The organism is Flavobacterium beibuense F44-8, from assembly GCF_000769915.1.
Lineage (GTDB): Bacteria > Bacteroidota > Bacteroidia > Flavobacteriales > Flavobacteriaceae > Flavobacterium > Flavobacterium beibuense.
The window spans coordinates 172771-220922 of record NZ_JRLV01000006.1; the positions used below are offsets into that span (position 1 = coordinate 172771).

Consider the following 48152-nt stretch of genomic DNA (forward strand, 5'->3'; position numbering starts at 1 on the left):
GATAAACTCATCCAGCTCGGTATTTTCAAAAAATACAACCACAAGCAGGTGGTTTTTTGAAATGGCTTTTAGGTAGGGTAACTGCCTTTTAAGCCCGTCCATAGTCTCAAAGTTGGTATATAAAATAATAAGGCTCCTGTGGTTGATGTTCCTTTTAATATCGGCATACAGCCTGCTGTAGTCGCTTTCAAAAAAGTCGGTCTCAACATTGTACAGGTTGTCCATTATTTTTTGCATTTGGGAAGTACGCCTTTCCGATGCAACGCGGTTTTCTACTTTTTTGGAAAAAGAGAACATACCGGCCTTGTCCTGTTTTTTTAAGATGACGTTAGAGAGTACAAGGGTTGAGTTAATGGCATAATCCAGTAAGCTTAACCCGTTAAAAGGCATTTTCATAACACGGCCTTTGTCTATAGCCATGTATACGTTTTGTGACTTTTCGTCCTGAAACTGGTTTACCATAAGCTGTTTTCTTTTAGCAGTGGCTTTCCAGTTAATGGTACGAATATCATCGCCCGAGACATACTCTTTAATTTGCTCAAACTCCATAGTATGACCTATGCGTCTTATTTTTTTTAATCCATACTGCATAAGTGTATTAGAAAAAGCGATAAGGTCGTACTTTTTAAGCTGAATGAACGAAGGATAGGTGGGTACCATCTCACCTTCATCAAAAATAAACCTCCTGCATGCCAGCTGTAGCGGGGAGGATATATAAATATTTAGTTTACCAAAGTGGTATTCGCCCCTTTCTAACGGCCTAAGCTGGTATTTAAGGGTTTCTTTCTTATTTGTAGAGAGTTTCTTTTTAATCTCAAAATTACGTTCCTGAAACTGAAACGGAATCTCATCTATAATTTTTGCATGTACCAGGAAATTATAACCGCTTTCCATTGTTACTGTAACAGGGTTTTCATCTCCGTTAGAGAACTTTTCGGGCGTGTTTCTGGATGCCTTAAACTTTTGGTTGGTAAAAAGCAATACAAAATCAATCACCGTAAAGGCAATAAAAATGTAAAACAAAATCCAGGTTACATGATATAGTGCAGGTATAAAATAAGCTAGTGTAAAACTTATTAGTATGCCTATAAATACATAGAAAAAGAAATTGTTAAGATATATTTGCTTAAGCCACTTTTTCATTAACGCGGAATTTCTACAGTGTCAATTATCTGTCTTATTATCTGTTCTCCGGTAAGTCCTTCCATTTCTCTTTCCGGTGCTATTACAACACGGTGTTGCAGTACAGGTACGGCAGAATCTTTAATATCATCTGGCGTTACAAAGTCTCTTCCTCTAAGGGCTGCATATCCTTTTGCAGCATTTAATATGGCGATAGAAGCACGTGGAGAAGCACCAAGGTAAAGAAAAGCATTGTCGCGGGTGTTTGCTACAAGTTTAGCAATGTACTCTAAAAGCTGAGGCTCTATAACAATTTGTTTTACCAGTGCCTGATATTTAACAATGTTTGCCTGAGAAAGTATGGTTTTTACATCCTGAAGTTTCTCTTTGTTTTGTAATGCATTTTCTCTTTGCAGTATAGCTATCTCTTCTTCCAGTTTTGGATAATCAATAGTGATTTTGAAAAGGAAACGATCCAGCTGTGCTTCCGGCAGGCGATAAGTACCTTCCTGCTCAATTGGGTTTTGTGTAGCTATTACAAGAAACGGAGATTCCATTTTGTAACTGTTTCCTTCAATGGTAATTTGCCTTTCTTCCATTACCTCAAAAAGTGCTGCCTGTGTTTTTGCAGGAGCCCTGTTGATCTCATCAATCAGTATGAAGTTAGAGAATATAGGTCCTTTTTTAAAATCAAAGGATGACTTAGACATGTCAAAAACTGATGTACCCAGTATATCTGAAGGCATCAAATCGGGCGTAAACTGAATTCTGCTGAAATCAAGCGAAAGGGTTTTTGCCAAAAGTTTTGCCGTAATGGTTTTTGCAACACCCGGTACACCTTCAAGCAACACGTGTCCGTTAGACAGTATGGCAACAAGCAGCCTGTCTATCATTTTATGCTGACCCACAATAACATTGCCTATTTCCTGCTTAACATCGTTTATGCTTTGTTGCAGCTCGTTTAAATCAAGCCTCATACCAAAGTTAATGTTGTCGCTTTGCGTTTCAGCGTTATTGTTTTCCGGTGTGTGGTTTTGTGTATTAGTAAGGTTCTCCGGATTGTTTTCGGTGTTATTATTTTCAAATGATTCCATTTATAGTATCAGTTTTTCTATTGCTTTATTAATCTGTATCACATCTGCCTCGCTACTTTCAAAGCTGTTTCGGTGTCGTTTTATCAAACTTACGGCTTTTTCAATATCTTCAAGAGGCTTTCCTGTTTTTTGGTGTAGTTTTTCTACAAACTCATTATTTAAGATGGAAGTATCTATAAGGTAAACGGTTCTTATATGTTCCAGGAAATAAATAATTTTCTTTTGGATTATGGTATGATGATCTTTCTCCTGGTAATAAAGGTTACCTATGGTTTTGGTAAAGTCTATTGTGGTGTTTTTTACCGGAGGTATATCATGTACAATACGTTGTTTTCTTCGGGCATTAAAGAATATAAATATAAACAGGCATAATAGCCCTAAGCGATAAACCGCCTTAAAGGCAGGTTGTTTTAGGAAATATCTTAAAGCTGAGCCTTCAAGTTGGTCATCTATTAACGATTTTGAGTACCAGTATATATTACCCTGAGGCAGGTATGACAATACCTGTTCTGCATAGCGGTGATGGTTGCTTTTTAAAAGGTGGAAATTGGTAAACGCCGCGGGCTGTGTATGTAATATAAAAGCTCCGTTACCATAAGGAACCTTAATGAAATTGACATCTTTTTTCTTGTCAAGCCTTTGATATCCCAGTATTAAGGTGTTTAAAGTATCCAGCTTTTCAAAATAAGTAAACCCAACTCCTTCACTGTAATATAGCTTGTCGATGTTTTTAGTTTTATCGGCAAGGGTAAGCTTTAGCGAATCGGTACTGTAATAACGATAAGATGTTTCTATTTTCAGTGAATCAAGAATAGCTTTAGGGAAGTCCTGCATGCTCAGGAATACCGTACTTCCGTATTCGACAAAATACAGCAGTTCCTGTACCGACTCGTTATCAATCTTATTGGTTTCGTCAATATTTATAAAAGTACCCTTTTCGGTATAATTGTCAATATCATAGTCGTATAGGGGAGTAATATATTCATAAGGTGTAACACTAAACTTTTTAAGCTTACTGTCCTTAAAAATAGTTTTAGCTTCTTTATCTAAAACATATAGCCCCAAAGGAATTTTTTCTTCAGTTTTATAGCTTGGTCTCCAGCTTATAGGTTCAGGTCTGTTAGCATCAACAACCATTATAAGTACTATAACCAAGGCAAACAGCACCATATATATGATAAGGCTTTTTTTCATGGTTAAAGAGTATTAATGGTTTTAGTAAATGCTTTTTCTGCTTTGATAAAAGCGTCATTTTTTATTTCAAATTCGCCATACCATATATAGTCATAAATGTATGATAGGTATTTAAAATTTTCTTTCAGTTCCTGATTTGTTATTTCATACAAATAGTCTGAATTAGTTTTATCAGGGTGCCATTCTATTATTTCTCTGTATGTAAGCAGTTTTAGCAACCACAGGTAGTAATACCTTGTAGCCAGCCTGTAATCGCCTTCCTGTTTTGTTTTTTCAATTAGCTCTTTAAAGTTTGCCTGAGACAGTTTTTCTGTCATTATTTCTTCGGCGGTTATCTTTTTGCTCGAACGTTTAAAAATCCAGTATTTGTCTTTTCCAAGTAGTGCGGTTACAATAAGGTAAATTACAAACCCAATTAAAGCTATCGCTATTGTCCTTAAAGTATAAATAAGAAAATAGGAGTTTGAGGCTTTATCGCCTGCCCCTAAAAGGTCTCTTATAAGGCGTCCAACCCATTCCCAAAAACGATCCCATGCAGTTTTAGCCCTCGGTTTAACCTCATACACAAAATCCTTACCCTCATATTTATCTTTAAAATTAGGGGATAATTGTCTTTGAGTATACTTAACCGTATCTGCAAGCGGAAAGTGCATTTCGGTTTTCAGGGTGTCTTTTTCAATGGTATGGGCAAAAACAGGCTGGAAAAATGAAATACAAATTATATATAGTATTGCAAGCTTTTTATTCACTTTCACCTCCAATTAAGTCTATTTCTGAATCCAGTGAATTGTTATGTATTGATTCTTCATAGCTGTAATAAATCATTCCCTGGGAGATAACAGTAAGATTGGTTAATAAATAACTTATAAATACTGATAAAATAGTGCTTATTATAGCAATAATTACAGATACAGAAGAAATGTCGGTAGTTTCACTTAACAGTGTGAATTCTAATAATAACTCGGGAATCAATGAGAAAAATAAATTAGTACAAAATACTACAATGGCTATTATTATTGTTACACCTACGTTTTGCCAAAAACGGTTTGTTAACATGGTTATTCCTTTAGAGAAAGAAGTGAAAAAACCGTTATCGGTAGTAATATTGTCGTAAAAAGAAAGCATCATCCAACTTGCCATTGCTGCTATTATGATAAAGGCAACCGGAATACCAATTATTGTCATGATAAAGAATGCCGATATAAGAGCAATTATTGTAAATAATGGTATAAAACTTATTAATGAAGCAATAGGGAATAATATTATTTTCCCTGCTTTTGATTTTAATAGGGTCAGTATATCTTTAACAGTAGGTTTTTGATTGTTTTGCAGGGTTTTAAGGTACAGTACAGGGTAGCTGTAGTTTAGTAATGAAAGTATCATTAACAGTAGGAATATAACACCCCCTACACCAATAAAATACCATAGATTGTTATCAAAATAATCCAAAAGCATTTCCTGTGCTCCCGGTGAATTAAGGTCACCTATAGATGTGAAAATAACATTAGTGGTAAGGTAAGTAAGCAGTGCTATTACAACAAGTATTCCTCCGTTTATAATGAAGTAATTTTTAAAATAGTTTTTCCCGTGGAATTTAAAAAAAGAAAAGCTGTCGTTAATAAGAGCGCTAAAATCACGAAGTCGGTATAGTTTAAACATTTTTCAGGTGTGTTTTTTTATGTACAATAAATGGATAAATTAAAAAGTAAAAAGATATAAGTGCTAAAGTAGCAAGTATAATAAATATATTTAAAAAGCGTGGCATATCCGGCGAGTATCGGGTTACAAAACCTTCCAGTATACCTGCCATTATGGTAAAAGGCATAGTGGCTAATACTATTTTAAAACTGTTTTTAAAGCCCATTTTAAGTGAAGCTTTGCGTGAGTAGGTTTTAGGGAACAGTAATGATGCTCCTAAAATTAAGCCTGCTGCGGCTTCTATTACCATAGCAAATATTTCCATGGCACCATGTATCCATATACCGCGAACGCTTTCCCAAAAAACACCCTGTTCCATGAAAAAGTACTGGAATGATCCAAGCATAATGCAATTTCTAAATAATATATAGGCAGTACCCAGCCCTCCAAAAATGCCAAAGAAATAAGATTTTAAACCCACCTCTAAATTATTTTTAGTGATGGAAAACCACATACCCCAATTACTACCGCTTTTATATACAGCTACAGGGTTTCCGTTTTCTATGTTTTCAAGAGTCATGTTTACATAATAGTCTCCCATTATCAGCCTTGCAAAGGTGGTGTCGTTAATGGCAGATATAACGCCAATGGCTGTGAAAACAGTAAAAAGTATAAAGGCGTATAACACATATCGCCTGTACTGATATACTATTAGTGGAACTTCTGTCTTAAAAAAGCTTATAAACCTGTTGCTTTCTTCCCTCTTTGTTTTATAAATTTTTTGATAAGTGATAGACGCAAGGTGGTTTAAATAGGTAACAGCTTTGCTTTTAGGGTAGTAGGTTTGTGCGAATGAGAGATCGTTTACCAAATGAATATACAAACTGGCTAATTCATCAGGATTTTTTTTAGCTTTACCAAAAATAGCCTGTTCAAATTCAAGCCATTTTTCTTTATTTTGTTTTATAAATGCTACTTCTCTCATAGGGAAGCTAAAATAAAAAATATGTCAGAATTATCTATAACAACTACTCAAAATGTTAATATAAATTTCACTACCGCATCTGTAGGCGAAAGAGTACTGGCATATTTACTGGATATAGTAATTATTATGTCGTACTATGGGGTGGTTTTATTCCTGATATTCAGCATTTTTGATATGAGCAATTTTACAGAATCTGACGGAGCTTCTGTAATGGCGGTATATGGATTAATATCCCTTCCTGTGGTATTCTATGCCTTGTTTTTTGAAAATTTGATGGAAGGACAAACTGTAGGGAAAAAGATTTTAAAAATAAAGGTGATAAAAATAGATGGTTATCAGTCCAGCTTTGCTGATTATCTTATAAGATGGCTTTTTAGGATAATTGAAGTGACACCTCCGTTTAGTTTTATAGGGCTTATTGTTATGATAATTAACGATAAAACACAACGAATAGGTGATATGGCAGCTGGTACAGCTGTAATTACCCTTAAAAATAAAATCAATATTAATCATACTATATTAACAGAGCTTAAAAATGATTATGTACCTACTTATCCGTTAGTGATAAAGCTTACAGATAATGATGTAAGGATTATTAAGGAAACATATGATACAGCTTTGAAATCTGCCGATTATGAAATTATAGCCAAACTGGTAAGTAAAATTGAATCGGTTACCGGTATAAAATCGGTGTCAAACAGCAATATGGCCTTTGTAAGCACCATTATAAAAGATTATAACTACTATACCCAAAACATGTAATGTTTTTTTACCTGCTTGATATTTTAGGGACTATGGCTTTTGCCATATCGGGTGTGCTAACAGCGCTAAATAAAAAAATGGATCCGTTTGGGGTATTTGTCATTGCCTTTGTAACAGCTGTTGGAGGGGGTACACTTCGTGATGTACTTATAGGCCGCACACCGGTAGGGTGGATGGAGGATCTTAACTATGTTTACGTGATTACTGCCGGGTTTATATTAGCTATAATATTCAGGAAAAAACTGGACAAACTACGCACATCCCTTTTCTTTTTTGATACTATAGGACTCGGGGTTTTTACCCTTATAGGACTTGAAAAAGGACTGGATGTTAACCTGCATCCTGTAATTTGTATTGCTCTGGGTACTATGACAGCCTGTTTTGGCGGAGTAACCCGCGATATATTATGTAACCAGATACCTGTTGTTTTTAGAAGGGAAATATATGCCACCATCTGTATTTTAGGCGGATGTGTTTTCTTTTTACTAAAAGCACTCGATGTGTCTGACGGACTCCTGTATATACTTACATCGGGGGTTATTATTACCGTTAGGCTAATGGCTGTGGTGTTTAAATGGTCGCTGCCGTCACTGGGTAAAAATTAGTTCGCTTCACTTTTTATATAATCCATATTTTCAAGCTTGTCCAATAAAATAGTTAACAGGTCATAAAAGGCTTTAAGCATTTCAAAATCGGTTATATCATCGTAAGTGTAGAGTGTAAGCTCTGTTTTTCCTTCGGGAAGTTTTTTGCCCCAAATTCCTTCTTTTTTTGACGTTGTGATATAAACTCCTTTTAGCTGCTCTATGGAATGCCTAATTTCCTGATTGTTTAAAAGCTGCTTTATTTTAAAACCATTATTGCTTTTTATAATAAAATCCCTGTCAAATTTAGTATTTCCAATTTCTATTTCCTGCATACCAAAGAGTTTACCTATACTGCTTAGAAGGCTTTTTCTGTAAACTTCAAAATTGAATTCATAGTTGGTGTTTATGGGAACAGTTACCCTTGTGTAAATTTGTGTCGTTGTAGTATTGTTAACCGTTTGATAGGCTATGTGGTTATCAAAAATTACTTTATGGTGTTTATATTTTTTAATCGTTTTTGCCGAGTGCCATGCATTGTTCTTTATATATTCACCATTAATATATTGGGCAAATTCATTCCATTGTTCAGGCTTCATAGTAAGGTGTTTTTTTTAGATATCCTAAGGTATTATTGCGTAGTGATTAGTAGTTTATATTGCCTTATTGTTACTGTTTTATTTAGCTATGATGTAGTTTTCTTATCGAGAACACCTATTTCTTCCAATTTATCTAATATTGTTGTTATAAGACAGTAAATGGTTTCAAGCTCCCTGTAATCATGAATGTCTCTTTCGGTTATAAATTCAAGCTCATAAGCTCCTTCAGGAAGTTTTTTCCAAAGTTTTCCGGCCTTTTTGAGTTTTAGGTTTAAGCGCTTAAAGTTTTCAATTTCGTTTTTAACTTTTGTGTTCCTGAGTAACTGTTTTACTTTAAAGCCATCATTGCTTTTTACAATGTAATTTTTGTCAAAAACAGGATCTCCGGTTTCTATATCCTGCATGCCAAAGTATTTGCCTATTGAGCTGAATATATTGTTGTTGTATATATGAAATTCAAAATATTTTTTGGGGATAATATAGGTGTAAACCTTTGTACACGTTACAGGAGTTTCACCACCTGTAGAATAATTCTCAAACACTATAGTATAACCATTATGTACTTTTTTTACCGCAGGCGGATACCAAAATCCTTTTTTAAAGTATTCTCCATTAATATGTTCTGCAAAATTTTTCCAGCCTTTTGAATTCATGATATGGTATGTTTAGGGTTTAAGATGGTATTTAGTCCTTCTTTTTCAAAGAGTATACGACCTATTTTTACATCGCTCCAGCCTGGTTTTAGGTTGTAGGTAAATGCCGGTGTATTTGCTTTTAGGTTACAGTCAAGGTAAAAAGTATCTATAATATTATCCTGTATCTCTTTCATTTCGGTAAGCTGATGCAAATGGCTGGAGACTAAAAACAGAGAGTTCTTAAAGTTTAATAATCCCCGAAGGGTGGTTTGGCTTATTTCCAGTGCGTCTTCGATATTAGTGCCTCTAAAAAGTTCGTCAAAAACAGCATAGTTGCTACTATTGTCGGTTGCCTCTAATGCTACATTTTTAAGATTAATCACCTCAGTCATAAAATGACTGTACCCGCTTTGCATGTCATCATTAAGGTTAATGAAAACCGATATATTATTGTACCGTGGTAACTGTGCGGCTTTAGCAGGTACGGCAAACCCAATATTGCCGAGATAAATACAAAGACTTATGGCTTTGAGTAGGGTAGATTTGCCCGACATGTTAGGCCCTGTTATAAGGATAACATTACTGTTTGAGGTAAAGGTATTTTTAACAGGGTCTTTTAGCAGAGGATGGTAAAAATCTGTCAATGATACCTGCCCTGTACTGATTTCAGGAAAACAGAAATTATGTCTTTTTATTCCTGTAATAACAGAAATATAAGCTTCAAACAGAGTGTATGTATCCTGAAAGGGTGTAATCTCCCTTTTCTGCTTTTTTAGCGAAATGTGTTTTATAATCTGTACAATGTGCTTTATGCCAAATTTGTGCTCCCTGATTAGATTTTCATAATAGTCCAGTTTAAAACTGTTTAAAAAATCATCCAGTAATCTAATGTCGTTTTTATACTGTTCGGGGAATGGTGCTGTAACCAGTCTTTTAATATAATGATTATGTAGCCTATGGAAAAGTGTTATTAACTGTACGCATCTGCCCCTGTAGTCATAATGTTTCTTTTTGGAGAACCTGAGCTTTAGTTTTAATCGTTTAGGGAAGAAGTCATGTTCATCAAAGTTTCTTAAAAAGATATATACCTGCCTAAAATCAATACGGGAGTAGGAGTAGCTCTCAAATAACGAAAAGTTTTCCATGAAGCCTTTAAGAATGTTTTGACGCTCCAGTATCTCTTCTGTACTAACAAGCGGAAGGGAAAGCAGTTTCTTTACTTCGGCTTTAGCATCACCGTTTAGTGTATAGTTAAAAAGTTCGAGTATGTCCTCGTTTACGTTAAGGTCTTTTATTCTCATTAAGGTGTGTTATTTGCTTACATATACCCAGCCTACTATAGGTTGAGGATAATCAGGGTCGTTAAGCTCCAGTACAAAGTAGTAAGTGCCTACAGGTACAGTTCTGCTATCGGCTCCTACTTTGGCTTCGCTGGCTATTCCGTCCCAGTCTTCCTTGCTGTGGTCACCTACCCATACCAGTGCACCCCAGCGGTTATAAATACTCATTTTAAAGTTAAGGAAGATGTTACGCAGTCCCCTTACAAAAAACGTGTCATTTATACCATCGCCGTTTGGAGTAACATAGTTATAGGTTTGTGGCGGACAGTTTTTGGTATAAAGCAAAAATGATGCTACACTGTAGCAAAACTCATCATTTAACCTCGCAAAAATTTCCTGTGGGTTAGCGGTAGTTATAAATTGTGAAGTATTGGTTATAGGGTTAACGCCATGTTCGGCATCCTGTTGGGTAAGGTAAAAAGCTACAACATCATCGGGGTTTTGTTTGAGGCTCTGTTCATAATCAGAGAAATCAAAAGTACCCAAACCAAACCCTTCGTTACAGGAAATAATATCTTCCAGTCCAGTAATTACAGGAGAGGATACTAATGATACGTTTATGCTGTAGCTGTTATTGGTTTCATCAATCTCCTGTACTATTCCGTTTCCTGTACCGTCGTCATCAACCACAAAAGTAAGTTCAAAATCCATAGGTATACCATCGGGTATGGTAAGTACAATTACATCGTCCTCACTTCCGCCTATGGCGATATCTAAAAGGGTTTCGGTATACTCAATAAACTGTCCGTTGGCATAAATGGATATTGGTGTTCCTGCCGGTAGTATATCGTCGCTGTCCAAATTGTAAACTGTAAAGGCAACTTCTATTATTCGCGAGTCACACGATTTTTCAATATCGTTTGTAGATATGGTTGCATCGGGGAAAAGGCAGTCTACAGCATGCAGCGCAAAAGCCCCTATACTGTAACAGCCGTTCTCATCCTGCAGGCGGGCATAAATAATTTGTAAAGGTCCGTTTGAAGTGTAGTTTTCCGGGTTGGTAATATGGTCGGTCTCGCTCTCAGCATCTTCCATAGAAGTATAAAAACGGACTACATCAGTAGGGAAGTTTTTAAGTTCTTCTTCATAAGCCGAAAAATCAAAAACACCAATGCCGCTACCATTAAATGTCTCACAAACAGTTATATCTTCCAGTTGTTGGAACGGGGGAGATACCAGTAGGCTTACATTCACACTAAAGCTGTTGTTATTCTCATTGGTTTCGGTAATTATACCTGTTCCCGTACCGTTATCATCTACAACAAAAATAAGTTCAAAATCGGTTGGAGTCCCGGCGGGTAGAGTAATAGTTATAGAACCACTTTCATTTCCGTCAATAGGGAGTTCGGTTTGTGTTTGCGTTGTAGCTACCAACACACCATCGGCATATATTGCTATGGGAGTACCTGCCGGAAGCGGATCGGTACTGTTAACGTTGTACACGGTATAATCGGCCTCAATGACTAATGAATTACAGGCTAGGGTAATATCGTCTACCTCTATAGTCGCATCGGGCAGCTGACTGTTTAGTTTAGTAATAATGGCGTTTACCATTACAAAATCCTGACCTGACTCTAAGCTAATATCTGCCGATTCATCACCAATCTGTATAAGGTTCTGGATGTCGTAAATATCCAAATCCATGTTGTACATGTCACTTGCACCAGTAACACTATTAGTGCCGTTAAAAGCATTGTTTGATGGGTTTAACGGAGGGTTGCCCAAAACGTTTCCGTTTATGGAGAGTACTTCGTTATTGGCAATGTTCTCGTCACCTTCCCAGGCTATAAAACCTATTTTGGCACCTATATTATCAATAACGTTAAGGCTGGGTAGTTCAATATCTATGGAGTTTGGTACAAACTGTAATCCGTCATACAGGTTAAGCTGGTTAAGCGGAAGGTTGTCGTTTTCATACACCACAAATATGGCCCATCCGCCAAAGTTGGTTCCGTTTACACAGTATAGGTTTTGGGAAGGAGGCACATCGTTATTAATAACATCGGTAAGGTCGAGGTCAGATACGGTATAAGTGCCGTTTCCGGTAGTTTGTACCAGTGTGGTTACATCGGCAAAGGCACTAAAAAAATCACGGGGTATTAAATCAGTACTGCTTGTAAATACTACAGGGAAGGTACGTGATGCCACTACGTCCTGTCCGTTTAGCTGAATGTTAAAGTCTCCACTGCCCGATCCTGCCCAGTACAGGTAGGCTCTTAGTATGTTGTCATCGGGGTTTAGGGTAAGTTCTGCCGACGATGAGGTAAGTATGCTACAATCTACCCCCGCGCCATTGGGTTGCAGGTTTAGTGTGTTTCCTACAAAGGTAAAATCATACCTGCCGTTAAACTGCTCGTATAGCTCAATATCTACCTGGCTGTTTGCGGTTAAAGTATATAGTAATAAAAATATAAAAGGAAGTAGTTTTCTCTTCACTGCGTGGTTTTTAATTTTTTGTTTAAAAATAGAAAATATTTACCAAAGCTGCTGTTTTTTACCTAAATAGGTAATAAAAAGGATGTTTTTAGCGATTAGGTATTATTAATTCTCCATATGCCGCAGAATTTTTTATTTTTACCAGTTCAAATTACAATTATGAGTCATATACTTTTATATTTCGATCCGGGTACAGGAGCACTTATTGTTCAGTTTTTAGTAGCGATAGGAGCTTCCATAGCTTTATTTTATAAAAGGATAAGCCTAAAGCTTAAATCGATTTTCGGTAAAAAGCAGGAAGAAGATCTTTTAGGTGATATTGATATAGAAGAGAAATCAGATGCAGACAAAAAATAGGCATTCTTCTTCCTTCAGGGATCCGTCGGGTTATATATTTACTGACCAGGCGCAGGTTTTCAGGCAGGTAAATCCCATTTATTTTGAGCAGTATAACTCGCTTAAAAACAGTGGTTTTTATGAAAAGCTTTTTAAAGCCGGACTACTTATTCCGCATGAGGAAACAGAGGCTACACAAGCAGGGATAACCCTGAAGCCCGAAAACATATCTTTTTTTTCCTATCCCTACGAGTGGAGTTTTAACCAATATAAGCATGCTGCTTTGCATACCTTAAAACTGCAAAAGTATTGCCTTCAAAACGGGTATAGCCTTAAAGATGCAACAGCCTTTAATATAACTTACCATAAAGGGAAACCAGTATTTATAGATACGCTTTCGTTTGATTTTTACAACGAAGGAGAACCCTGGAGAGCCTATAAGCAGTTTTTAATGCACTTTTTTGCGCCGTTACTTTTAGCAAAATACTACGGTAACGATATGCTAAAAATAATGCTGCAGTATATTGATGGGGTTCCGTTAGATAAAGTCGCAAAAATGCTTCCGTTTAAATGCAGGTTTAGCCCTGTACTGTATACCAATATTTACCTTACTGCAAAGTATGATTCTAAATACAGTGGCGATAAGGAAAGCAGTAAGGAAAAGAAAGTTAACATACCTAAAGAGTCGCAAATCAAAATACTCGATTCTTTATACAATTATATAAAAGACCTAGAGCTTAAAGAGAAGACAGAGTGGAAAGATTACTATAGTGTAACCAACTATGATGCTGACTCTTTTGCTTATAAAAAAGACCTGATAAGAAAATGGTATCAGGGTATTAATGCCGATAAGTTAATTGATTTTGGCGGTAACGACGGTACTTTCTCAAGAGTTCTTAAAGATTTAGCCAAAGAGATACTGGTAACCGATATTGACCCAAATGCGGTAGATCAAAACTATGTTGAGGTACTAAAGCAAAAGGAAACCAATATTTTACCGTTGGTAAGTGATTTGGTAAACCCAGTGCCGGGTATAGGGCTAAACAATACCGAAAGGGATTCATTACTGGACAGGGTTAAAAATGCTAATTATGATTTGGCTATGGCACTAGCCTTAATACATCATATCTCCCTTACGGGTAATGTACCTTTTGATATGTCGGCTAAGCTGTTTGCTTCGTTAACACCATATCTTATCATTGAGTTCCCCGATAGGGAAGACTCGTGGGTTGATTTCCTTTTAAAGAGTAAACGGGAGTTTAAAAATCACTTTGACGGTTATAATCTTGCCGACTTTGAAAAGGAATACAGTGTGTATTTTGATGTTTTAGAAAAACAGAAAATACCTAATACACACAGAACAATGTTTTTGCTTAAAAGGAAATAAGTATGATAGAAAAACTAAGGCAGCGTATTTTAGATTTTATTAATTCGGATAAAGATACTCCCGTGCTGGCAGGTTTAGCTGTTGGGTTTTATCTTATGTTGTTTTATTATTCGGGTAATTTTGCCTTAGCGAATTCGTTAATTCAGTTCTTATTTTTTACGGCTTATTATGTGCTTGTTCCTGTTGTGGTTTTATATGCCGGATACAAAATACTACCGCTGTTTAAAATGGAAGGCTACAGGAAAAACTACCTTTTTGTAGTGATGCCTGTTTTGTTTTTTTACTACATTTTTGAACTGATTGCTTTACCGTTTACAGAGAAGGGAACACTTGTAGCTATAATGCTTGTTGGCTGGTTTGTTTCTAAAAAGTACAGAAAGTACTATAAGCTGTTTATTGTATTGCTGTTTTTTCTTTCGGTTTTTAACCTGCCGCCTATTTTAGAAGCTGCTTTTACCAAACGAAGTACACAGTGGCAAAAACAACCTGATAATATTGAACAGGTTACTTTTAAAAAGAAACCTAATATATACTACATTCAGCCCGATGGTTATACAAACCCTGTAAACCTTAAAGACAGTATCCATAATTTTGACAACAGTAATTTTTGGGGATACCTAAACAATAGTGGTTTTACAGTATATCCTAACCAAAGGTCTAATTACTATTCTACATTACTGTCTAACTCGGCAACCTTCTCTATGAAGCATCACTATTGTGCAGGCGATATAGAGGAGTATAGTGCCAGAGATATTATTGTAGGTGAAAATGCCGTGCTGCGAACATTAAAGCACAATGACTATAAAACTCATTTTATAACCGAAAAACCTTACCTGTTAATAAACAGACCAGATTTAGGTTATGATTTTTGTAATGTGGCCTATTGTGATATTCCGTTTTTAAAAGATGGATGGTCTCAAAATTATGATGTTATTGAAGACTTAAAAAAGCAAATGCAAAACACATCTCAGGGAGGGAATTTCTTCTTTTTGGAAAAGTTTACTCCGGGGCATATTAGTGTGTATAAAAAGCTTTTGGATAATGAGTTTGAAAAAGAGATAGATGCCGAGAGAGCTACATACCTTAACGGTATTAAGGATGCTAATGTTTGGCTGGAAGAGTTAATAGGCTACATTACTAAAAACGACCCTAACGGTATTATCATTATAGGTGCAGATCATGGTGGTTTTGCAGGTTTTGCCTATAGTTTGCAAAGTCAATATAAAACAAATAATAGGCTTAAAAAGAACTCAATGTTCGGGACTCTGCTGGCTATTAAATGGAATGATGATAATGCTAAACTGTTTGACAAAGATTTAAAAACAAATGTAAACCTGTTTAGGGTTGTGTTCTCATACCTTTCTCAGGACAAAGCATTATTAAACAACCTGCAGGAGGATGTAAGTTATGTGCACCTTAAAGAACCTCAGGGAATATATATTTATATTGATGACGAAGGGAAACATGTATTTGAAAAGTTAGAAAATGTACAGGATTGAGAAATATAATACTACCCATTACTCGCTTTGGAATGATTTTATAGCCGATTCTAAAAACGGTACATTTTTGTTTCAAAGGGACTTTATGGAATACCATAGTGATCGTTTTAACGATTATTCATTACTGGTATTTCAGGAAGATAAGTTAATGGCTGTGCTTCCTGCAAATGTGGATAACGGTGTTGTGTATTCGCACCAGGGGCTTACTTATGGCGGACTAATTTACACTCCTAAAACAAAGCAGCTGGCCGTTACCGAGATTTTTAATTCACTTATCACTTATTTAAAAAATGACGGTATAAACAGGCTTTACCTAAAGCAGGTGCCTGCTATATATCATAAATACCCGGCTCAGGAGGCTGAGTTTACTTTATTTAATTTAGGAGCCAAATTGGTAAGACGTGATGGTATATCTGTGTACGATCAGGAAAATCCATTACCTTTTACCAAAAAGCGCAAGGAGGCTATAAGAAGAGGGGAGAAGAATAGGCTTACCATTGTTGAAGAGCCCGAATTTGGCTTGTTTTGGGATAAGGTTTTAATACCTAATCTTGAAAGAAAACATGAAGCACGCCCCGTACATACACTTGAGGAAATTAAAATACTGTACAGCAAGTTTCCTCAAAACATAAGGCATTTTAATGTTTACCATAACGGGGAAATCGTAGCCGGAACAACTATGTTTGTTACTGATACGGTTGCTAAGCCGCAATATATATCGGCTACACCCGATAAGAATGAACTGGGGAGTATTGATTACTTGTATTCGCAGTTAATAACAACCCTTTTTAAAGATAAGAGATACTTTGATTTAGGACCTTCTTTTGGTGACGACCGTAAAACCATAAACGAAGGTGTTTTGTTTTGGAAAGAGAGTTTTGGTGCCCGCATTGTGGTACAGGACTTTTATGAGTTGGAAATAGGATAAAATTAATCTTGAAAAGAATAAAAAAAATATTTGAATCATCGCTTTTTAAAGTCTTTTCACTTAACTCTGTTAGTGTAGTGATAAGGGTTTTGGGCGGACTCATTACTTCTAAGATTATCGCTAAGTTTTTAGGACCTTCGGGCTTAGCTCTTATAGGTAATCAAAGAAACTTTCTTTCTATAACCGATTCGGTTTCTACTCTCGGTTTTCAAAATGGTATAATTAAATATGTTGCAGAGTTTGAAAAAAATGAAACAAAACTAAATGAAGTTTTATCTACGTTATTTTTTTCTATTCTGGGATTGGTGCTTATTTTGGGTACTGTCCTGTTTTTTTCGGCAGATTATTTCAGCTTATTTTTTTTAAAGAATCCTGAGCATCAGTGGGTGTTTAAGGTTTTGGCTTTTGCCCTGCCCTGGTATGCAGGTAATATTATAATTACTTCTGTTTTAAACGGGCTTAGTAAGTACAAACAGGTTATAAAAGTAAATATAGCAGGTAATATAACAGGTGTATTGCTTTCTGCATTTTTAACCTGGCAATACAGTATAGAGGGGGCATTACTGGCTATAACCCTTACGCCTGCAATTATGTTTATTTTTTCATTTTTAATGCTAAAAAAACAGCTGCCGGGCTTTGGTTATATTGATTTCTCTTTTTTTAATCCGGGAGTATTAAAAAACTTCTTTTCTTATAGCTTAATGGCTTTAGTTACAGTAGTAATGGGAGCTTTGGTGTCGTTGTATATCAGGAATAGTATTATTTTTCAATATGGCGAAAATGAAGCCGGTTACTGGGAGGCTGTAAATCGTATTTCTACTTACTACCTTATGTTTGTCTCTACTTTACTTACAGTATATTTTTTTCCTAAACTCAGTAAAGCTGTAACAAATAAGGAAACCCAAAAAGTTTTTTTTAGTTATTATAAAACCGTAATGCCTTTGTTTGGACTTGCGCTGATTTTTATTTTTTTGATTAAACGTTTTATAATTACCATTTTACTTAGTGATGAGTTTTTACCCATGAGTGAGCTATTTGTATGGCAATTAACGGGAGATTTTTTAAAGGCATGCTCTCTTATATTGGGCTATGAGTTTTTTGCTAAAAAAATGACAAAGGCGTTTATAATTACAGAGTTGTTGTCTTTCGCAATACTTTATATCACGGCTACTTTTTTTATAAAAGGTTTTGGGGCACAAGGTGCTGTTATGGCACACACATTTACCTACGTTATTTATTTATTGATTTTAACATTTTTCTTCAGAAAAAAAATATTTATTTATTGATTTTATTTCCATGCCTCAATATACTTTTCGGCTATTTTAATGTAATTGTGTTCCTGTTTTATAAAACTTCTCGCCCTTTTGCTAATAGCTTTAATCTCTTTGGGGTTTTCAATTAAAAACGAGAGTTCGTTTGCAATAGCTTTAGCATCAGGTAATGCATTTACAGCAACTCTTTCGGTAAGGTTATAATGTTGGGTAAATTCGGTTTCAGCACCTGTAAAAACCACTTTTCCTTTAGCCATAGCTTCAAGGGCATTGTAACCCTGGTCGTAACCATAAACCTGATCCAGTAAAATATGTGCCCTGTCATACAGTTTTATGTATTCTTTATACGGAATGTTCTCGGTTACAATAATCTCTATTTTATCCTCATACTTTTGCTTTACTATATGGAGCGCTTCCTCAAAAAAGTTAATTCCTTTTTTAGTGTAACTCATTCGGTTTATCCCTAAAAAAATGATAATCTTATCGGTAATTTCAGGTTGATTGTAAGTAATCGAATCAGTATTAATAGGGTTAGGTATAAAGTGTGTAGTATAACCCTGAGCCTTCATAGGGATTTCATAATCCAAATCAGATGTTACAAGGCATACCGAATTATTTTTAACCCAATTAAATAACCTGTGGTAAGCAGGAGTAAGGTACTTTAGGGAATAGTTGTAATATTGAGCCGTTGCCCTTTTTTCAATATAAGGTGTAAGTATGGAGTATTTAAGATCTCCGTTAAGGCAATAGTCTATAATAGGGGTATCGTCACCACAAATAAGTAAGCTCATTTGTTTGTTTTGCTGTAGTAGCTTTTTGTATAGTTTTATCTGGAAACCGGGTTGGGTTTCTATAGCATTAGAGTTTATTAGCTGTATATGGTCAAACCCTTTTAGTTTAGGAAGTAATTTTTTGAACCGATATCCTTTTTCGGTTTCTTCAAAATTGTAGCCGGTAAGCTTTTTAATAAAGTTTTTAGCCTTACGTAATAACAGGTAATCACTAAAGTATTTTGGATGGATGGAGTAGTCAGTATCATATTTTTTGAAATGATCACCTGTGCCCACTATGGTTACCTCATGCCCCAAAGCGATTAAGCCTTCCTTTAGGGAGTTATGAAGCCTGCTGTATTCGCCAACCAAAAGTATTTTCATTAGTGCGTAGGGAAATTTTTATATTTGTGTAAATATATAAACAATTGCAGGAAGGATTTAAAAAATCGGATATTGAAATTTTGGTTTCTACCATGAACCGAAGTTCGCTTGATTTTTTAATCCCGATGTTTCCCAATCACTTTTCTGGCTATTCCATACTGGTTATTAATCAAACCACCCGTGATGCTTTAGCAGAATCAAACGATTCCAATGTCAGGGTTATTAACTCATTTGAAACCGGACTCTCCAAAAGCAGGAATTTGGCTCTTAGCAAAGCCAGAGGTAAAATATGTATTATTACCGATGATGATGTAGTCTTTAAACCACAGTTTGAAGAAAAGGTACTGCAAGCATTTAACGCCGTTGAAAATGCTGCCCTGATTGCTTTTAGGACAGAAAAGCCCGATGGTTCGTTGTTTAAAAAATATCCTTCTAAAAGAATTACTGCTCTTACTGATTTTAATATGCTCAGTATTATGTCGGTAGAAATGGTAATTAATAAAACTGTTTTAAAGGATGATGTTAAGTTTGACGAACGTTTTGGTCTTGGAGCACAGTTTACAATGGGAGAGGAAGCTATATTTGCCTATACCCTTAAAGATAAAGGCTATACTATAGCTATGGAGCCAGAGGTTATAATACAACACCCTGAAGTACACTCGGCATTAATACAAAGCGTAAAGAAAAAATATTATGTACAGGGAGCTTTTTTAAGCCGTGTTTTTAAGGGAGCTTATTTTAAATGGCTGTTTTTAAAAGTATTTTTTGACCTGAAACAGGGAAAACTTAAATTTGGAGAAATATACACTGCACTTAAAGCAGCTTCTAAAGGAAGAAAAGATCTAATTGAAACAAAATGAACACCAACACTACCATAAAAGATATACAAATAATTTCACTTCCGCGTATTGAAGACAGGCGTGGTAACCTATCTGTTATTGAGAAAGAGGTACTTCCTTACGAAATGAAAAGGGTTTACTACCTTTATGATGTACCGGGAGGTGCCGAAAGAGGAGGACATTCACATATAGATCAGCAGGAATTCCTTATTGCGCTTAGTGGTAGTTTTGAAGTGGTTTTAAACGATGGTGAACAGGAAACTACTGTAAGTCTTAACATTCCTAACAAGGGGCTCTTAATCCCAAAAGGGATATGGCGTGAACTGAAAAACTTTTCATCGGGGGCGGTATGCCTTGTAATAGCGTCTGACGTGTATCTTGAGGAAGACTATATTCGTGATTTTGACCATTTTATTAAGAGTAAAAACTCTTAGTTGTAAATATCAAAATGAATATTTGATTTTTTAAGTTGTTGTTTTAACTGGTAAAACATTCGTAATAAAGGAGTAGGGAGCTTTAAGAGAAAAGCTGTTTTGCCCGATATGTTTTTTAGACTGTTTATGGAGTTGTAATAATAACGGAATGTTTTATCATCGCCCGCAAGTTTATGTTTCAGGGCATAGGAAGCTCGGTATAAATCAAGAAACTTTTGCAGGGAAACGTTGCTTTTTTCTTCTTCTTTAAACTTGTCCAGCTTGGCAAATACACGTTTTAATGTTTGGGCATGTGAAACCCTGTTTCCGCCTTCAAGCCTGTAGGTAGCAGTAATGATGTCATTATAGGCAACAGGATATTTTAGCGCAATACGTGTCCACATATCGGTATCTTCTCCTGCGCCCAGTGTAATTTGAGTATCAAAATCACCTATCGTTTTAAAAACTTCCTTTTTAACTGCAACAGCAGTAGTCCATATTAAACGGTATTTTAGGCTTGATTTAAAAAAGTCATTTACGATTCCCGTATATCCTGTGTCAATATCGTTAAATAAAGTGTTTTCTATATATCCGCCGGGATGTAAAAACTCATAATTTGTAGTAACAGCTCCCGCCTCAGGAAAAGATTTACAAAGTTCATGCAGTATTTCAAGATGGTTAGGATACCAGTAATCATCGGCATCTAAAAAAGCAATATAAATTCCTTTAGCCTTTTCAATTCCTAAGTTTCGGGCTTGAGAAACACCGCTGTTTTTAGTTTTAATATAAACAAGCCTTTCATCGGTAAGCGAAAGCACCTGGTTTTCACTATCATCTGTAGATCCATCGTTAATTACAATAAGCTCAAAATCTTTAAAGCTTTGCTCAAGAGCACTAAGCAAAGTAGCTTTTATGTCATTTTGCTTATTGTATAATGGTACAACTACAGAGAAAAAAGGCATAGATTAATCTTTTAAAGAACAAATATAACCAAGCCTGTATAAGTCAAGGCAAAAAAGATTAGGATTGTCGTTTAATATTTTTCGTTTAAGGATTGGTTCTGTTATTTTAAACCCTAACGAAACCAAACCTTTTAATCTGTATTTTTTTAGTTTTTTGTAATGTTTCAGTAGTGAGTTTATGTTTTCAATATCTTCTTTATCGGCTAACATATCTTTTCTGGATTTTACTGCATTGAGTGATTTTTTAAAAAAGACTTCGTTACTCTCCAGTCCAATATGGTAAACAGGATTGTCTATGTGTAGTAGGGCTATCTGTTTTTTGTATAGATTGTAAGCAAAGTAAATATCAAGTCCGTATAAGTTAGCTTCTTTTGAAAAGTTGTTATCTAAAAACACCTGTTTGTCAATCAATAAATTTGCCGAAAGTACATTTCCATAAGGATTAAGGCTTCTTACCTGTGCTGGTTTAGATTCTCTTTCAATTCCGTATTTCAGCCTTAAAGATGTATTTGGTGTGCCGGATTCATTTTTATAAGCTATTCCGCCCATTATTACCTGAGCTTTATCCATAACTTTTGTGTAATTGGCTATGAAATAATCAGAAACAGGAATAACATCAGCATCCAAAAACAGGAGTTTATCGTAAAGTGCCGATTCGGCCAGTAGTTTGCGTGATTGTGTACGTCCTAAGTTAACTTTATTTTCAATGAATTTGCAATTTAGCAGTTCGGCTTGGACTTTGTTTTTTTCTAAAAAAAACTTTTCAGACTTGTCATCTATTACAACTATCTCAAAAGGTATATTTAATGAACTGGCCTCAGCATGTATCTTTTGAAGAAGCTGGCTAATATCATAATTATATACAGGAATTAATATTGATAGCATAAACAGAGTTTTAGCAAAAATAACAACATTATGTTAGTTTAAGCTTTTTTCTAAAAGTAAGCAGTATAGTTACCATCATTAAAAACTCGAAGGGATAGCTAAACCTTGAGTTAGTGCCATAGGTTGCCATAGCCTGTAGGAGTGATGCTGCAAAAATTACAGTTGTGATTAAAACTACTGCATTTATCTCTTTTTTACGCAGAAACTGAATTAAGTGATAGGGTATAAGTAATACAAAGAGTACTTTAATTAAATACAGGATAAAACTTTGTATGTACCAAATTAAAACCAGCCCCTTATTGGCGTGTGGTACTTTAAATTTTTTATAGTTCCAGTAAATGGCAGTATCCCAAAAGTCTCTCCATGACACAAACACCTGCTTAGTATAATCTAAAGGATTTTTCTTTATGGTAGCCTTACTGTATTCACTAAGTTTGGCAGAAAAGTCGGGCAGATATGATAATTGGGTGATATGCATAAGTTCGGGTCTTGCAAACCAAATGGTCATGGCAACGTCTTTATCGGCAGCAATAATTCTCTCTCTGTAATCGGCATATGCATCTCCTATCTCTTTATATTCTTCGGGGCACTTCTCGGCAAAATATACACAGTTTTGAGCTATGTTTATTCCCCAAAAAGTAGTAGAGACAAAATAGCCTGTGTTTACCTTATTTACGTACGACCATCCTAAAAAGGATACAAGGGGTAATATAAGCAGTGTCATACGAATATTTATAATGTTTGAAAACCTGAAGTTTTTTAGCGTATAAAAACCGTAAATTAAAAAAGGAAGGAAAATATAAAATGGTTTAATCAATACAAGAAAACCTATTAATAAACTGAGAGTTATACTGTTTTTAAGTTTCTGCTCAGTGTTAATTCCTTTAATGGTATAGTAGAATACAAGGGTAACAAAAAATAACGTGAGGCTTTCTGTAAGAATGTTTGTTTCATAAAAAATTACATGAAGCAAACAGTTAAAAGTCACTGTAAGAGTTACTGATGTTTTGGTAGTGAAATTAAGCAGTCGTAAAGTTTTGTATTGATAAATAGCATTTATAATCCCTATAATGAACTGTAAGGCTATAGTGATAATTAATGAGTTTCCGGCAAGGGCAATGAGTGTAGGGTAGCCGGGGCTGCGTGTTCCGTCATAATCTTTCAGGTTAAAACCGGCAATACGTTCTGCAAGCTCTATATAGCCAGATGAATCGGGGAAAATAGTTATATTTTGATAAAGCAGAACAATAATTAGCCTGCTTATAATGCAAAACGCAATAATAGCAGTAATAGGCTTTTTAGTAATGAAGTTTATTATTTTACCTGCCATAAGCAAAGTATATTTTTACCAGCTGATAGGGGAAGCCTAACAAATCTTTAAATGTTATTTTACTGTCTCCTTTTTCAATCCAAATGCTAAGTCCGTATTCAAATATTTTATGAAGGTAGTGCTTTTCAATCGCTTTATATCGTAAAAGTAACTCCAAATCAAAAACCCACTTGGTTATAAAAGGTTTTTCAAATAGTGTTATTGCCAGGTCGTAGTTTATAATTTTTGCACCACACTGAGTATCATAAACAGGTGCTTTAAGTATTAGTTTACTGGCAATGGTTGCAAATATCCTTCCCGAATAATGCCTGTAGGAGTAGCGGGTTATATCGCTTCCCAGCTTTTTTACTCGGCTCCCCATTACAAAACTGTAAAGAGAGTTTTTTTGAGCAAAATCCCATATCCTGAAAAACTCATCAAATGGGGTGGCTAAGTCGGCATCAAGATACCCTATGTGTGTATAGTTTTTGTTTTTACTGTGTAGTACAGCCTGTCTTATAGCTTCTGCTTTTCCTTTGTTTATCTTAAGGTCAAGAGCGGCTGCGTTAGGGTGCTTGTCACTTAGGTCTTTAATGACCGAAGCAGTATTGTCGCTGCTACCGTCATTAACCAGCAGGAAGTCACAATCGGTATATTGTTGAAATGCGTGATTGTAAGTGGTTAAATCAATTCTGGATGCTTCATTATAAAACGGAATAATAAGCAATAGTTTTTTGCTCATAATTATACCGTTCGCTGTACCACTTCAAACAGGGTACCGCTGTCACATTTAAGTGTTTTAGAAGGGAACTTCATTAAAAGGGCATAATCATGTGTTGCCATAATTATGGTTTTACCGTTTTGGTTAATTTCTTTAAGCAGTTGCATTACCTCTACACTGGTTTGCGGGTCAAGGTTTCCGGTAGGCTCATCGGCAATAATAACCTCAGGGTCATTAAGCAGTGCACGTGCTACGGCAACCCTTTGCTGCTCCCCGCCTGATATTTGGTGAGGCATTTTGTATACGGCATTTTTCATTCCTACTTTATCCAGTACCTCGTTTATCTTAACGTCCATTTCCCTTTTTTCACTCCAGCCCGTAGCTTTAAGTACAAATAAAAGGTTGTCATACACGTTTCTGTCGGGCAGGAGTTTAAAGTCTTGAAAAACGATTCCTATTTTTCTTCTAAGGTAAGGTATGTTTCTTTCCTTTAGGGTAGCAAGATCATAATCTACAAAAGTACCCTCTCCCTGTTTTAGCTTAAGGTCGCCATACAGGGTTTTCATAAAACTACTTTTACCAGACCCGGTTTTACCAATAATATAAATAAACTCTCCGGGAAAAACCTCAAGGTTTATATCGGTTATTACGGCATTGTTATCCTGATATACATTTACGTTTTTTAACGATAATACGGGTTGGGACATAGTCTTAGTTTGTTTATTTGGTAAAAGTAATAAAGTAAACGGTTTTATTCAAAAAATTATTCTGTAAGGCGGTTGTAATTTAACCTTTTTTATGCTTTTGAGGTTTTTATTAAACTAATACTAAATCTGTCTTAAAGAACGTTTAATAGAATAAGAATTGATATATTTGGCTACCCATAAAATAAAAAAACCAATATGCGCAGACTAAACAGGTTACTATTATTTTCAGTACCGTTATGTGCCCTTAGCCTATCGGCACAACAATCTAAAATCTACACACACGACCTAAAAGACTTTGATGAGGCTGTGACGCTTTATAATGAAAAGCAATACCAGGCTGCACAAATTCTTTTTGAGAAAACCAAAACCGAAAACAAGGAAACGGAAGTTCAGGCCGACTGTGCTTACTATATAGCAAACTGTGCCATAAGACTGGAGCAAATGAATGCCGATATGCTTATGGAAAACTTTGTGGAAGACTACCCAACCAGCACTAAGCAAAATCAGGCTTATGTTGAGGTGGCAGGCTACTACTTTAATCAGGGGAAATACCCACAGGCCTTAAAATGGTATGATAAGGTGGACGAAGCCTCTATGTCAAACTCAGACAGGGAAAGGTATAACTTCCAAAAGGGATACAGTTATTTTAATGCAGGCGATAAAAAGCAGGCCGAAAAATACCTTAATAAAGTAATCAACTCTAAAGAGTTTGGCTCTCAGGCGAAATACTATTTAGGGTATCTTGCTTACGAAAGTGATAACTATAAAGATGCCAACGAGTATTTTGACCAGGTAGAAGATAAGGATGAGTACAAAGAGAAAATGTCCTACTTCCAGGCCGATATGAACTTTAAGCTGGGTAATTTCCAAAAAGCAATTGATTTGGGTGAACCACAACTGGCCAAGTCTAACGCCATGGAAAAATCAGAGCTTAATAAAATTATAGGGGAGAGTTACTTTAACCTTAAACAATATGATAAGGCTATCCCTTATTTAAACGAATATAGGGGTAAGCGTGGTAAATGGAATAATACCGACTATTATCAGTTAGGTTATGCTTACTACAAGCAGGGTGATTATGAAAACGCCATTGCCCAGTTCAATAAAATTATTGAAGGTAACGACTTTGTGGCACAAAATGCCTACTACCATTTAGGGGAAAGTTATCTGAAAACCGATAAAAAACAACAGGCGCTTAATGCATTCAAAAATGCATCTGAGATGGATTATGATCTAAAAATTCAGGAAGATGCTTACCTAAACTATGCAAAGCTGAGTTATGAGATAGGTAACCCATACCAAAGCGTGCCGGAAGTGCTTAAAGGATTTATGGATAAATATCCGCAAACGCCGTTTAAGCAGGAAGTTCAGGGATTACTTATCGATTCTTATATTACCTCTAAAAACTACAAGGAAGCGTTAAGCCTGCTGGAGAAAAACAAATCTCCGGAAAACAGACTGGCCTACCAAAAAGTAGCTTTTTACAGAGGTCTTGAATTATATACTGACGGTAGCTACCATGATGCACTTGATTTGTTTAAAAAATCGATTGCCGAACAGCGTGACCCAAGGTTTACGGCCAGGGCAACGTTTTGGAAAGCAGAAACCGAGTATGTACTTGGGCTATTTAACGAATCGCTTTTAAGCTTTAAGCAGTTTACGGGTTTTGATGAGGCAAAGTCGACTCCTGAATATAAAAACATAAACTACAATTTAGGATATACTTACTTTAAACTGAAGGAATATGAAAAGGCAGCCGAGTTTTTCCAGAAATATGTAGAGACCGCTAAGGATGACAAAGTAAGGCTTAATGATGCTTACTTGCGCCTTGGTGATAGTCACTTTGTTTCTACAAAATACTGGCCGGCTATGGAGGCCTATAATAAGGCTATTGATATGAAAGGTATTGATGCCGATTATGCTTTCTTCCAAAAAGGAATTAGCTATGGTTTTGTAGGCAGGAATGAAAGGAAGATTGAAGATTTAACCAAATTCGTACAATCATATCCTAAATCAAAATATGCCGATGATGCTCTTTACGAGTTAGGTAATACTTATGTGACAGAAAACAATACCACTAAAGCGTTACAAACGTATGACAGGCTTATAAGTGAGTATAAGAGCAGTTCGTATGTATCTAAAGCCATGATGCGCCAGGCACTTATTTACTACAATGCTAAAAACGATAAGCAGGCACTTGATAAGTTTAAAAAGGTAGTTGCCGATTTTCCTAATACACCGGAAGCTATGGAGGCTGTTAGTACAGCACGCCTTATTTATGTGGATAGCGGAAGGACAGAGGAATATGCAGCATGGGTAAAAACACTTGACTTTGTTGATGTAAGTGATGCCGATTTAGATAATACTGCTTTTGAGGCTGCCGAAAAACAATACCTGCAAAACAATACTAAAGGTGCTATATCGGGCCTAACAAGTTATTTAGCGCAGTTCCCTAATGGTATATCGGCGCTTAAAGCTAATTTCTATCTGGCGCAATCGTACTTTACAGAGAAGCTCGAAAACAATGCCGTGCCACACTATGAGTACGTGATTGGTAAATCAAGAAATGAGTTTACTGAATCATCTCTGGCAAGGCTGGCTGAAATACACTTAAAGAACAAAAATTATGACAAAGCCCTTCCGGTACTGAAAAGACTGGAGGCTGAGGCCGACTTCCCTCAAAACGTAACGTTTGCACAGTCTAATCTTATGAAGTGCTACTATGACCAAAAAGATTATGCCAATGCAGTGGTATATGCTGAGAAGGTTATGGCTAACACTAAAACGGAAGACAGGGTTAAGAGTGATGCGCAAATTATCATAGCGCGCTCGGCTATCAAAACTAACGATGAAGCAAAAGCAAAAACGGCTTATGCTAAACTGCTAACCATTGCAAAAGGTGAGCTTGCGGCAGAGGCGTTGTATTATGATGCTTACTTTAAGAACAAGGAAGGTAAATATGAGGCTTCAAATGCAGCAGTGCAAAAGCTTTCTAAAGACTATTCGGGTTATAAATATTTTGGAGCCAAAGCTCTTGTGGTAATGGCTAAAAACTTCTATGGTTTAAAAGACAGTTTCCAGGCAACATACATACTGGAGAGTGTAGCCAAGAACTTTACCGATTACCCTGATGTGGTAGAGGAAGCTCAGGCAGAGCTTAAAAAGATTAAGGATGAAGAAGCAAAGACCAATTCATCTATCCAAAATTAAGTATAACCCAAGCCTCTTAAAATTTAGTTATGACAATCAAATTTCAATATAAAATAGCTTTTGTTTTAGCCCTGGCGGGGTTTCAGGCTGCCACGGCCCAAAAGAAGGACGAGAATATAGGAACCGAAGTGGTAAATGTAGTAAAACCATATACTCCTACTATTTCAGATGCTTTTAAAGTAAAGGAAACTCCGGTTGTGGAGGATGACGATAATGCTCAGAAAAAGGAAATAGAATACAACATATTCTCTTTTCCGGTAGCCTCTACATTTACGCCTGCAAAGGGTAAAGCAGCAGGGGTTAAAAGAGCGAAAAAAGAATCGCTTTATAATAATTATGCTACTCTTGGTGCAGGAAACTATGGTACTATTAATGCCGAGCTTTTTGTAACCGAAAATCTAAACCGTAACGAATATGTGGGCGGTATGTTACGCCACCTTTCCTCACAGGGAGGGATAAAGGATGTAGTGCTTGATGATAAGTACTACGACACATCGCTGGATCTTACCTATGGTAACAGACAGAAAGCCTATAGCTGGAATGCCGATTTAGGGTACCATAATCAGGTGTACAACTGGTACGGTTTACCGTTGGAATACCAAACGTTTACAGACGAGTATATAGCCACTATAGATCCGCAGCAAACTTACCATACGTTTTATGTAGGCGGTAAAGTAGCAGCCGAAGACAGTTTCTTTAGGGATGCTACTGTGCAGTACAAACGTTTTTGGGATGCGTTCAATTCGGCAGAGAACCGATTTTTTGTAAAACCATCACTGGATATCGATGTGCTTGACGAAAAGATAAAAGTAGATTTCATAGCTGATTATGTAGGCGGTAATTTTGAAGAGAACGGTCTGTATTCGGCTATAGACTATAATTACTTTAACGTAGGTATTCAGCCAAGCGTACTGTTCCAAAGAGATGATCTTTCGGTACAGCTTGGAGCCGGACTGTTTTATAGTATGGGTAAGCTAATGGGAGAAAACGATAATAAGTTTTATGTGTATCCGCAGGTTAAGGCTTCTTACAAAGTTGTGGGTGATTTAATGATTGCCTATGCCGGTGCCGAAGGTACACTTAACCAAAACTCATATGCTGATTTTGTAGAGCAAAATCATTTTATGATGCCAAATCTTATCGTTGCACCAACAGATCAGCAGTATGACATCTATGTTGGTTTAAAAGGTAAGCTGGCAAGCAATGTGGCTTATAACATTCGCGGGTCATATAAAAATGAAGATAACAGGGCTTTCTTTGCAAACTATAATCCTGCTCTTGTACCGCAGCCACAACCTGATGTTGAGGTTCCTGATTATGCAAACGGTAACTCTTTTGGACTGGTTTATGATAAAATGCAAACCGTTAGTTTCTTTGGAGAACTTAAAGCCGATTTCTCTAAAAGCGTGAGCTTTGGTTTAAACGGTACATTTAGTAGTTACTCTATGGAAAACCTTCAGGAAGCATGGAATCTTCCGGCAATACAAATAGGAGCTGACCTAGATGTAGATTTTACCGAAAAATGGTATGCCGGTGCTAATGTTTTCTTTGTAGGAGAAAGAAAAGATTTTGTAGCGGTTAACAATCCTGATTTTGTTGATCCTTTAGCTACAGAAGCTGTTGTTACACTGGATAGTTATTTTGATGCTAATGCTCATGTGGGTTATAAGTACAATGAAAGACTAACAGGTTTCTTAAAGCTAAATAACATTGCCAGCCAAAATTACCAGCGTTGGGTAAACTACCCGGTTCAGGGCTTCCAGTTCCTTGTGGGAGCTTCTTACAAGTTTAATTTCTAATAGAACTATGATAACATATTACAAACCCTGCCTTATGGCGGGGTTTGTTTTTATAGGGTTGTAAATGTTAAAACTTTGGGTATATTTGGCAGGTATATAAATAGCTTTACCTTATGAAAAAACTATACTTCTTAGCTGCATTTCTTTTTGCTTCGGTGCTATCGGCACAAACATTGCAGGAGTTTTCGGCTCTTTTACAGGCGAATGATACTATTGGTCAGCAGGAACTTTTAAAAAAATGGAAAAAGAAAGGGCTAAATGATCCTGATTATTATGTTGCTGCCTTTAATTACAATGTGAACAAAGGGATGGTTAACGGTGTAGGGTTTCGTGATGAACCTGTTGGAGAGGAGTATTTAGAGATGGTTAATACCGAAGACAGTACTCAGGTTTTTTATATGGTAGATGAAAGGTTTTATGAAAAGGAGTATATCAATGAAGCACTTATTGTTATTACTGCCGGAATAGAAAAGTTTCCCGACAGGCTGGATATGCGTTTCGGTAAAATACATGTTTTGGGAGAAGCGGAAGATTATGATGCTTTTACTAAAGAAGTAATAAAAGTTATAGATTATTCAGATAAAATCAATAACAAATGGAAATGGATAGGTGGTGAACTTATGGACGACGGTAAGGATTTTATGCTGGAAAATGTTCAGGCTTATACTGCTAAGCTGTATGATACTAACAATGATGATTTGTTAGTTAACATGGTGCAGATATCTGAAACCGTGTTGAAGTATTATCACGATAGTGTTGAAAGTCTGAGTAATTTAGGTGTGGTAAGTGTGATAAACGAAGACTTTAAAACGGCTTTACAGTGTTTTTTAAAAGCAGAAAGTTATAGGGAAGATGATATTATAGTTTTGGCTAATATAGCTAATTTATATGTTAGGGAGAAGGATTATGATAATGCGGAAAAATACTATGGAAAAATTGTAAAATACGGCAATGATGAAGATGTGGCCTTTGCTAAGGATGCGATTAGGCAAATAAAGGAATTAAAAAAAGAAAAGAAATAAAAATATTTAATAAGAATACCATTGCAGTCATTAAAAATTAAAGTGCTTGCTTATTACAGGCAGCAGGTTCAGGATAAGGAAGATGCTTTTAGGGATATGATAGATGCCCTTACAGAAGGAGCTGCTAACGATGCTAAAGGTTCGGCTGGCGATAAGCACGAAACAGCCCTTTCTATGATGCACCTGGAGCAGGAAAAACTAAATCATAAACTAAAGGAGATACTGGAGCAAAAATCAGTATTAGATAAAATTGAGACCGATGTGGTTTCTTCAAAAATTATATTAGGCAGTTTGGTAAAAGCAAATAATATGTATTTGTTTTTAAGTACGGCGCTGCCAAAAATTGTGGTTGAAGGGACTACCGTTTTTGCCCTGTCGCCACAATCTCCGTTAGGTAGTAAATTGCTAGGAGGAGAGCAAGGGCATGAAATTGAGGTTAATAATACAAAATATATTATTGAAGAATTTTGTTAGACTTTTTTGCAGAAATAATAGTAAAGCCACCTCTACAGGTGGTTTTTTTAATTTGTAAGCAAAAAGGGGGTGTTTTTTCTGTTTTACTTTTAAAATGCATTTAATTGTTTGTTTTTTGTTTTAAAATGTAATCTTTAAGTTGTTATATGTTTTTAAATTGAAAGTTAAAATTAAAATTTGTCTTATAAAAAATAACCAAAAGGGTTAAAATGAGATAAAATTTAAATACTATGTGCGGAATTTTAGCAATCATCGGAAGAGGGAAAGATGAAGCCCTTGTTAAGCAGTTGTCAAAGAGAATGTCCCATAGAGGACCAGACGAAAGTGACCTGCATGTAACAGAGAAAGGGCATATTTTAAGTCATGAACGTTTATCAATTATTGATTTAACAACGGGTAAACAGCCAATACAGGGTACTAATAATGCCTGGATGGTGCATAATGGCGAAATATACAATCATCAGGAACTTAGGGATACGGTGCTAAAAAGCCATACGTTTAGAACGCATTCAGATTCAGAAGTTATTGTGCATCTTTATGAAGAGTTTGGTAATGAATTTTGTCATTTACTAGACGGTATGTTTGCCTTTGTGGTTATAAAAGGGGATGAGTTTATCGCAGGGCTTGATCCGCTTGGGGTAAAACCATTGTATTACGGACTGGATGAAAGGGGACGAATATACTTTGCTTCCGAAATGAAAGCATTGGCAGATCAGTGTAAAACATTCTCTACATTTCCGCCAGGGCATTACTATACTCCCGAAACAGGATTTGTAAAATACTACAAACCACAATGGGAAGATGCTGTAACGGCAGTGGGAGATGCCGATTTGGAAGCCTTAAGGCAGGGGCTTACACAGGCAGTTGAAAAAAGACTAATGAGTGATGTTCCGGTAGGAGTGTTACTAAGTGGCGGGCTGGATTCTTCTTTAATATCATCTGTTGCATCAAGGCTCGCAAAACAAAGAGGGCAGGAGCTGCATTCGTTCTCTATAGGGCTAGATGCCGCAGCACCCGATGTGGTGGCTGCCCGCAAGGTCGCTCAGTTTTTAGATACAAAGCATCATGAAATATATTTTACCATTGAGCAGGGAATAGCCGTATTGGATAAACTGATATGGCATCTTGAAACTTACGATGTAACTTCGGTAAGGGCAAGTACGCCCATGTACTTCCTTTCTGAAGCCATTACGCAAAAAGGCATAAAGGTGGTGCTTTCGGGCGAAGGGGCCGATGAGATTTTTGGTGGTTACCTGTACTTCCGTAATGCGCCAACCGAAAAAGATTTCCAGAAAGAACTTATAGATAGGGTACAGAAGCTGTTTACGGCCGATTTGCTGAGGGCAGACAAGTCGACCATGGCTCACGGTCTTGAAGCGAGAGTTCCGTTCTTAGATAAGCAGTTTTTAGAAGTGGCTATGAAAATCAAACCACAGGAAAAACAGCCTAAAACCTACTGCGGAGTTGAGAAATATATTTTAAGAAAAGCGTTTGATACTCCTCAACAGCCTTACCTGCCGGATGAGGTGTTGTGGAGGCAAAAAGAACAGTTTTCAGATGGAGTAGGTTATAGTTGGATTGATACGCTTATTGAGTATTGTGCCTCACAGGTTAGTGATGCAGATATGGAAAAGGCAGAAGAACGTTTCCCGTATAATACCCCCGCAACAAAAGAAGCTTATTATTACAGGTCGGTTTTTCAAAAGCACTTCCCGCAAAGGAGTGCGGCACAAACCGTAAGGAAATGGATACCTAAGTGGCAGGAAAATAGCGACCCGAGCGGTAGGGCTAATGCAGCTCACCTAATGGCCGATACGGCTATAGCACAGCCCAGGGTTGAGGTATAATAACGTTGTGTTTTTTTGAATTTTAGTTTGTTTGTTTATTAAAAACACCATGAAGCAATGCATGGTGTTTTTTTGTGTTTAAAAGCGTTGCCTTTTAGCTTGTTAAATGGTTATTTTATGGGTTTAGGGGGTGTATTGCGGTTTATTTATATTAAAAATCAAAATTTAATAAATTGTTAATAACTTAGTTGCTAAAAGCGGGCTTTTGGTAGTAATATAGGTTGCGTTTTCATATATTTGTTCGTTAACTTAAAAATTCATTAAGAATACAGATTATATGAGTGAAGAGGTAAAGCAAAACAATTATTCGGCAGACAGTATTCAGGCCCTGGAGGGAATGGAACACGTAAGGATGCGTCCTTCCATGTACATTGGAGATGTGGGTACAAGAGGTCTACACCACCTTGTTTATGAGGTAGTTGATAACTCCATAGATGAGGCTCTGGCCGGGCATTGTGATACTATCTATGTTACTATTAATGAAGATGATTCAATCACTGTAGAAGACAACGGTCGTGGTATACCGGTAGACATGCACAAGAAAGAAGGTGTGTCTGCACTTGAGGTAGTTATGACGAAAATTGGTGCCGGTGGTAAGTTTGATAAAGATTCTTACAAGGTTTCCGGTGGTTTACACGGTGTGGGTGTGTCGTGTGTTAATGCACTATCCGATCATTTAAAGGCTACAGTATTCCGCGAAGGAAAAATATACGAACAGGAGTATGAAAGGGGTAAAGCAGTTTACCCTGTAAAACAGGTTGGTGAAACCGATAAAAGGGGTACTACGGTAACCTTTAAACCGGATGCAACCATTTTTACCCAGACAACAGAGTACTCTTACGATACACTTGCTGCACGTATGCGTGAGCTTTCTTTCCTTAATAAAGGTATCAGTATTACAATGACTGATAAAAGGGAGAAAGATGATAAAGGTGAGTATCTAAATGAAACATTTCATTCTGAAGAAGGTTTAAAGGAGTTTGTTAAATTCCTTGACGGTAACCGTGAGCCTATCATTGCAGAGGTAATTAGTATGGAGACAGATAAGGGTGAGATTCCTGTAGAGGTGGCGTTGGTTTACAATACCAGTTATACAGAGAATATTTTCTCTTATGTAAATAACATTAATACTCATGAGGGTGGTACTCACTTATCGGGTTTCCGTAGGGGCTTAACCAATACCTTAAAGAAATATGCCGACTCATCAGGGCTTCTTGATAAGCTTAAGTTTGAGATTTCGGGTGATGACTTCCGTGAAGGTTTAACGGCAATTATCTCGGTTAAGGTGGCAGAACCTCAATTTGAGGGGCAAACCAAAACCAAATTGGGTAACCGTGAGGTAGTGGCGCCTGTAAGCCAGGCAGTAAGTGAAATGCTTGAAAACTACCTTGAGGAAAATCCTAACGATGCCAAAACCATTGTACAAAAGGTTATTTTAGCAGCTCAGGCACGCCACGCTGCTAAAAAAGCCCGCGAAATGGTACAGCGTAAAACCGTTATGGGTGGCGGTGGTTTGCCGGGTAAGCTTTCTGACTGTTCTGAGCAGGATCCTGCAAAATGCGAAATATTCCTTGTTGAGGGTGACTCGGCAGGTGGTACTGCAAAACAGGGTCGTGACCGTAACTTCCAGGCTATTCTTCCGTTAAGAGGTAAAATTCTTAACGTAGAGAAAGCAATGCATCACAAGGTGTTTGAAAACGATGAGATTAAAAACATATTTACAGCGCTTGGCGTAACTGTTGGTACGGCAGAAGACAGTAAAGCACTTAACTTAGAGAAACTTCGTTATCACAAAGTAGTAATTATGTGTGATGCCGACGTTGATGGTAGTCATATTTCTACACTTATCCTTACGTTCTTCTTTAGGTTTATGAAAGAGCTTATTGAGAACGGACACGTTTATATTGCTACTCCGCCGTTATATCTTGTTAAAAAAGGTGCTAAAAAAGAGTATGCATGGAACGACGCTCAGCGTGATATGATTAATGAAAGAATGGGTGGTGGAGCAACTATTCAGCGTTATAAAGGTCTTGGAGAGATGAACGCAGAGCAGCTTTGGGATACTACTATGGATCCGGAGTACAGAACGCTTCGTCAGGTAAGTATTGACAGTCTTGCAGAGGCAGACAGGATCTTCTCTATGCTAATGGGTGATGAAGTACCGCCACGTAGGGAATTTATTGAGAAAAATGCAGCATATGCAAAAATTGATGCATAAGCTATATTGATAAAATAATTATGAAAAAACGGGGTGTCATGTTAATGACACCCCGTTTTGTATTTAAAATATAATAAAGGGGGAATATTAATGTAATATTGATAATTTGACGTGTTTTAAATGGTTGGTTTTGTTATATTTGTTAGGAACAATAACTTTTTTCGATAACCAATCTAAAAATATAATACTATGAAAGTAACAATTGTAGGTGCCGGTAATGTAGGTGCTACATGTGCCGATGTGATTTCTTACAGAGGCATTGCCAGTGAGGTGGTTTTATTAGATATTAAAGAAGGCTTTGCTGAAGGTAAAGCTATGGATATAATGCAATGTGCCACTACTACCGGATTTAATACAAAAGTTTCAGGAAGTACAAACGACTATTCTAAAACTGCAAACAGTAATGTGGTGGTAATAACATCGGGGGTTCCAAGAAAACCGGGTATGACCAGGGAGGAGCTTATAGGTATTAATGCCGGTATTGTTAAAACTGTGGCAGACAATGTTCTTAAATATTCACCCGATGCAATTATAGTTGTAGTTTCTAACCCAATGGATACTATGGCTTATTTAACACTTAAAGCAACCGGGCTGCCTAAAAACAGGATTATAGGTATGGGTGGTGCGTTAGATAGTTCACGCTTTAAATATTACCTGTCTAAAGCTTTAGATAAACCGTCAAACGATGTTCAGGGTATGGTAATAGGCGGGCATGGTGATACAACGATGATTCCGTTAACAAGAATCGCTTCTTATAACGGTAGTCCGGTATCTGATTTCCTTTCGCAGGAAGTGCTTGACAAGGTTGCTGCCGATACTATGGTAGGAGGAGCTACATTAACAGGTTTACTGGGTACATCGGCCTGGTATGCGCCGGGAGCATCTGTAGCTTATCTAGTAGACAGTATACTTAATGATCAAAGAAAAATGATACCGTGTTCGGTTTACCTTGAGGGAGAGTATGGTCAAAGTGATATTTGTATCGGTGTACCATGTATAATTGGTAAAAACGGAGTAGAGGAAATTGTTACTATAAATCTGGACGAGAAAGAGAAAGCTTTATTCGCTAAAAGCGCCGACGCTGTTAGGAATATGAATGAAGCATTGAAATCAGTATTAGCTTAACATTTTCTTAATATATCGCAAAAGACTGCTTTAAGCGGTCTTTTTTTTATGATATATTTAGAAAATAAATTGGTTAATCTTTTGGAGAATTATATATTTGCTCGTTTTTAAAAAATGGAATAATTAATTTTTAGTACTAATGCAGAATAAGGGACTCATTAAATTTTTCGCAATTATTTTTGCGATCGTAAGTATTTATCAGCTTTCGTTCACATTTGTTTCTAATGGTATTCAGGAAGATGCTAAGGCAGCTGCCAACGGCGACTCTCAAAAAGAGCTTGCATACCTGGACTCAATTGGGAAGCAGGAAGTTTTTCTTGGTTATACTTACAATCAGGTAAGAGACAAACAAATTAACAAAGGTCTTGACCTTGAAGGAGGTATTAATGTTATCCTACAGATATCTGTAAAAGATATTCTTAAAGGACTGGCAAACAATACTACTAATCCTGTTTTCAACAAAGCTTTAGATGTAGCTTCACAGGAACAACAAGGTAATCAGGATTATTTGGACGCGTTTTTCGTAGCATTCGCTAAAGAATCAAACGGTTCGGTTAAATTGTCTTCAACAGAAATTTTTGCTAACAGAGACTTAGCTGATGACATTCATACACAAATGTCTGACGAGGAAGTTAAAGTTGTTATCAAAAGAAAAGTTAATGAAGCTGTTGACAGTGCATTTGGAGTGCTAACAAAACGTATAGATAAATTTGGTGTTGTACAGCCAAACCTTCAAAAACTTGGTGAGTCAGGAAGAATTCTTGTAGAACTTCCGGGTGCTAAGGATATTGACAGGGTTAAAAGACTTTTACAAAGTACAGCTCAGCTTGAGTTTTGGCCAACTTACAAAGTAGACCAAATGGTAGGTGTGTTAACAGCAGCTAACGAGGCAATGAAAGCTGATGTTAAAACAACTGAAGAGCCGGAAGCTGCTAAAATTGATACACTAATTGGTAATAATGCTCAGGATTCTTCTGCTACTGCTAAAGGTAACAATCCATTATTTGAAATATTGAGCCCTGGTCCAATGGGTAGCCCTATAATTGGTATGGCAGCTACAGAAAATGTTGCTAAAATCAATTCATACTTAGAGAGGCCTGAAGTTCGTTCTGCTTTATCTGGTGAACTTCGTTATACTCGTTTTGCATGGGGTAAAGAAGATAAAAAGAATCCTGGTGTAGTTGAACTATATGCTTTAAGAGGTAACAGAGAAAACATTGCGCCAATAAGCGGTAGCGTTATCACTGGAGCTAACGATTCATTTGATAATGTAGGTAGACCATGTGTTGAAATGCAAATGGATGCTAAAGGATCAAGAGAGTGGGAAGAGTTAACAAGACAGGCTTATGAGGAACAAGGAAACATTGCTATCGTACTTGATAATATAGTGTATTCTGCTCCAACTGTAAGTTCAGGTCCAATTTCAGGTGGACGTTCTCAAATTTCAGGTTCATTTGATGTAACTGAAACAAAAGACTTAGCAAACGTATTAAGAGCAGGTAAACTTCCTGCATCTGCAGATATAGTACAATCAGAGGTTGTTGGTCCGTCATTGGGTCAGGAAGCTATTGATAACGGTATTACTTCATCTTTAGTAGGTTTATTATTAATCTCTTTCTGGATGATATTCTACTACGGTAAGGCTGGTTGGTATGCAAACATTGCACTAGCTGTTAACTTACTGTTCATTTTCGGTATTCTTGCCAGTTTAGGTGCTGTACTTACATTACCTGGTATTGCCGGTATCGTATTAACAATGGGTACTGCGGTAGATGCTAATATTATTATCTACGAAAGGGCAAAAGAGGAAATGCGACTGGGTAAAACGCTTGAAGAGTCTATTAAGGCTTCATTTAGCTGGAAAGGTGCGATGTCTTCTATTACCGATGCTAACGTAACTACTTTCCTTACAGGTTTAGTGCTTTTAATATTCGGTACAGGTCCTGTTAAAGGTTTTGCTACTACATTACTTATAGGTATATGTACTTCTCTTTTCACAGCTATCTTTATCACAAGAGTTTTACTTGACTGGGCAACTAACAAAGGAGGTAACCTAACTTTCAATACTAGTATCACTAAGAACTGGTTTACTAAATTTAACTTTAATTTCCTTGCTAAAAAGAAAATTGCATACATCATCTCAGGATTACTTATCCTTGGTAGTTTCGCTTCATTCTTTACAAATGGTTTAGATCAGGGTATTGACTTTGTTGGTGGACGTACTTTCCAGGTAAGGTTTGAAAACAAAGTATCTGTAGAAGAAGTTAAGAGTGTACTAAGCGATGCTTTTGGTAGTGCTGTAGATGCTAAGGTGTTTGGTAGCGACGATCAGTTAAGAATTACTACTAAATATAAAGTAGATGCTCACGGTGTTGAAGTTGATGAAGAAGTTAACAGGATACTATACGATAATCTTAAGAAATTCTACTCAAAAGAGATTTCATATAAAGATTTTGTAAACACTTACGATGGTAAGACTGTGGGTATTATGCAGGCTTCTAAAGTAGGTCCTACAATTGCAAAAGATATTAAAACAAACTCTTACTGGGCTGTACTTGGTTCTTTATCTATAGTGTTTATTTATTTAATGCTAAGTTTTAGAAGATGGCAGTTTAGTTTAGGTGCGGTAGTGGCAGTTGCTCACGACGTTATCATTGTATTAGGTATTTACTCAGTATTTTATAAAATAGCTCCTTTCCAAATGGAAATGAACCAGCACTTTATAGCGGCTATCCTTACGGTAATTGGTTACTCGCTTAATGATACGGTAATTGTATTTGACAGGGTAAGGGAATTCCTTGGAGGTTCTGTTAAGGGTGATTTTGATACTATCGTTAACCAGTCAATTAACACTACATTATCAAGAACAATCAATACTTCATTAACTGTAATGCTTGTATTATTAATCATGTTCATATTTGGTGGTGAGTCTATTCAAGGATTCGTATTTGCAATGCTTGTAGGTATCGTAGTAGGTACTTACTCGTCACTATTCATTGCAACTCCAATACTTGTAGATACAGTATCTGCAAAAGAGAAAAAAGCTGTTGAGGCAGCTCACAATGCAGCTGAATAATATAACAGATTACATTATATATAAAACCTGCCTGATTTTCAGGCAGGTTTTTTTATTTCTAAAAGAGATGTTAGCGTGATGGCTATTAAGCAATTTTTAGCCTATATTAGCGTTAAAATTTAAAAGATAAATATTTTAAGAATTAATTCTCTATGGTAAACATTCAGAATGCTGCCGATAGCCTGGCAGTGGCTCAGGAAGCTATGTTAGACGAACAGTCTACAGAAAAAACATTATCTATTATTGAACTTCTTACAAGTGGCGGTATTGGCGGTCAGATAATTATGATCGTACTGGTGGTACTTTTATTTGTAGCCATTTACCTTTATATAGAGCGATTGCTTACGCTTAAGGCGGCATCTAAGGTAGATAAAGGGTTCATGAACCAAATAAGAGATCATATAATGAATGGTCGTTTGGATAGTGCTAAGCTTTTATGTCAGCATACAAACACTCCGGTTTCAAGACTGGTAGAAAAAGGTATCTCAAGAATTGGTAAACCGCTTGAAGATATTAATACAGCTATAGAAAGTGCCGGTAAGCTGGAAATTTACAGTCTGGAGAAAAATGTTAGTATACTTGCAACTATTTCGGGTGCGGGTCCTATGATTGGATTCCTTGGAACCGTAGTTGGTATGGTACTTGCGTTTCATAAAATAGCAACAGGCGGAGGTCAAATTGAGGTTGGCGCTCTGGCCGGTGGTATATATACAGCAATGACAACTACTGTAGCTGGTTTGATTGTAGGTATTGTAGCTTACATAGGGTATAACCACTTAGTAGTAAAAACAGATAAGATTGTAAACCAGATGGAAGCCAACGCAGTTGAGTTCCTTGACCTATTAAATGATCCGGTATAATTATGCAGTTTAGAAGCAGAAACAGGGTAACACCCGAGTTTAACATGTCATCAATGACGGATATCGTATTCCTGTTGTTGATATTCTTTATGCTTACTTCTACCATGGTTACAACCGATGCGCTCGACCTTAACCTGCCAAAGGCTAAAGGTAAAACAGCTAACAATCAAAACGTAGCGGTAAGTATAACTAAAGACCTTGAATATTATATTGATAAAAAGCCAATTGCTGAAGAAGCACTTGAGTCAACTCTTATAGAGATGCTTTCGGGAGATGAAAGTAAGGCCATTGTGTTACGTGCCGAAACCGGTGTGCCTATTGAAAAGGCAGTTAGTGTAATGGATATAGCTTACAGAAATCAATTCAAAATAGTATTGGCAGTTAATCCTAAATAATAGGAATAATGAAGTATTTAGAAACAGAAGAAGAAAAAAAATCATTTGCAATAACAGTAGCTATATTTGCTCTGTTGTTTCTTTTGTGTCTTTTTCGTGGACTATCATATATGGATCCACCGCCTGAAAACGGTATTGCCATTAATTTTGGGACTACTGATTTCGGTTCGGGTGATGTGCAGCCTACGCAGCCGATACAGTCGGCACCACAACCACAGGAATCAACTCCTGCATCAGCTCCTGTTACAGAAGATGTTGCTACTCAGGATGTAGATGATGCTCCTGTTATAAGTAACGAGAAACCTAAAAAAGAGCCTGCTAAAGAGCCGGAAAAACCAAAGGAAACTCCTAAGCCGCCTCAGCCGTCTAAAACTACTACAGATGCTTTAAATAGTCTTATAAACGGACCTAAAAGCGAAGGTAAAGCTACACAGGGGCAGGGTGATGATAATAAGGCAGGAGATAAAGGAAAGATTGATGGTTCTCTCCAAGGAGGCTATGGTAATGGAGGAGGAGGTACAGCAGGTACCGGATCTGGCAACTACAGGCTAGCAGGACGTAAAGCTTTAACCAAACCGGCTCCTAAGTATTTGTGTAATGAGCAGGGTACAGTTGTAGTTGAAATCTCGGTAGATAAGAATGGTAATGTTATATCAGCTAAGGCGGGAGCCAGAGGTACTACCAACTCAGCTAAATGTTTATTGGATCAGGCTAAAGTTGCTGCTATGGAAACTAAGTTTAATAGTAGTGACAGTGCTCCTGATAAACAAATAGGTGAGATTGTTTATAATTTTAAGCTTACTGATTAATAAGTTCTTTTTGTTAGTTGTTTTTTTAAGTTTTTCCTGCTTTTCTCAGGAGGAAAATGAGGTTCTTGCAATATCTAAACCTAACCCTGAACAGTTAATAGTAAATGTTCAGGATGCCTTAAAATATAGGATTGTTTCTCCTAAAGCTGATAATAATCAAGAAGTCACTACTGTAAAGTTGGTTTCTGACTGTTTGGAGCAAGGTATTGTGGTTGTTGAAGTTCATGTAGATCGCTCCGGTAAGGTAATAAAAGCAGTTCCCGGTGTTAGGGGTACAACTAATAATGCAGCTTGCTTGTTGGAAAAGGCAAAGAAAGCAGCTTTGGAAACCAAATTTAACGGTAGTAATAAAGCGCCAGAGATACAGCTTGGAAATATTTCATATGATTTTAGACTGACTGATTAAATATAATAATTTCACATAAATAAGAAGCCCCGCAAATGCGGGGCTTCTTATTTTATATAATTAACTCTTATTAAAGTGTTTCAGTTCTTTTCTTAGAAGTGAATATAAGGTATAATCCTACCAGTATGAAAGGTATACTTAACCACTGACCTGTAAGTAATATAGGGTTTTCTCCTTCAAATCCTCCCTGGCTTTCTTTTACAAACTCTACTACAAAACGTACAGTCCAAAGTAATACAAGGAATACCCCAAAAATAAGTCCGTGCTGTTTTCTTGAATCTGTTTTCCAGTACATATAATATACTATGGCAAATACGAATATATAACAAAATGCTTCATATAACTGTGCCGGATGCCTGTAAGGTATAGCGTTAAGTATATCAGCATACCTTGGGTCATTCTGTACAAGGTCGTATGCCTTATTGTAGTCTGTTTGTTGGGTGGCTTCCATTATGGCACGTCTGCCCAGTTCACCATCTTCACCTCTAATAAATTTAACGGCCGTAGGTACATCTGCAGTTGTTTCGCGACCTAATATTTCAGAATTGATAAAGTTACCTATACGGATAAAAATACCGCCCAGTGTTACCGGAACCACAATACGATCCAGCATCCATAATACAGGTCTTTTAATGATTTTTTTACTGTAGTAAAAAATTACAAGTATAATGGCGATTGCTGCACCGTGGCTGGCAAGTCCTGCAAAACCTGTGAACTCAAACTTAGGTGTTGTTCTAAAAGGTAAGAAAACATTAAGGAAGTCTTCCTTAAACAGTTCAGGCTGGTAGAATATTACGTGACCTAAACGGGCACCTATCATAGTGGCAACTATAGTATAAATAAACAGTTTGTCCAGCTTTTCCATAGATTCGCCTTCACGAACAAATATGTTTTTCATTACATACCATCCCAGTCCAAAGGCTACTACCCACATAAGGCTATAGTAACGTAAAAGGAAGAATCCAAGGTCTATACCTTCGTGAGGGTTCCATACAAAGCTTAAAGCGTGTGTCATTTTAATTGGTTTAATTTCTGTAAAAATAAATAAATGTGAAAGATTGCCAAGTCTAAAAACCGTTAATTAATGATTATGCCGGCATTTTCTTTCGGGCACAGGGTCATACCCGCGTCCGCCCCAGGGGTTGCAGCTGGCAATACGTTTAATACTTAGCCACCCGCCTTTAAAAAGTCCGTGCTTTTGCAGGGCTTCAATAGTATATTGAGAGCAGGTAGGAGTGTAGCGGCAAGCCGAAGGTAGGAAAGGAGATATAGCACCCTGATAAAAGCGTACTAATAATACAAAGGGTGTTATTATAATTTTCCTTAATGTCAAATCATTATGATTGAATTGAAAACGTAGTGCCTTCCTTGCTGTCTTTCAGTTCTATACCAAGTTCAGTCAGTTTATTTCTAATCTGGTCAGAAAGGGCAAAGTCCTTATTGGCTCTGGCTTCATTTCTCATGCCAATTAGCATGTTAACAACACCTTCAAGTTTGTCGTTATTGTTTGAAGCTGTTTTTTCGTCAACAAGTCCAAGTACATCAAAAACAAAAGCATTTAATATTTCAGAAAGTAGTTTAAGGTCACTCGCTGTAATGGTTTCCTTGTTTTCTTTTAGAAGATTGATGTAACGAACGGCTTCAAAAAGCTGAGCTATAAGTATAGGGCTGTTAAAGTCATCGTTCATGGCATCATAGCAGGATTGTTTCCAAGCCTCGATGTCAATACTCGATTTGTCTGAAGTTTTTAGTCCTTCCAATGCTTCAAGGGCTTCCATAAGGCGGTTAAAGCCTTTTTCGGCAGCAAGAATAGCATCGTTACTAAAATCAAGTATACTGCGGTAGTGTGCCTGTAGTATAAAGAAACGGGTAACTGTTGGTGAAAATGCCTTACTAAGAATTTCATTATTACCCGAGAATATCTCTCTCGGTAAAATGTTATTTCCGGTAGATTTAGACATTTTTTTGCCGTTTAGCGTAAGCATATTGGCATGCATCCAGAAGTTTACCGGCGACTGACCTGTGCAGGCTTCATTTTGGGCAATTTCACATTCATGGTGAGGGAACTTTAAGTCCATACCCCCACCGTGAATGTCAAAATGATTTCCTAAATATTTTGTACTCATAGAAGTACACTCCAGGTGCCATCCCGGGAAACCGTCACCCCAAGGTGATGGCCAACGCATAATGTGTTGTGGTTCGGCTTTTTTCCAAAGTGCAAAATCCTGAGGGTTTCTTTTTTCATCCTGTCCGGAAAGGTCGCGGGTGTTGGAAATCATGTCTTCAAGATTCCTTCCGCTTAACTTACCGTAGTGGTTGGTTTCATTAAACTTAACCACGTCAAAATATACTGAGCCGTTAGACTCGTATGCAAAACCATTTTCTATTATTTTCTTGATGGTTTCAATCTGCTCAATAATGTGTCCTGTAGCCGTTGGTTCAATACTTGGAGGCATATTATTGAACAGTTCAAGGATTTGATGAAAATCTACAGAATACTGCTGAACAATTTCCATAGGTTCCAGTTTTTCTATCCTTGCCTTTTTTGCAATTTTATCCTCACCGTCATCGGCATCGTCTTCAATGTGGCCTACGTCGGTAATATTACGTACGTATCTAACCTTAAAGCCAAGGTGTTTCAGGTAACGGAAAACCAGGTCAAAAGAGATAAAGGTTCTGCAGTTCCCTAAGTGCACATTACTATATACCGTAGGTCCGCAAACATACATGCCTACGCTGCCTTCGTGTATTGGGGTAAACAGTTCTTTGTCTCCGCTAAGCGAATTATAAATTTTTAAAGCCTGGTTTTTATACAATTGCATATGGGTTAATTTGAATCCGTAAGTTACGGTATAAAAATAATAGGATTAGAATTGTGTGTCAAGTTTTATGTAATCTAAAAACTCTCTTCTTACATTCTCTTCTTTGAACTTTCCTCCAAATTCTGAAGTAACTGTGCTACTTTCAATATCACGAATACCTCTTGAGTTAACACAAAGGTGCTTAGCGTCAATTACACAGGCAACATCTTCGGTGTTAAGCACCTTTTTAAGTTCCTCTACAATTTGAATGGTAAGTCTTTCCTGTACCTGTGGTCTTTTTGCAAAGTAATCCACAATACGGTTCATTTTAGAAAGCCCTACAACAGTTCCGTTAGATATATAGGCTACGTGAGCACGTCCTACAATAGGAAGAAGATGGTGTTCGCAGGTAGAATAAATAGTTATATTTTTTTCTACAAGCATTTCACCATACTTGTACTTGTTTTCAAATGTAGATGATCCCGGTTTTTTAGAAGGGTTTAGTCCGCCAAAAACTTCTTTTACAAACATTTTTGCCACACGGTTAGGAGTTCCTTTAAGACTATCGTCTGTAAGGTCCATTCCAAGTGTATGTAAAATGTTTTCAACATCTTTTTTTATGGCTTCTATCTTTTGGTCATCACTCATTTCAAAAGCGTCTGCCCTTAAAGGAGTTTCTGCGCTTGTTGCAATATGGTTTTCTCCAATATCGTCTTTTAAATCCTCGTTAGCAATCATTGATACAATAATTAATATATACTCTAAAAAGTCAGGTCGCAAAGATAGTTATAAAAGTTGATTTTAAAGACTGTAGCTTTAACTGAAATTTCATTTTGTTGCTTTACTTCGGTTTTATGTAAGTATTAAATAATATGTTATGTTTGTAACAAATTATGTTTACCCTTTTAAATTTACCCAAAAACATTAAAATGTTAAAAAAAACCAAACAAGGTAGGGTAGGTTAGGTAATAACTGTTATTAATAAGCGTTGTAGTAATATTATGTATGTTTTAGTTATATTTTTAAGTGATATGCTAAAAAATAATAATTTTTTCTAGTCAGCGCTTTAAATTTGTGTAAATTTCGCGTTTCAAAAAACAAGTTAAAAAAATGAGAAACAAGTACCTTTTATTGTTCTTTCTGAGCATTTTAAGTTTTAAAGGTTTTTCACAGGCTCCAGGTTGTCCTGATGTAGGGACATTTGCTCCGGCGCCTTTGTGTAATCCGGGTGATTGTACCGACCTTATTGCTGAGTATTTCGAAACAGGTGAAACAACCTCTTATGAGGTGAGTTCTGTTGATTATGCTCCGCCATATCCTTTTATTGGTGGTACGCAGGTATCCGTAAATACAGATGACGTGTGGTCTCCATTGGTTACACTACCGTTTTCATTTTGTTTTTATGGTCAGAGTTATACCAATGTACTTATAGGTTCAAATGGTGTAATTACATTTGATACTACTGGTTTTACAGCCGGTGGTGGTTGTCCTTGGTCGTATAATCAAACTATACCTAATACAGGGTTTCCTATAAAAAATGCCATATATGGTGTTTATCAGGATATTGATCCGGGTGTTAATAATACTTTTGCTGATCCAAATATTAACTATGCTATTTTAGGTAGTGCTCCTTGTCGTACACTTGTAGTTAATATTTCTGAAGTGGCACAGTTTAGTGGAACCTGTAATAGTGATCCTACCATTGGTGCTCAAACTTCTCAAATTGTATTATATGAAACGACTAATGTTGTTGAAGTATATGTAGAGAGAAGGGTTCCGTGTAATTCTTGGCAGGGTGGTGTAGGTCTTATCGGTATTCAAAATGCTGCCGGTACAGATGCTCTTGCGCCTCCGGGACGTAACACCGGTAACTGGAGTGCAACAAATGAAGCTTGGAGGTTTACTCCAAACGGAGACTCAAACGTTGAGTTTGCTTGGCTTTTAGGTGGTGCTGAAATAGGTACTGATACTACCATAACAGTTTGTCCGGATGTAACTACTACATATACTGCTCAGGCTATTTATACTGCTTGTGATGGTACTGAGGTTATAAAAACTCAGGATGTAACAGTAGAAGTTAATGAACCTCTTGAGTTAGGTACTCCAAATAATTTCTATGTATGTGCTACGAATCCTCCGCCATACACATTTGATTTAACTGAAAATACACCTGTAATAAGAAATGGTTATAACCAGTTCCAGTATCCTATTACTTATCACCATTCACTTGAGGATGCTGAGGCACCTTTTAATCAAATAATAAATGATACTGCATACTCTACAGATGTTAGTGAGACTATTTTTGCTAGGATAGAAAATGTACTTACGGGATGTTATGAAGTTGTATCTTTTGAAATTATAATTGCAGATGCTCCTGTTGCGGGAGAGGTTGATGATATAAATGTATGTGATTTAGATGGCGACGGTACTGAAGTAGTAGATCTTACAGTGCAGTATAACGATGTTATGGCCGGATTGGATCCAAATGCTTTTGAAGTGTTTTATTATGAGTCATTAATTGATGCTGATTCTAATACAAATGAAATAACTGCTCCTGATGCCTACCTTGCAACAGATGGCCAGACAATTTTTATAAGAGTTGCTGTTATTGATGATGAAGGATGTTATGATATAACGAATTTTGATATAAACCTTACAGAATTTCCTAACGATGTGGTAAACCCTGCACCAATGGAAACTTGTGATGATGCTTCAAACGATGGTCTTGCCGAATTTGATTTGACTAATGCTATAGCAGGTATTATGGCAAATGAGCCTGGAATGACTCTTGATGTATCTGTTCACCTTTCTCAGGCAGATGCAGATGCTAATATAAACCCTCAGGCACAACCATTATTTACGACTACTGTACCAAATGCACAAACAATCTACTTTAGAGTGCAGGAGCAGGGAGCTTTAGTTACTTCATGTTACTCAGTTGTAACAATGGACTTAACAGTTAATGAAAGGCCTACTATTTTAGCCCCAATCACGAACTACGTTCAGTGTGACCAGACCGACCCTGATGCTAACGACGGTATCGAGGAGTTTGATTTGACCACAAAAGACACAGAAATCACCGGCGGTAATGTTGATTACGCGGTGAGTTACTATATGAGTTTTGCCGATGCCGATAGCGCAACCAACGTTATTGCCAACCCGGCAACGTATCAGAATACCACTCCGTTTACCGAGACGATCTATGTACGATTAGAGAACACGTTAACGGGTTGTTACAGCGTTTTTGATTTTGATTTGATCATCAATGCATTACCAACAATTTCCAACCCGGCCGCTGAATTCCATGCCT

General features: G+C 36.8%; 41 protein-coding genes and 1 pseudogene (1 of these 42 running past the window's edge). 22 read left to right on the forward strand and 20 right to left on the reverse strand.

The features are described 5' to 3' along the window. The 6 genes from Q763_RS07020 to Q763_RS07045 all read right to left on the reverse strand — a co-directional run. Window positions 1–1143, reverse strand: the 5' portion of a protein-coding gene (locus tag Q763_RS07020) for a DUF58 domain-containing protein (RefSeq protein ID WP_035132594.1). It extends 189 nt beyond the left edge of the window; 1143 of the gene's 1332 nt are visible here — the first part of the coding sequence; its start codon is at window positions 1141–1143; its stop codon lies off the left edge, out of view. Beyond that, window positions 1143–2099, reverse strand: a complete 957-nt coding sequence (locus Q763_RS07025; protein ID WP_035132682.1) for an AAA family ATPase — start codon at window positions 2097–2099, stop codon at window positions 1143–1145. Before Q763_RS07025 ends, Q763_RS07020 begins: the two co-directional genes overlap by 1 nt. Before the next feature lie 117 nt (window positions 2100–2216). After that, complete coding sequence (locus tag Q763_RS07030; RefSeq protein WP_035132596.1) at window positions 2217–3410, reverse strand: DUF4350 domain-containing protein; 1194 nt, start codon at window positions 3408–3410, stop codon at window positions 2217–2219. Window positions 3411–3412: 2 nt separating this feature from the next. Further along, window positions 3413–4159: a hypothetical protein gene (locus Q763_RS07035; protein ID WP_035132603.1), complete on the reverse strand. Its 747-nt coding sequence runs from the start codon at window positions 4157–4159 to the stop codon at window positions 3413–3415. Then, window positions 4152–5069, reverse strand: coding sequence for a hypothetical protein (locus Q763_RS17420; protein WP_052123277.1), 918 nt, complete (start codon window positions 5067–5069; stop codon window positions 4152–4154). The genes Q763_RS07035 and Q763_RS17420 overlap by 8 nt, the downstream gene beginning before the upstream one ends. Further along, window positions 5062–6033, reverse strand: a complete 972-nt coding sequence (locus Q763_RS07045) for a stage II sporulation protein M (RefSeq protein ID WP_035132605.1) — start codon at window positions 6031–6033, stop codon at window positions 5062–5064. The genes Q763_RS17420 and Q763_RS07045 overlap by 8 nt, the downstream gene beginning before the upstream one ends. A 21-nt stretch (window positions 6034–6054) precedes the next feature. Between Q763_RS07045 and Q763_RS07050 the strand changes: the two genes are divergently transcribed. Together Q763_RS07050 and Q763_RS07055 are read left to right on the forward strand one after the other, a co-directional pair. After that, window positions 6055–6795 carry an RDD family protein gene (locus tag Q763_RS07050; protein WP_035132686.1) on the forward strand — a complete coding sequence of 247 codons (741 nt, stop codon included), beginning with the start codon at window positions 6055–6057 and terminating at the stop codon, window positions 6793–6795. Continuing rightward, a complete protein-coding gene (locus Q763_RS07055) occupies window positions 6795–7400 on the forward strand; it encodes a trimeric intracellular cation channel family protein (protein WP_035132607.1) in 606 nt (201 codons plus the stop codon). Before Q763_RS07050 ends, Q763_RS07055 begins: the two co-directional genes overlap by 1 nt. Here Q763_RS07055 and Q763_RS07060 read toward each other — a convergent pair. From Q763_RS07060 to Q763_RS17430, 4 genes are all read right to left on the reverse strand, one after another. After that, the gene (locus Q763_RS07060; RefSeq protein WP_052123278.1) at window positions 7397–7978 is read right to left on the reverse strand and encodes a hypothetical protein; all 582 of its coding nucleotides are present in this window, start codon (window positions 7976–7978) and stop codon (window positions 7397–7399) included. The two genes, Q763_RS07055 and Q763_RS07060, sit on opposite strands and share 4 nt — an antisense overlap. Window positions 7979–8064: 86 nt before the next feature. After that, entirely contained in the window at window positions 8065–8631 is a 567-nt protein-coding gene (locus Q763_RS17425; RefSeq protein ID WP_052123280.1) for a hypothetical protein, read from the reverse strand. Next, window positions 8628–9914: a MutS-related protein gene (locus tag Q763_RS07070; protein WP_035132609.1), complete on the reverse strand. Its 1287-nt coding sequence runs from the start codon at window positions 9912–9914 to the stop codon at window positions 8628–8630. Before Q763_RS07070 ends, Q763_RS17425 begins: the two co-directional genes overlap by 4 nt. Before the next feature lie 9 nt (window positions 9915–9923). Continuing rightward, window positions 9924–12389 (reverse strand): T9SS type B sorting domain-containing protein, encoded by a 2466-nt coding sequence (locus Q763_RS17430; protein WP_052123281.1) that lies wholly within the window; start codon window positions 12387–12389, stop codon window positions 9924–9926. Between the two features lie 159 nt (window positions 12390–12548). Here Q763_RS17430 and Q763_RS07085 point away from each other — a divergent pair, with 159 nt between their 5' ends. The 5 genes from Q763_RS07085 to Q763_RS07105 are packed head-to-tail and all read left to right on the forward strand — an operon-like array spanning window position 12549 to window position 17825. Continuing rightward, window positions 12549–12746, forward strand: a complete 198-nt coding sequence (locus Q763_RS07085) for a hypothetical protein (protein ID WP_035132611.1) — start codon at window positions 12549–12551, stop codon at window positions 12744–12746. Beyond that, on the forward strand, window positions 12730–14112 hold the full coding sequence (locus Q763_RS07090) for a methyltransferase domain-containing protein (protein ID WP_035132613.1): 1383 nt from the start codon (window positions 12730–12732) through the stop codon (window positions 14110–14112). The genes Q763_RS07085 and Q763_RS07090 overlap by 17 nt, the downstream gene beginning before the upstream one ends. A 2-nt stretch (window positions 14113–14114) precedes the next feature. Beyond that, window positions 14115–15611, forward strand: a complete 1497-nt coding sequence (locus Q763_RS07095) for an alkaline phosphatase family protein (protein ID WP_035132615.1) — start codon at window positions 14115–14117, stop codon at window positions 15609–15611. After that, entirely contained in the window at window positions 15598–16539 is a 942-nt protein-coding gene (locus Q763_RS07100; protein WP_035132617.1) for a hypothetical protein, read from the forward strand. Before Q763_RS07095 ends, Q763_RS07100 begins: the two co-directional genes overlap by 14 nt. An 8-nt stretch (window positions 16540–16547) precedes the next feature. Then, a complete protein-coding gene (locus Q763_RS07105) occupies window positions 16548–17825 on the forward strand; it encodes an O-antigen translocase (protein ID WP_035132619.1) in 1278 nt (425 codons plus the stop codon). A gap of 2 nt (window positions 17826–17827) precedes the next feature. Here the strand turns inward: Q763_RS07105 and Q763_RS07110 are convergent, their stop codons facing one another. After that, on the reverse strand, window positions 17828–18964 hold the full coding sequence (locus Q763_RS07110; RefSeq protein ID WP_035132621.1) for a glycosyltransferase family protein: 1137 nt from the start codon (window positions 18962–18964) through the stop codon (window positions 17828–17830). Window positions 18965–19008: 44 nt separating this feature from the next. On the opposite strand from Q763_RS07110, the gene Q763_RS07115 reads away from it, so the two are divergent. Next, complete coding sequence (locus tag Q763_RS07115) at window positions 19009–19824, forward strand: glycosyltransferase family 2 protein (RefSeq protein WP_052123283.1); 816 nt, start codon at window positions 19009–19011, stop codon at window positions 19822–19824. Then, window positions 19821–20237: a sugar 3,4-ketoisomerase gene (locus Q763_RS07120; RefSeq protein WP_035132623.1), complete on the forward strand. Its 417-nt coding sequence runs from the start codon at window positions 19821–19823 to the stop codon at window positions 20235–20237. The genes Q763_RS07115 and Q763_RS07120 overlap by 4 nt, the downstream gene beginning before the upstream one ends. On the opposite strand, the gene Q763_RS07125 is transcribed toward Q763_RS07120, so the two are convergent. The 5 genes from Q763_RS07125 to Q763_RS07145 are packed head-to-tail and all read right to left on the reverse strand — an operon-like array spanning window position 20234 to window position 24800. Next, the gene (locus Q763_RS07125) at window positions 20234–21178 is read right to left on the reverse strand and encodes a glycosyltransferase family 2 protein (RefSeq protein ID WP_052123284.1); all 945 of its coding nucleotides are present in this window, start codon (window positions 21176–21178) and stop codon (window positions 20234–20236) included. The two genes, Q763_RS07120 and Q763_RS07125, sit on opposite strands and share 4 nt — an antisense overlap. A 3-nt stretch (window positions 21179–21181) precedes the next feature. Next, complete coding sequence (locus tag Q763_RS07130) at window positions 21182–22063, reverse strand: glycosyltransferase family 2 protein (RefSeq protein WP_035132625.1); 882 nt, start codon at window positions 22061–22063, stop codon at window positions 21182–21184. Between the two features lie 28 nt (window positions 22064–22091). After that, the gene (locus Q763_RS07135) at window positions 22092–23393 is read right to left on the reverse strand and encodes a hypothetical protein (protein ID WP_052123285.1); all 1302 of its coding nucleotides are present in this window, start codon (window positions 23391–23393) and stop codon (window positions 22092–22094) included. Next, window positions 23383–24114 (reverse strand): glycosyltransferase, encoded by a 732-nt coding sequence (locus Q763_RS07140; RefSeq protein ID WP_035132627.1) that lies wholly within the window; start codon window positions 24112–24114, stop codon window positions 23383–23385. The genes Q763_RS07135 and Q763_RS07140 overlap by 11 nt, the downstream gene beginning before the upstream one ends. Window positions 24115–24116: 2 nt before the next feature. Next, complete coding sequence (locus tag Q763_RS07145) at window positions 24117–24800, reverse strand: cell division ATP-binding protein FtsE (protein WP_035132629.1); 684 nt, start codon at window positions 24798–24800, stop codon at window positions 24117–24119. A 195-nt stretch (window positions 24801–24995) separates the two neighbouring features. Between Q763_RS07145 and Q763_RS07150 the strand changes: the two genes are divergently transcribed. The 12 genes from Q763_RS07150 to Q763_RS07205 all read left to right on the forward strand — a co-directional run bounded on the left by Q763_RS07150 (window position 24996) and on the right by Q763_RS07205 (window position 42041). After that, entirely contained in the window at window positions 24996–28010 is a 3015-nt protein-coding gene (locus Q763_RS07150; RefSeq protein WP_035132631.1) for a tetratricopeptide repeat protein, read from the forward strand. Window positions 28011–28039: 29 nt separating this feature from the next. Continuing rightward, complete coding sequence (locus tag Q763_RS07155) at window positions 28040–29809, forward strand: porin family protein (protein ID WP_035132633.1); 1770 nt, start codon at window positions 28040–28042, stop codon at window positions 29807–29809. Between the two features lie 113 nt (window positions 29810–29922). Further along, on the forward strand, window positions 29923–30831 hold the full coding sequence (locus tag Q763_RS07160) for a hypothetical protein (RefSeq protein WP_052123287.1): 909 nt from the start codon (window positions 29923–29925) through the stop codon (window positions 30829–30831). Window positions 30832–30852: 21 nt separating this feature from the next. Then, the gene (locus Q763_RS07165) at window positions 30853–31305 is read left to right on the forward strand and encodes a hypothetical protein (protein WP_035132635.1); all 453 of its coding nucleotides are present in this window, start codon (window positions 30853–30855) and stop codon (window positions 31303–31305) included. 230 nt (window positions 31306–31535) lie between these two features. Further along, window positions 31536–33152 carry an asparagine synthase B gene (asnB, locus tag Q763_RS07170; RefSeq protein WP_035132637.1) on the forward strand — a complete coding sequence of 539 codons (1617 nt, stop codon included), beginning with the start codon at window positions 31536–31538 and terminating at the stop codon, window positions 33150–33152. A 277-nt stretch (window positions 33153–33429) separates the two neighbouring features. Beyond that, window positions 33430–35370, forward strand: a complete 1941-nt coding sequence (gene gyrB / locus Q763_RS07175) for a DNA topoisomerase (ATP-hydrolyzing) subunit B (protein WP_035132639.1) — start codon at window positions 33430–33432, stop codon at window positions 35368–35370. A 189-nt stretch (window positions 35371–35559) separates the two neighbouring features. Then, window positions 35560–36495, forward strand: coding sequence for a malate dehydrogenase (locus Q763_RS07180; RefSeq protein ID WP_035132641.1), 936 nt, complete (start codon window positions 35560–35562; stop codon window positions 36493–36495). Window positions 36496–36634: 139 nt separating this feature from the next. After that, a complete protein-coding gene (gene secDF, locus Q763_RS07185; RefSeq protein WP_035132643.1) occupies window positions 36635–39571 on the forward strand; it encodes a protein translocase subunit SecDF in 2937 nt (978 codons plus the stop codon). A 203-nt stretch (window positions 39572–39774) separates the two neighbouring features. After that, a complete protein-coding gene (locus Q763_RS07190; protein ID WP_232297507.1) occupies window positions 39775–40431 on the forward strand; it encodes a MotA/TolQ/ExbB proton channel family protein in 657 nt (218 codons plus the stop codon). A 2-nt stretch (window positions 40432–40433) separates the two neighbouring features. Further along, complete coding sequence (locus Q763_RS07195; protein ID WP_035132647.1) at window positions 40434–40826, forward strand: ExbD/TolR family protein; 393 nt, start codon at window positions 40434–40436, stop codon at window positions 40824–40826. 8 nt (window positions 40827–40834) lie between these two features. Next, window positions 40835–41635 (forward strand): energy transducer TonB, encoded by an 801-nt coding sequence (locus Q763_RS07200; protein ID WP_035132649.1) that lies wholly within the window; start codon window positions 40835–40837, stop codon window positions 41633–41635. After that, on the forward strand, window positions 41607–42041 hold the full coding sequence (locus Q763_RS07205) for a hypothetical protein (RefSeq protein ID WP_157499366.1): 435 nt from the start codon (window positions 41607–41609) through the stop codon (window positions 42039–42041). The genes Q763_RS07200 and Q763_RS07205 overlap by 29 nt, the downstream gene beginning before the upstream one ends. Before the next feature lie 70 nt (window positions 42042–42111). Here Q763_RS07205 and lgt read toward each other — a convergent pair whose 3' ends face one another. From lgt to folE, 4 genes are all read right to left on the reverse strand, one after another. Then, window positions 42112–43056, reverse strand: a complete 945-nt coding sequence (gene lgt, locus Q763_RS07210) for a prolipoprotein diacylglyceryl transferase (RefSeq protein WP_035132652.1) — start codon at window positions 43054–43056, stop codon at window positions 42112–42114. 66 nt (window positions 43057–43122) lie between these two features. Beyond that, window positions 43123–43374 (reverse strand): membrane protein insertion efficiency factor YidD, encoded by a 252-nt coding sequence (gene yidD, locus Q763_RS17700; RefSeq protein WP_084596025.1) that lies wholly within the window; start codon window positions 43372–43374, stop codon window positions 43123–43125. Between the two features lie 4 nt (window positions 43375–43378). Then, a complete protein-coding gene (cysS, locus tag Q763_RS07215; RefSeq protein ID WP_035132654.1) occupies window positions 43379–44863 on the reverse strand; it encodes a cysteine--tRNA ligase in 1485 nt (494 codons plus the stop codon). A gap of 45 nt (window positions 44864–44908) precedes the next feature. Further along, the gene (folE, locus tag Q763_RS07220) at window positions 44909–45580 is read right to left on the reverse strand and encodes a GTP cyclohydrolase I FolE (RefSeq protein WP_035132656.1); all 672 of its coding nucleotides are present in this window, start codon (window positions 45578–45580) and stop codon (window positions 44909–44911) included. Between the two features lie 372 nt (window positions 45581–45952). Between folE and Q763_RS07225 the strand changes: the two are divergent. Next, window positions 45953–48152 (forward strand): annotated as a pseudogene (locus Q763_RS07225) (hypothetical protein); the annotation flags it as partial.

Excerpts from the sequence above, each read along its gene's own strand:
- Q763_RS07190 (WP_232297507.1), top strand. The coding sequence starts at position 39,775 with ATGTTAGACGAACAGTCTACAGAAAAAACATTATCTATTATTGAACTT.
- Q763_RS07090 (WP_035132613.1), top strand. The coding sequence starts at position 12,730 with ATGCAGACAAAAAATAGGCATTCTTCTTCCTTCAGGGATCCGTCGGGT.
- gyrB (WP_035132639.1), top strand. The coding sequence starts at position 33,430 with ATGAGTGAAGAGGTAAAGCAAAACAATTATTCGGCAGACAGTATTCAG.
- Q763_RS07155 (WP_035132633.1), top strand. The coding sequence starts at position 28,040 with ATGACAATCAAATTTCAATATAAAATAGCTTTTGTTTTAGCCCTGGCG.
- Q763_RS07095 (WP_035132615.1), top strand. The coding sequence starts at position 14,115 with ATGATAGAAAAACTAAGGCAGCGTATTTTAGATTTTATTAATTCGGAT.
- Q763_RS07085 (WP_035132611.1), top strand. The coding sequence starts at position 12,549 with ATGAGTCATATACTTTTATATTTCGATCCGGGTACAGGAGCACTTATT.
- Q763_RS07055 (WP_035132607.1), top strand. The coding sequence starts at position 6,795 with ATGTTTTTTTACCTGCTTGATATTTTAGGGACTATGGCTTTTGCCATA.
- Q763_RS07130 (WP_035132625.1), bottom strand. The coding sequence starts at position 22,063 with ATGCTATCAATATTAATTCCTGTATATAATTATGATATTAGCCAGCTT.
- Q763_RS07150 (WP_035132631.1), top strand. The coding sequence starts at position 24,996 with ATGCGCAGACTAAACAGGTTACTATTATTTTCAGTACCGTTATGTGCC.
- Q763_RS07070 (WP_035132609.1), bottom strand. The coding sequence starts at position 9,914 with ATGAGAATAAAAGACCTTAACGTAAACGAGGACATACTCGAACTTTTT.
- Q763_RS07195 (WP_035132647.1), top strand. The coding sequence starts at position 40,434 with ATGCAGTTTAGAAGCAGAAACAGGGTAACACCCGAGTTTAACATGTCA.
- folE (WP_035132656.1), bottom strand. The coding sequence starts at position 45,580 with ATGATTGCTAACGAGGATTTAAAAGACGATATTGGAGAAAACCATATT.
- Q763_RS17420 (WP_052123277.1), bottom strand. The coding sequence starts at position 5,069 with ATGTTTAAACTATACCGACTTCGTGATTTTAGCGCTCTTATTAACGAC.
- cysS (WP_035132654.1), bottom strand. The coding sequence starts at position 44,863 with ATGCAATTGTATAAAAACCAGGCTTTAAAAATTTATAATTCGCTTAGC.
- Q763_RS07180 (WP_035132641.1), top strand. The coding sequence starts at position 35,560 with ATGAAAGTAACAATTGTAGGTGCCGGTAATGTAGGTGCTACATGTGCC.
- Q763_RS17425 (WP_052123280.1), bottom strand. The coding sequence starts at position 8,631 with ATGAATTCAAAAGGCTGGAAAAATTTTGCAGAACATATTAATGGAGAA.
- lgt (WP_035132652.1), bottom strand. The coding sequence starts at position 43,056 with ATGACACACGCTTTAAGCTTTGTATGGAACCCTCACGAAGGTATAGAC.
- Q763_RS07120 (WP_035132623.1), top strand. The coding sequence starts at position 19,821 with ATGAACACCAACACTACCATAAAAGATATACAAATAATTTCACTTCCG.
- Q763_RS07135 (WP_052123285.1), bottom strand. The coding sequence starts at position 23,393 with ATGGCAGGTAAAATAATAAACTTCATTACTAAAAAGCCTATTACTGCT.
- Q763_RS07030 (WP_035132596.1), bottom strand. The coding sequence starts at position 3,410 with ATGAAAAAAAGCCTTATCATATATATGGTGCTGTTTGCCTTGGTTATA.
- Q763_RS07140 (WP_035132627.1), bottom strand. The coding sequence starts at position 24,114 with ATGAGCAAAAAACTATTGCTTATTATTCCGTTTTATAATGAAGCATCC.
- secDF (WP_035132643.1), top strand. The coding sequence starts at position 36,635 with ATGCAGAATAAGGGACTCATTAAATTTTTCGCAATTATTTTTGCGATC.
- Q763_RS07025 (WP_035132682.1), bottom strand. The coding sequence starts at position 2,099 with ATGAGGCTTGATTTAAACGAGCTGCAACAAAGCATAAACGATGTTAAG.
- asnB (WP_035132637.1), top strand. The coding sequence starts at position 31,536 with ATGTGCGGAATTTTAGCAATCATCGGAAGAGGGAAAGATGAAGCCCTT.
- Q763_RS07060 (WP_052123278.1), bottom strand. The coding sequence starts at position 7,978 with ATGAAGCCTGAACAATGGAATGAATTTGCCCAATATATTAATGGTGAA.
- Q763_RS07110 (WP_035132621.1), bottom strand. The coding sequence starts at position 18,964 with ATGAAAATACTTTTGGTTGGCGAATACAGCAGGCTTCATAACTCCCTA.
- Q763_RS07045 (WP_035132605.1), bottom strand. The coding sequence starts at position 6,033 with ATGAGAGAAGTAGCATTTATAAAACAAAATAAAGAAAAATGGCTTGAA.
- Q763_RS07145 (WP_035132629.1), bottom strand. The coding sequence starts at position 24,800 with ATGTCCCAACCCGTATTATCGTTAAAAAACGTAAATGTATATCAGGAT.
- Q763_RS07200 (WP_035132649.1), top strand. The coding sequence starts at position 40,835 with ATGAAGTATTTAGAAACAGAAGAAGAAAAAAAATCATTTGCAATAACA.
- Q763_RS07160 (WP_052123287.1), top strand. The coding sequence starts at position 29,923 with ATGAAAAAACTATACTTCTTAGCTGCATTTCTTTTTGCTTCGGTGCTA.
- Q763_RS07100 (WP_035132617.1), top strand. The coding sequence starts at position 15,598 with ATGTACAGGATTGAGAAATATAATACTACCCATTACTCGCTTTGGAAT.
- Q763_RS07050 (WP_035132686.1), top strand. The coding sequence starts at position 6,055 with ATGTCAGAATTATCTATAACAACTACTCAAAATGTTAATATAAATTTC.
- Q763_RS07125 (WP_052123284.1), bottom strand. The coding sequence starts at position 21,178 with ATGCCTTTTTTCTCTGTAGTTGTACCATTATACAATAAGCAAAATGAC.